The organism is Pseudomonas sp. PA27(2017) (assembly GCF_001945445.1).
Classification (GTDB): domain Bacteria; phylum Pseudomonadota; class Gammaproteobacteria; order Pseudomonadales; family Pseudomonadaceae; genus Aquipseudomonas.
The window spans coordinates 1-55,479 of the sequence record NZ_MSXW01000016.1 but is presented as its reverse complement, the minus strand read 5'-3'; the positions used below and the strand labels follow the sequence as shown (position 1 = coordinate 55,479).

Genomic DNA, 55,479 nt, shown 5'->3' with positions numbered 1-55,479 from the left:
TCAGCGTGGTCAAGTGGGTGGGCGTTGTCTATCTGATCTGGCTCGGTCTGCAGCTGATCCGTTCCGGCTGGCGCGCGCAGGAGCAGGTGAGCCTGCAGCCGGCGGGGCTGCGCCAGGTGTTCGTGCAAGGCGTGCTGGTCAATGTGTTCAACCCCAAGGTGGCGTTGTTCTTCATTGCCTTTCTCCCACAGTTCGCGCACCCGGCTTCCGAGGCTTTCGTCTGGGAAGTGCTGCTGCTGGGGCTGGTCTTCAGCCTCTGCGGTACCCTGATAAACGCCGGGGTAGCGGTGCTGAGCGGGCACTTCGGTGGTCGGCTTGGCCACAACCCGAAATGGCGGCGCTGGCAGCAGAGCCTGTCGGGCAGCGTGATCATGGCAATGGGCGTCGGCCTCGCGTTTAGTGAGCGAAAGGCTTGATCTATCGACTTTATAGATAATTTATTATCGAATTGAAAACGCCCGGCTCGGTATCGAAATGGACCGGGCTTTTTGTTTGCAGGGCCCGTCGTTGCTGGCTTTAGGTGAGATATCAATGGAGTCGATCTTTACTATTCTCGGGATCGAGTTTTTCATCAAATTTTCTTGAGTAACATGAGCTCCATACCCACTTACTTCCTCCCAAGGAGCTCATCATGAAAACTGAATTCATCGCCAGCCTGTTCATCGCCACCCTTGCCAGCGCCGCATTCGCTCTGCCGCAAGGCCCGGTAGAAGCCACTGCCTCGCATTCGATCAGCACCCAGAAGGTGGCTGAAGACGGTTACAAGCGCACCGCTGGCAAAATTGCCGAGAGTGGCTTCGAGCGTACCGGCGGCAAGCTAGTGGCCGAAGATGGCTACAAGCGTACTGGCGGTAAGATCGCCGAGAGTGGTTACGAGCGCGTCGGTGGCAAGTTGGTTGCCGAAGATGGCTACAAGCGCACTGGTGGCAAGATCGCCGAGAGCGGCTACGAGCGCGTCGGTGGCAAGTTGGTTGCCGAAGATGGCTACAAGCGCACTGGCGGCAAGATCGCCGAGAGCGGTTACGAGCGCGTCGGTGGCAAGTTGGTTGCCGAAGATGGCTACAAGCGCACTGGCGGCAAGATCGCCGAGAGCGGTTACGAGCACATTGGCGGCAAACTGGTTGCCGAAGATGGTTACAGCCGCACCGGTGGCAAGGTCGAAATGTCCTGATCGGTCAGCCTCGAAACGAAGCCCGGAATCGTCCGGGCTTTATTTTGCCTGGGATTCAGTACTTGGCGCCGGTGCGGGTGTTGTTGCCTTTGGCGAGGCGGTCATAGAGCACGACGTTGACCGTGGCCGCCAGATTCATGCAGCCCTCGGTGGGGATGTAGACCACTTCCTCGCACCAGTCGCGGATGCTTTTGTCGAGCGAGCCGTCTTCGGGGCCGAAGATGTAAAAGGCGCGATCCGGGTGGGTATAGCTGGGCAGGGGCCGTGCGCCATCGACCAGTTCCACGGCGACCGGTGTGCAGCCCAGGGGGATGACCTTCTGCAGGTCGTCGATACCGATCAGCGGAATGTCCAGGTGCACGCGCTTGGTGTCGGTGACGAAGTCGCGGGCGCGCTCGTAGCGTTTACCGGTGTAGAACACCGAGGCCACGCCATAGCAGCCGGCGGCGCGCATCACGGCGCCGACGTTCTCCGGCGACTTGGGGTTGTAGAGACCGATGCAGCTGTATCGTTTGTTGCCCACGGATTAGGCCTCGAGAAAAGGGCCGGCATTATAGGGTCTGTGGGCCCCGTGTGCTGCTCAGGACTTTTTCTGCAGCAGCTCGGCCAGGTTGGCGAACGCCTTGTGGGTGGTCTTGGGGCCGGTCTGGCTGGCCGTGGAGCCTTCGCTGAAATACTGCTGATCGGTGTAGCGCGCGTGTTCGTTGTCGTGACAGAACAGGCACAGCAGTTCCCAGTTGGAACCGTCCTGGGGGTTGTTGTCGTGATTGTGGTCGCGATGGTGCACGGTCAGTTCGCTCAGGCGCTTGCCGGAAAATTCGCGAGCGCAGCGACCACAGACGTGCGGATACATGCGCAGGGCCTTGTCCCGGTAGCCTTCTTCACGGCTGCGTTGGGCCTCGGCGAGGATGCGGTCGAGTTTGGAGGTAGGCGTGGACGGGCTGCTCATGATCGTTCCTTGCTGGTGGACCCAGGCAGTATATAGGCAGGGCCGCGGAATCAGTCTGCACTTTCCGTCGGCATGCGCTGCCCAACGCAGCACGTCCCATTGCCTCTTGGAGTACAGAGCATGCGCACACCCTCACTCGTGCTGATCAGCCTGCTGTCGCTGGCCGGTACCGCCCACGCCCAGCAGCAACAGTCGGCGCCGACCGAGCCCACCGGCGCTGTCCAGACGCCGCAGGTGCCGGACCCGTCCAAGGTCGACCCCGACACCCCGCCGGTGATTCGTGATGGGCGTGACAACGATGAATCCACCAAAGAGGCCGACGATGCCTCCGAGCATCAGCAGGAGCTGACGCCCGAGCAGCCGGGCGAGCAGATTCCGGACTGATCCCCTGCGTTGCCTGCGCCGGCAGCCGGTTAGCGGCCTGCCGCGCGCAGGCCGAGCACCTTGAACACGAAGGCATATTCCAGCGCCACATCGCGGATCGCCTGGTAACGACCGCTCATGCCGCCATGGCCAGCGCCCAGGTCGGTCTTGAGCAGCAGCAGGTTGTCATCGGTCTTCAGTTCACGCAGCCGCGCCACCCACTTGGCGGCCTCCCAATACTGCACCCGACTGTCGTTGTAACCGGCCACCGCCAGGATCGCCGGATATCGTTGCGCCTGCACGTTCTCGTAAGGCGCATAGCCCTTGATCCGCGCGTGCACCTCCGGTTGGTTGGGGTCGCCCCATTCGTCGTATTCGGTCACCGTCAGCGGCAGCTCCGGGTTGAGCATGGTGTTGAGCACGTCGACGAAGGGCACCTCGGCGATGGCCGCGGCGAACAGTTCCGGTCGTTGGTTGAGTGTCGCGCCGATCAGCAGGCCGCCGGCGCTGCCGCCGCTGATGGCCAGTTGCGACGGGCTGGTGAAGCCCTGGGCGATCAGGTGTTCGGCGCAGGCGATGAAGTCGCTGAAGCTGTTCTGCTTATGGGCGAGTTTGCCCGCGCGGTACCAGGCCTCGCCCAGCTCGCCGCCACCGCGTACATGGGCGATGGCGAACACCACACCGCGATCGAGCAGGCTCAGCCGTGCGTGGGAAAACCAGGGGTCGAGGCTTTCGCCGTAAGCGCCATAGCCATACAGATAAAGCGGCGCCGCCTGGCCCAGGGCATCACGGCGCGCCACCAGGCTGATCGGCACCTGGGTGCCATCCGGCGCGGTCGCCCACAGGCGCTGGCTGAGGTAGTCATCGGCAGCGAAGTCGCCGAGCACGGGGGTTTCCTTTAGCACCTGCTGGGTGCCATTGGCCAGGTTCAGCTCACGGACTTGGGCCGGGCGATTGAGCGCCTCGTAGCGCAGGCGGATCACCGGGCTGGTGAACTCCAGGTTGTCCTGTACGTACAGGCTGTAAGCCGCATCCGGCAGGCTGACGCGGTAGCCGGCTATGCCTTGCGGGCGCACGTCGATCACTGGCAAGCCGCCCTCGCGTAGGCTGAGCACCAGCGCCGACTCTGCCAGGCTGACGCCTTCGAGCATCACCTGCTCGTTGTGTGCCACCAGTTCCTGCCAATCGGGCCGCGTGGGCTGCTCGGGCATCGCGCTGTACAGCGCGAAGTTGATGCCGCTCTGGTTGCTGCGAATCAGCCAGGCCCACTGGCCGTCCAGTTTGCCGTGGTCGGCGTAGTACTCGTGGCCTTCCTCGCGCGGGGCCAGGCACTGAAAGGCCTGGTCGGGGGTATTTGCGTCCAGTATCCAGGATTCCGTGGTGGTCTTGCTGCCCAGCAGCAGCACCAACTGGCGTTCGGAACTGCTGCGATAACAACTGAGGAAGAAGCGCTCGTCGGCTTCATGAAAAACCTGGGTGCTGCGCCCATCGCCGAGGCGAAAGCGATGCAGGGTGGCGGGGCGGTGCGTGTCGTCCAGCTCGCCGTAGAACAGGGTCTGGCTATCGTTGGCCCAGGTCATGCTGCCGTCGCAGTCTTCGAATGACAGCTCGGTGACTGCGCCGCTGGCGAGCTCCTTCACGAATAGCCGATAGATCTCGTCGCCGCTGGTGTCCAGGCTGTAGGCCAGGCGCTGCTGATCGGGGCTGATGCTGAAAGCACCAAGGGACAGAAAGCCACCGGCAGCAATCTCATTGGGATCCAGCAACAATTGCTCGGCGTTCTCGTCTAGGTTCAGGCTGCCATCGGTCGGGCGAGGGCAGCGATAGTGGCGGGGATACTCGTCGCCGGCGGTGGTGCGCTGGTAGTAGAGGTAGTCGCCCCAGGGTGTGGGCAACGACAGGTCGGTCTCGCGGATGCGCGCCTTGATTTCCTGGAACAGCTGCTCGCGCAGCGGCAGGTCGTCCAGCTGGCTTTCCAGGTAGGCGTTCTCGGCACGCAGATGCTCGAGCACCTCGTCGCTGTCACGCGCTTCCAGCCAGTGGTAAGGGTCGGCGCCAGGGGCCTTGCGGGCGATAGGGGCGGTGGTCATGGGCGTCTCCAGAGCGTGGGGCAGCCAGCGGGTGGACTTCGAAAAGCGTTGGTGTGCGCTCGTTTAGAAGTGCCCCGAAGGCGCCTAACCGGGTAAAAGCCGTTATCATAAGCGCCTTTGTCGTCCGGCAAGCGCGCAAATGCGCATTCGTCCGCACGAGCCCAGACAAGCCAGGGAACACCGCCCGCATGATTGAGAACGACTACTTCCTCGCCTGGGGCGCCTATGCGATAGCCGCGCTGGGCTGCCTGCTGGTGTGGTTCAGGATTACCCGCTGGATGTGGCGCTACCTGCGTGAGCCGCTGCGGGTACTGGTGGCGATCCTGCTGTTCTGCCCGACCATCGTCGACCCGGCCAAGGAGCTGTTCGCCCCGGCCGTGGCAATCGTCGCTCTCGACCTGCTGTTCAAGGTCGGCAGTAATGCCTGGCGCGCGGTGGCGGATCTGGCCATGTACGGGATGATCGCGTTCGCCGTCTATCTGGTGTTCGTGGCCATTCGCTGGCCGTTCCTGAGCCGCGCCAAGGCGCGCAAGGCGGCGCGTGAAGAGCAGCAGAGCGAGGACAGCGACCTGACCCTGCGCGAACGCTTGCAACAGGAACAGGAGCCGACTTATTCGGCGCCCCGCAGCAATCGCGGCACGCGCGTCGAACCGCGTCTGTAAGCCCGATCAACCGAGAACCAGGCCATGTGTGAATTGCTCGGCATGAGCGCCAACGTCCCTACCGATATCGTCTTCAGCTTTACCGGGCTGATGCAGCGGGGCGGGCGTACCGGGCCGCATCGCGATGGCTGGGGTATCGGCTTCTATGAAGGGCGTGGCCTGCGCCTGTTCCAGGATCCACGGGCGAGCAGCGAGTCAGAGGTGGCGCAACTGGTGCAGCGCTATCCGATCAAGAGCGAGGTGGTGATCGGCCATATCCGCCAGGCTAACGTCGGCCGCGTGTGTCTGGCCAACACCCATCCTTTCGTACGCGAGCTGTGGGGACGCAACTGGTGCTTCGCCCATAACGGCCAGTTGGCCGACTTCCGCCCGGCCCTGAGCTTCTACCGTGCAGTGGGCGACACCGACAGCGAGTCGGCCTTCTGCGACTTGCTCAACCGTATTCGTACCGCCTTCCCGGAAGCCGTGCCGGTCGAGGTGCTGTTGCCTGAACTTGTCGCGGCCTGCGCGGCCTATCGACAGCATGGCGTGTTCAACTGCCTGCTCAGCGACGGCGACTGGTTGTTCAGCTTCTGCTCCACCAAGCTGGCGCACATCACCCGGCGTGCACCCTTCGGGCCTGCGCACCTGCGTGACGCCGACATGAGCGTGGATTTTCATGCCGAAACCACGCCCGACGACGTGGTTTCGGTGCTGGCCACCGAGCCGCTGACCGATAACGAGCAGTGGTCGCTGTACCAGCCGGGCGAATGGCGCCTGTGGCGCGGGGGCGAATGCATCGCCCAGGGCCTGAGCAACTGACTGACGTCCCGCGTGGCGGGGCCGCGAGTGAAGGATGATAAGAAGCTATCTGCGTCTGGCGTTGTTCGCCCTCGGCCTGTTGCTCGGCGTTCAGGTGCCGGGCTTCATCGATGATTACGCCAAACGCGTCGAGGCCCATCGCCTGGAGTCCGAGCAGAGCCTGAGCGGCTTTCGCGACACTGCTCGGCGCTTCTTCGATGGCGATCTGCAGCGGCTGGTCGGCCATTACCGCAACAGCAGCGACCCGGTGATGCATAGCGATGCACGCAGCGTCGCTCTGTTGGTCGAGCGCTCGGCGCTGCTGGAGCAGGAATCGTTGGCCATGCAGGGGGCCTGGTACCGACAGGTCTGGCACCTGGCGACCGCGGCCGACGCACAGTTGCTGGCGGAAACACGCACCGCTTATCGCTATCAGGTGCTGCTGGCGCCAGAGGCCATCGCCTGGGGTATCGCCTGCGCGCTGTTCCTGGCCTGGATGGTGGAAAGCATTCTGCTGTTGCTGGCCTTGCCATTGCGGCGCCGCGAACGCCGCAGCCTGCCCGAGCGGCAGACACCGCGCATGCGCTGAGAGCAGGTTGCCCGTCTCCCGGGTGTCGCTGCGCTCGACCCAGGCTACCGGTGCGTAGCTACTTGGCCAGAAAGCGCATGCCGTCTTCCAGGCCCTGCAGGGTCAGTGGGAACATCTGGTCGCTGATCAGATCGCGGATGATGCGCGTCGAGCTGGTGTAGTCCCAGGCTTCACGTGGGTAGGGGTTGATCCAGATGAGCTTCTTGTAGGTTTCCATGAAGCGCTGCAGCCACAGGTAACCCGCTTCCTCGTTCCAGTGCTCGACACTGCCGCCCGGCTGGGTGATCTCGTAGGGCGCCATGGCCGCATCGCCGATGAACACCACCTTGTAGTCGGCGCCGTACTTGTGCAGCAGGTCATGGGTGGAAACGCGTTCGGCATTGCGCCGCAGGTTGTTCTTCCACACCGATTCGTACACGCAGTTGTGAAAGTAGAAATACTCCATGTGCTTGAACTCGGTACGGCAGGCCGAGAACAGCTCCTCGCAGACCTTCACATGGGCGTCCATGGAGCCGCCGATATCGAACAGCAGGAGCAGCTTGACCGTGTTGCGGCGCTCCGGGCGCATCTGGATGTTCAGCAGGCCGCCGTCGCGGGCGGTGTGGTCGATGGTGCCGTCCAGGTCCAGCTCGTCCTGGGCGCCCTGCCGGGCGAACTTGCGCAGGCGGCGTAGGGCGACCTTGATGTTGCGCGTGCCGATCTCCACCGAGTCGTCGAGGTTTCTGTACTCGCGCTGATCCCACACCTTGACCGCCTTGCCCTGGCGCTTGCCGGCATCACCCACGCGGATGCCTTCCGGGTTGTAGCCGCCCGAGCCGAAGGGGCTGGTGCCGCCGGTGCCGATCCACTTGTTGCCGCCGGCGTGGCGTTCCTTCTGTTCTTCCAGGCGTTTCTTGAAGGCCTCGATCAGCTTGTCGAGGCCGCCAAGCGACTGGATCTGCGCGCGTTCCTCGTCGCTCAGCGAACGCTCGAATTCCTTGCGCAGCCACTCTTCGGGAATCAGCGCTTCGAGGTGCTGATCGAGGTTTTGCAAACCGTCGAAATAGGCGGCGAAGGCCCGGTCGAACTTGTCGAAATGGCGCTCGTCCTTCACCAGAATGGCGCGCGCCAGGTAATAGAACTCGTCCATGTCGGCGAACACGACCTTGTGCTCGAGCGCATCGATCAGGTCGAGCAACTCACGCAGGGACACCGGCACCTTGGCCGCGCGCATTTCGTTGAACAGGTTGAGCAGCATGGCTGCACCCTCGTTTGTTAATCAGCCCTGATGCATTGCGTCAGCGCCATTTGCCGGTAACGGCTATTGGATCACTCGGTGCAAGGGCTCGCGAGCTAGAGCCAGGCAAGGCGGAATCAGGTGAGCAAGCGGAGTGTACTTTTGTACATGAGCATTGCGAACCTGATTCCAACGTAGCATGGCCGACGCGCAGCAGCCCGGTTTTTTACCGAGAAGTGCGGCGGGCCATGAAGGCGAGGCGCTCGAGCAACTGCACATCCTGCTCGTTCTTCACCAGGGCACCGGCCAGCGGTGGAATGGCCTTGGTCGGGTCGCGCTCGCGCAGCACCGCTTCGCCGATATTGTCGGCCATCAGCAGCTTGAGCCAGTCGACCAGCTCGCTGGTCGAGGGCTTCTTCTTCAAGCCCGGCACCTTGCGCACGTCGAAGAACACGTCCAGCGCTTCGGCCACCAGGCTGTTGCTGATGCCGGGGTAGTGCACGTCGACGATCTTTTGCAGGGTCTGGCGATCCGGAAAGGCGATGTAGTGGAAGAAACAGCGGCGCAGGAAGGCATCCGGCAGCTCCTTTTCGTTGTTCGAGGTGATGATGATGATCGGCCGGTGCTTGGCCTTGATCGTCTCGTCGGTCTCGTAAACGTAGAACTCCATCTTGTCGAGTTCCTGCAACAGGTCGTTGGGAAACTCGATGTCGGCCTTGTCGATCTCGTCGATCAGCAGGACCACGCGCTCCTCGGCTTCGAAGGCCTCCCAGAGCTTGCCCTTCTTGATGTAGTTGCGAACGTCGTGAACCTTGTCGGCGCTCAATTGCGAGTCGCGCAGGCGGCTTACCGCATCGTACTCGTAGAGGCCCTGGTGCGCCTTGGTGGTCGACTTGATGTGCCAGGTGATCAGCCGCGTGCCGAAGGATTCGGCCAGTTGCTCGGCGAGCAGGGTCTTGCCGGTGCCCGGTTCGCCCTTGACCAACAGCGGGCGCTGCAGGGTGATGGCGGCATTGACCGCGAGCTTGAGGTCATCGGTGGCGACATAGTGCTCGGTGCCTTCGAACTTCATCGGGAATCCTCACGCGGCAGGCGGATGCGAAAGGGGCGACTATAGCGCGCCCGGCGCATGAGTGTGAACGCGCCTGGGGTATTCAGTCATTGAATGGACGCGCTCAGGGTTCTTCAGCAGCGTCGCGTTCGAAACCACTGTTGAAGGCCTGCACGAAACCGTTGCGCAGGATGCCGATGAATGCCTGGAAGGCGCTGACGTCTTGCTGTTTGGTGCTGCCGCGCAGTTCTACGCGGGTGGCGATCTGATCGCGCGGGCGATTCTTCAGTACCTTCTCGCTACCGGCCACAACGGCCTCCCAGATCGAGCGAAAGAAGCCCTTGTCGGCGTTCTCGACATCCTGCTGCCAGTCGAACACTTCGACGTTGCGCAGCAGTGGTTTGATATAGCCGCTGAGCTGGGAGTCTTCGGCGAAGGCCTCGATGACGATATCGCCGGTGCCCGATTTGAAGTCGAACTTGCCGTAGGCGTTGGCCAGGTCATTCAGGCGCGGCAATTCGATATTGGTGGCCCGTACGCGGAACTCGAAATCCTGGAAGTTGTGGAAAGGGTCGAACACGGCACTGGCTTCCAGCGGCGCCTGATCCATCAGCTTGGCCTTGCCCTCGAAGCGCGCCACGCGATCGCCCTGTTCGTCGGCCACGTTGGTCAGGTTGTAGAGGCTGGCCTGGATATCGTTGGCCTTGAGCTTCACCGGCGGCGAGGCATTGAAGTTGTAGAAGCCCAGGGTGCCATCGTTGATGCGCACTTCGTTGAGGGTGATGGGCAGTAGCTTGTTCAGCTGCTCGCGCCAGTCGGTGCCTTCACCGGTCTGCGAGTCTTCGCGGCTCTTGCCGTCGACGAAGTTCACTTCCGGTCGCTCGAATACCACTCGGGCGACCACGGCCTGTTTCTCCAGCAGCTCGTTCCAGCTTACCGAGATATCGATCTGCGGGGCGTCGACGAACGGCACCGGCAGGTCCTGGGTGACCTTGACGATACGCAGGCCATTGATGCGGTAGCCGCCGCGCCACAGCGCCACGTCGATATCATCGATATGCCCGCGGTAGTCGCCCATCTCGGCCAGCCTGTCGTTCAGGTAGTTGCGCACCATGTAGGGCAGGGCGATGTGCACGACCAGTATCAGGGCGAGCAGGCCGAGGCAGATCCACAGGGGCAGGCTGTAGCGACGTTTCATCGTGGGCGTCCGGTTGCGCGGTGTGTGGAGTGGACTGCTGCCGATCCGCCGGAGTTCGAATTTCCAGACGCTGGACGCGCCTGGGCTTGAGGCATAGGCTGACGGGCTCAGTCATGACAAGGAACCGATACACCATGAGCCGCATATACGCAGACAACGCACAGGCTATCGGCAACACGCCCCTGGTGATGATCAACCGCCTCGGCCCCAAGGGCGTGACCATCCTGGCCAAGATCGAAGGCCGCAACCCGGCCTATTCGGTGAAGTGCCGGATTGGCGCCAATATGGTCTGGGACGCCGAGTCCCGCGGCGTGCTCAAGCCGGGCATGACCCTGGTCGAGCCGACCTCCGGCAATACCGGCATCGGCCTGGCGTTCGTCGCCGCGGCCCGGGGCTACAAACTGATGCTGACCATGCCGGCCTCCATGAGCCTGGAGCGTCGCAAGGTATTGAAGGCACTTGGCGCCGAGCTGGTCCTGACCGAGCCGGCCAAGGGAATGAAGGGCGCGATCGAGAAGGCCGCCGAAATCGCCGCGTCCAACCCCGAGCAGTACTACATGCCCCAGCAGTTCGAGAACCCGGCGAACCCGGCTATCCATGAGAAGACCACCGGCCCGGAAATCTGGAACGACACCGAGGGCGCCATCGATGTGCTGGTGTCCGGCGTCGGCACCGGTGGCACCATCACCGGTATTTCCCGCTACATCAAGCAGACCCAGGGCAAGGCGATCCTGTCCGTGGCGGTCGAGCCGGTTTCCTCGCCGGTGATCAGCCAGACCATCGCCGGAGATGAAGTCAAACCCAGCCCGCACAAGATCCAGGGCATCGGCGCCGGCTTCGTGCCGAAGAACCTCGACCTGTCGCTGGTCGACCGCGTCGAGCAGGTCACCGACGAAGACGCCAAGACCATGGCCCTGCGCCTGATGCGTGAAGAAGGCATTCTCTGCGGGATTTCCTGCGGTGCGGCGATGGCCGCAGCGGTGCGCCTGGCCGAACAGCCGGAGATGCACGGCAAGACCCTCGTGGTGATCCTGCCGGACTCCGGCGAGCGCTACCTGACCAGCATGCTGTTCAGCGACCTGTTCACCGAGCAGGAACTGCAGCAGTAAGCGATTGGCTGCACTGCTGATCCGCTCGTCTCCAGCGCCCGCTAGGGTCTGTTCCCGTTTCAGCGCGAGCCGCGTTGCCGCGAGAAATGGCCTCCGGTTAGGCGCAGGACGCAGGGAATGGACTAGCCGTCCGCGTTTTCCCTTGCCAAGTCCTGCAACGACAGCGGAGGTCATTTCCCGCGCAACCCGGAGGGCCGGGCCAGTTTTTGCGCGATGCGGCGTTACTCGATGGCTCATTTGGCCTGCCAAACTTCGCATCTGTGTGACCCACATGGATGTGGGAAATGCCGCAAGCCCGCCGGGAGCGGGCGCGGCCCTTGCCTCGCGCAAGAACTGGCTCCGGCGCGGCCGTGCGTGAAACGGGAACAGACCCTAGGGACGAGTCGATCAAGCCGAATGAGTCATGGACCAACGCCGCAATTACCGCCCGGCCACGGGCTAATGGAAGGTCGCGCCAGTTCTGTCCGATGTGGGAGGGCGTCATGCGCCCGATTCGCGGGCATGGACCAGGCGTCCCCGCCCGCGTCCACAAAATATGCAGTCGACCTCAAGCCATGGGCTTCAGCCCACCAACGCTAGCGCTCGACATCATGTTCAGACCCACTAATCGTTCAAGCTAGCGCCCACTGCAGCGGGGCAGCTTTAGTTAAGCCGCTAGGCTCTTCGTAGGTCGAACCACCAGCCACAACGCGATAGCGATCAGCACGCCGCCGTACAGGTGCGCCCAGGACAGCGGCTCGCCAAGCAGCAGCGCACCCCAGAGCACGCCGAAGATCGGGATCAGAAAGGTGGTGGTCGACGCCTTGATCGGCCCGATGTCGTTGAGCAGGCGGAAATACAGCACATAGGCGAAGGCCGTGCAGCCCAGTCCCAGGCCCAACAGCGATGCCCATTCCAGCCAGCCACCCCAACTGTGCGGAGCCTGCAGCGCCAGCGAGCCGGCGAACAGCGGCAGCAGAAACAGGCTGGCGCCCAGCAAACTGCCGAACGCGGTTAGGCGATTGTCCAAGCGTCCCGCTATCCAGCGCCGCGTCAGAAAACCTGCCACGCCGTAGCAGGCGGTCGCCAACAGGCAGGCGAGGGCGCCGAGCACCAAACCCATGTCCAGCTCTGCCGGCCCGCTGCGGGTCAGCACGGCGACACCGAAAAGGCCCAGGGCGACACCCGCTGCGCGGCTCATCGTCATCGCTTCGGCGAAGAACAGGGCGCCGATCAGCACGCCCATCATCGGCGTGGTGGCATTGATGATCGCCGAGTAACCCGCCGGCAGCACCAGCGCGGCCATGCTGTACATGGCCGATGGAATGCCGGCATTGATTATTCCGAGTATCAGGCACAGGCCCAGCTTGCCTTGGAAATCCCACTTGACCCGCATCAGCAACAGGATCGCCAGCAGGCCCAGCATGGCGATCGAGGCGCGAAAGAACGCCGTTGGCATGCTGCCGATGACCGGCGCGACGATCCGCATGAACAGGAAGCTGGCGCCCCAGATCGCAGCGAGCAGCAGGAGGCGCAGCATGTCGGCAGGGCGCAAGGCAGGCTCCCATCGAAGAATGAAGGGCGGCAGTGTTGCTGGATGATGCACGCAAGGCAAGCTCACCGTTTGCCGGTATAGGCTTACCGTTGCAATAAGCGGCGTGCCCATGGCCATGCGCTCAAGGCGTCCGGCAGTCATCCGGCACTATTGTTTGAACGACGGTGTTGGCCTGCGGGTCGCACCTCAGGCCTGCACCGGTCACAATGGCGGGCTGTGCGACCGCGTGGCTGAGCTGCCGAGCGGTCAGGTCTCCCGCCAGGCCTGGGCCATCCGATCCGGGTGGTTGCGCCACGGGGTACCGAGTCGAACCATGAAAGGATTTTTCCAATGAGCTGTAGCCCCCCATCGCGCGCCTTCGAACTTTCCCGCCTGAGCCGGGCCATCGTGCTGTGCAGCTGCGCAGCCGCCGGCACATCGCAAGCGCAGGAGGCTGCTGGCAGCCTGGTGCTGGAACCCAGCGTGATCAGTGGCTCGCGCAGTGCGGCACAGAGTTTCGACCTGCCGTTCTCGGTGGACAGCATCGACCGCGAACAGATCAGCGACGGTCAGTTGGGCATCAACGCTTCCGAGGTGCTGACGCGAGTGCCCGGGCTGGTGGTGCAGAATCGTCAGAACTATGCCCAGGATCTACAGATATCTTCTCGTGGTTTCGGGGCGCGCTCGGCCTTTGGCGTGCGTGGGCTGAAGCTGATCACCGACGGCATTCCCGCCAGCACCCCGGACGGCCAGGGCCAGGCGGCGACCTTCAACCTCGACACCGCTGATCGCATCGAAGTGCTGCGCGGGCCGGCTTCCACGTTGTACGGCAGTAACGCCGGTGGGGTGATCCAGGTGTTCTCCAGGGACGGTGTCGGTCGCCCCCGTATCGGCGCCGAAACCCTGGTCGGCAGCGATGGCCTGACCCGCAATCACCTGACCGCCGAAGGCGAGGCGGACGGCGTCGGCTTCGTGCTCGATGCCTCGCGCATGGACACCGACGGCTACCGCGACCACAGCTCGGCGCGCCGCGACCAGACGTTCGCCAAGCTCAATTTCAAGCCCGATGAAGACAGCAAGCTGGCGCTGATCTACAGCAGCCTGGAGCAGAATGGCACGCAGGATCCGCTGGGGCAGACGTGGGAGGCTTATAAGGCCGATCCGAGATCCGTAACCGCTAATGCGCTGGCCTACAACACCCGTAAAAGTATCGATCACCAGCAGTTAGGTACGAATTACGAGCGCTATTTTGGCGACGCGACTTTTCAATTAACGGCTTACGTGGGTAAGCGAAGCGTTACCCAGTACCTTTCAATTCCCAAATATACGCCATCAGGAACTCTGACCCCGTCGAATAATCTCCGTGGGGGTGGAGTTGTTGACTTCGACAGGGAGTTTCATGGTGGCAGTGTTCGTTGGCTCCAACCTATAGACGCAGTAGCGGGAACTCTCCAGCTGGTATTCGGCCTCGACTATGACCAGAGTCGTGATGATCGACGTGGCTATCAGAACTATGTTGGTGATCAGCTTGGCAATAAAGGGGAGTTGCGTCGCGATGAGATCGATACGATGACTAGCTTGGATCCTTATGCCCAAGCTACCTGGGCAATAGGCAACTGGACTCTGCAAGGCGGACTTCGTTACAGCACGGTAGAAGTTGATATTGATGATAAATACATCACCGCCACTAACTTGGATGAAAGCGGTAATAAGCGCTTCAGTAAAGCTACTCCTTCTTTTAGCGTCGGTTATGCTTTCACTCCGGATCTCAACGGTTATGTCAGTGTCGGTAAAGGTTTTGAGACACCAACTCAAGGTGAATTGGCTTATTCACCAGGCGCCGCAGGCGTCGGCGTGAATTACGGGCTAAGGCCATCGGAAAGTACCCAGTATGAGATAGGGTTGAAGGCGCGCATAGCTCAAGCGACTCGCATCAATGCCGCTATCTTTCAGATCAACACCGACGATGAGATCGTCGTGGCGGGCAGCAATGGCGGGCGCACCAGCTACCAGAACGCCGGCAAGACCCTGCGGCGCGGTTTCGAGCTGGGCGTCGACAGCCAGCTCACCGAGCAGTGGTCGGCAGCACTGGCCTATACCTACTTGGCGGCGACCTATGATTCGCGTTTTGCCGCAGGTAACAACGTCATTGACAAAGGTAACAACCTGCCCGGCGTGCCGCGCACCACGCTGTTCGGCGAGCTGGCGTGGAAGCCGGTCGACGGCATCAGCACCGCGCTCGAGGGGCTTTATCGCAGCAAGGTGTATGTGGAAGACACCAATACCGAAAGAGCGGCGCCGAGCTATGCGGTATTCAACTGGCGGACCCGCTTCGAGCAGAACTTCGGCCCCTGGAAAACTCACCAGACCCTGCGCCTGGACAACCTCGCCGACAAGCAATACGTAGGCTCGGTAATCGTCGGGGATGGTAATGGTCGATTTTACGAGGCAGCGCCAGGACGCTCATGGTACGCAGGTGCTGGCATCGAATATCAGTTCTGAGCACGGACGGCGGGAGAGCCCCCATACGAAAGCGCTGTTGGGTAAGCGGCCTCCATACATGAACTAAGCGACGGTCGGTAGCGACTTGCAATGCTTTGAAGCTGCGCGGCTCTCCACTCCCGCTCAGGTTTCAGCTACTCTGAAATCAAGCGGTCACCATAGCCGCGCGTAGTTCGAGGAAATCCTTATGAAAGCCTGGTTCGAAAAGATCACTGCCCAGCTCAACGCCCTGTTCGCCCCGCGCATGCAGCCCATCCCTATCCGTAGTGAAGAGCAACGCCGGTTGGCCGAAGAGCGCCGTCGTCGCCGCTGATTCCTCCGCGAATTCCCTCGACGAGCGTCAGTTACGGCGCTCGTCATAGATCGCTACACACTCAAGGTGTTTGGCGCTCCTCTTTTTTTAGCGAATAACCTGTTGAACAGGCCCTTGCTTATGCGCTGGCCTGTTTTTGCGCGTATGGCGAATTTCTCTAGCTCACTTTTCTTGAGAGGTGCGCGCAGGGGGCATTACTTGATCGCACAGGCCAAGTGAGAGAGAAATTGGTTCAGGTCGCCTCAAGTCGTCGTACGTCTTGCCGACAAAGGTAAAAGTCCCGTTCGTGGACAGAGGCGGATATCGCAGGGAGCCGGTGGGCGACTTTTCCATGTCTTTCCTCAAGCGTTCGAGCGTTGCCTATCAGCTGCCTACCCGTGCTGGCACAGTAGTTTTGCTGTGCTAGACATAGTGGAGTGGCAAGGACGTACCTTTCACGTATCAAAGGATTGCAACCATGCGTCAGAATCTGCCGGTGACTCAACGGGAAAGGACTTTTCCCGGCAATGAGCGGTTGATTTCCACCACCGATCTGAACAGCAAGATCACCTACTGCAACGATGCTTTCGTGGCCATCAGCGGGTTCACCCGCGAAGAGTTGATCGGTCAGCCGCACAATCTGGTACGCCATCCCGACATGCCGCCTGCGGTGTTCGGTCATATGTGGGACACCATCAAGCAGGGCAAGCCCTGGATGGGCATCGTCAAGAATCGCTCGAAGAACGGCGACTTCTATTGGGTCAGCGCCTATGTCACGCCGATCTACCAGAACGGCCAGGTTGCCGGTTACGAGTCGGTTCGTTCGCTGCCCAGCGAAGAGCAGAAACGTCGCGCTGAAGCGCTGTATGCGCGGTTGCGGGCTGGTAAGCCGCCGGTGCCGAAAATCGAGCACCTGACCTACGACCTGATTCGCTCCTGGCCGCTGATCATCGCCGCGCTGGTGATTCTGGCCGCCCAGACCATGCTTTCCGGGGTATGGCTGGCGTTGTTGGTGGCCGCGGTAATGGCCGCGCTGGGCTCCTATCAGCTATACAGCAAGCGTGCGCTGATCCGCCGGACCCTCGGTGAGCACCCCAAGGCCTTCACCAGCAGCCTGGTGGCGCTCACCTACAGCGACAACCGCGGCGCCCAGGCCCTGCTCGACATGGCCATGATCAGCGAAGAGGCCCGCCTGCAGACCGCCCTGACGCGCCTCGAGGATGCTGGCGTCAACGTCAAGCGGCAGGCTGCCCAGGCCGCCGGCTTCTCGCGTTCCGGGGCGCAGATGCTCGACCAGCAGCGTAGCGAAACCGATCAGTCGGCGACTGCCATCAACCAGATGGCCGCCACCATCCAGGAAGTCACCCAGAACGTACAGAGCACCAGCCACGCCGCCGAGGAGGCGGATCGCCTGGCCAGGGAAGGGCGGCAACTGGCGGGTGGCAGCCTGGAATCCATGCAGCACATGGCCAAGGCCGTGGTGGATATCGGCCAGGCGGTAAACGATCTGGCCAATTCGACGCAGTCGATCGGCAGCGTGGCCGACGTGATCACCTCGATTGCCGAGCAGACCAACCTGCTGGCGCTCAACGCAGCCATCGAGGCGGCGCGTGCAGGCGAGCAGGGACGTGGTTTTGCCGTGGTAGCCGATGAGGTGCGTTCGCTCGCCTCGCGTACCCGTGAGTCGACCCAGCAGATCCACCAGATCATCGCATCGCTGCGGGCTGGTGCCGAGCGTGCCGTCGCCACTGCCGGGCGGGGCGAAGAGATCTCCCGGGAAAGCGTACAGAGCGTGGAAGCGGTGCGTATCGCCCTGGATGGCATCAGCGAGTCGGTGAGCCGCATTAGCGGCATGAGCCAGCAGATCGCGGCAGCCTCCGAGGAGCAGGGCCAGGTAGCGGACGACATCAGCCGGCAGATCACTCGCATCGCCCAGCTGTCCGAGCAGGGCGCGGAGCAGGCCCATCAGGGGGCGGCGATTGGCAAGGAGCTGGAAAGCATGGCCGACTACCTGCATAGCCTGGCCGAGCGTTTCAACCGCTGACCTCTCTGCCTCGGCTGCGCGGCGCGTGCTGTGGCACACTGCGCGGCCGAGGAGACCCGCCCATGTCACGCCCCCGTTGTAGCCGCTGTAGGCGCCCAGCCAGCCACTGCCTGTGCGCCCTGATTCCCGACTTGCCCAGCCGAACCGAAGTGCTGGTGCTGCAGCATCCCGATGAAGTCGATCATGCGCTCAATACCGCGAACCTCGCTGCGTTGGGGCTGCGCAACGCGACGTTGTGGGTGGGCGAAGTATTCGAGGCGTTGCCGGATTGGCTGGCAGAGCCGGGTTATCGTCCCTGCCTGCTGTTTCCGGGTGAGCAGGCGCGCCCGATCAACGAGCTTGGCGCTGATGAGGACCGACGCCCCGTGCGCTTGGTGGTGCCCGATGGCACCTGGCGCAAGGCACGCAAGCTTCTGTATGTGAATCCGGCGCTGCAGGCATTGCCACGGGTAACCCTGCTCGATGCGCCGCCATCGCGCTACCGGCTGCGCAAGGCGCCGATGGAGGGATCGCTGTCGACCCTGGAGGCGATAGTCGAGGTGTTGAACGTCTTGGAGGCGCCGGCCGATTACCGTGAACTGCTCAAACCCTTCGATGCGCTGATCGAAGGGCAGATCGCTGCGATGGGCGAGGAAACCTTCCGACGCAACCACTCAGGCTGAGCGGCGATGACCGCTCAGGCGAAGCTGCCGTCACGGAAGTCGCGCAGGGCTTGCTCGATCTCTTCCCGGCTGTTCATCACGAATGGGCCGTACTGCACGATCGGCTCACCCAACGGTTTGCCTGCGATCAGCAACACGCTGGCGCCGCTAGCACTGCTGATCGACAGCTCGCCGTGGTCGTCCAGGCGCACAAGGCGGCCGGCTTGTACCTCATGGCTCTCCTGAATGTGTGCCTCGCCCGCATAGACGTAGAGCAGGGCACGGTGGCCTGCGGGAAGTTCCGGGCGCACACTGCTGTTGGCGGGTAGGCGCAGGTCGAGAATATGTGGCTCGGTATGGGGGCGCTGCACGGCGCCGATCTGGCGGTGCTCGCCCTCGACGAAAGCGCCAGCGATGGCCACGACTTCGACGCCCTGATCGGTGTGCAGGCGTGGAATCTGTGCGTTGGGAATGTCGCGATAGGCCGGATCGGCCATCTTGTCGCGGCCCGGCAGGTTGAGCCAGAGCTGGAAACCGCGCATGGCGCCCTGTTCCTGTTCGGGCATTTCGCTGTGAATGATGCCCCTTGCCGCCGTCATCCACTGCACGTCACCGCCTTGCAGCAGGCCTACGTTGCCGAGGTGATCCTCGTGGCGCATGCGGCCTTCGAGCATATAGGTGATGGTCTCGAAGCCACGGTGTGGGTGGGGCGGGAAGCCGGCGATGTAGTCGTCGGCATTGGCGGTGCTGAATTCGTCGAGCATCAGGAACGGATCGAAACGTTCGATGCTGGCGCCACCGATCACCCGGTTCAGGCGTACGCCTGCACCATCGGAGGCAGGCTGGCCTGGTTGCACGGCGAGTACGCGACGTAGCTGGTTCATCTGGCAGACTCCGGTAAAAAGCGATGAACCCATGGTAGGCCAGCCCGGCCGCCGGATGGTTGGGAAAAGATCAACTCATCTATCGATAAAGTCGATGTGGCGAGCGGCGCCATGGCCGCCGCCGCCCGAACGGTGTCACTCCGCGATCTGCAGCTTGCGCGACTCGGTATAGAAGAAGCGCAGCTTCTCGTACTCGAATGGCGAGTTCAGCTGGCCGTAGCGGAAGCTGGTGGTCGAGCGCTGATCGATGCCTCTGAGCACGGTGACTTCCGGGTGGCTGCTGCTGATCTCGGCAACGTTGAGGTAGTTGATTTCCTGGGCTACGCCGAAGTCCACGACCAGGCCCGTTGTATCACGCAGGTTGGACGGGCCGAAGATTGGCAGCATCAGGTACGGGCCGGCAGGTGAGCCATAGAAGCCCAGGGTCTGGCCGAAGTCTTCGCGGTGCTTGGGCAGGCCCATCAGTGTGGCTGGATCCCACAAGCCGGCCACGCCCAACGTGGTATTGAACAACAGGCGGGCAGTGGTGTTCAGGGCGCGTTCACCCTTGAGCTGCAGGGCGCTGTTGATCAGGTTGGGTATGTCGCCCAGGTTGCCGAAGAAGTTGGTCACGCCTTTTTGCACGAAGCCTGGGGTGACGTAGCGGTAACCGTCGACCACGGGCAGGAACACCCACTGATCGAAGCGGTAGTTGAAGTGATAGACGCGGCGGTTCCAGGATTCCAGCGGGTCGTGGATCTCCAGGGCCGACAGGGTCGAGCGCTCGAACTCGCGCTGGTTCAGGCCCGGGTTGAACTTGAGCTCCCTGAGCGGCTGCTTGAAGCCATCGTCATCGACGGGGGCGGTGGTTTGCGCGGAGGCGGTGCCGCAACTCAATACGGCAGCGAACAATGCGAGAGTAGGGAAGGACTTAGCCACGGAAGAACTCCAACATGTCGTTGCTGTTGACGCGGTAATTGAGGTTGCCGCAGTGGCCGCCGTACGGATACACGGTCAGGCGATCGCCCATGGTGCGGCGCAGGAAGCCCAGGTCGCCAGGGCCGAGAATCACGTCGTCGGCGTTGTGCATCACCGCGATTTTCGGGCTGTTCTTCAGGTAATCCTCGATGCCGTACAGGCTGACCTCGTTGATCAGCTGGTTGATGCTGCCGCCGCCATAGCGGGCGCGCCACATGGGAATCAGCTGCTCGGTCATGTAGCAATCGAAGTCGCACTGCAGCGCACGGCGGAAGAACGGCGTGAGGCTGGTGCCTTCGCCGATCGGGTAGTCGACAGGCGTGATCAGGCCGCGGCGGTTGATCAGGTCCGAGGTGAAGGTGATGTCGGCGGCCGAGAAACGGAACGAGGTGCCGATCAGCATGGCCAACTGTTCGTTGGTCAGGTGTTCCTTGGACTGCTGGAAGTCGTAGAGCAGGGCGTCGTTGATGTCCACGTAACCCTTCTGCTGGAAGTAGCGAGTCAGTTTGGCCAGCACCAGCTCATAGAACGTCGTGCGGTTGGTGATGCCCTTGACCTGGGTCTGTACCAGGCGGTCGAGGTTGGTGATCGAGGTGTACAGGTTGACCGGCGGGTTGAGCATCAGCACGCGCTTGAAGTTGAAGCTGCGGCGGGTCTCGTCCAACTGGCTGACGAAGGCGGCGTGCAGGGCGCCGAGGCTGTAACCGGTCAGGTAATAGTCGGTGACCTGTAGGCGTGGATGCTGGGCGCGCACGGCCTGCATGGCGCGGTACATGTCTTCGGCATCGTCACGGCTGATGCCCGGCGTGGCGAAGCGCGAGGCGGAGGTCATGAAGTCGTAGCTGGTCGGCGACGAAAGCTGCACGACGTGGTAGCCGGCCCCATAGAAGAGTTTCTTCAGGTACTCGGGCGTGCTGCTCGAGTAGTGGGCACCGGTACCGGCGATGATGAAGATCAGCGGCGCCGGCCCATTCTGCTCGGCCAGCCGGTAACTCATCTTGGTCACCGCCCAGAAGTTGTCGGGCAGCTGGAATTCCCGCTCCGGGCGCAGGCGAACCTGGTAGTCACCCTGCTTGATGTCAGCGTCTTCGGGCAGCTCCGGGCGCAGATCAGGCGGCGTGGTGGCGATCGTGGCTTCGAACGGGTTGGTCAGCGGATAGCCGTAGGTTTGCGCATCGACATCGACGGCCCACAGGTGGGTGCTGAGCAGCAGGGTGCCGAGCAGAGCTGCAAGACGGGGAATGAAAGACATACAAGATCCCTTTGGAAGAGAACATTCTTTTCAGAGGTGGGCCGGCAAGCCGGTGCTTTCGGCATCAGCCGCGATGACTAGGACAACCGCCGTTGTATCAAAGTGCCATGGGAAATTCTGCCATGCCGCATGTGGGGTATACCAGAGCGCGGTCAGACCGCCAACGCCCTTGTCCACGGGCCTCTGCGCCGTATTCGATCAGCAAAGATTTGCCGCTTGCATCCGCCTGCCGGGCGATTATGCTGAGCGCCGTTTTCAAACCCTCTGGAGTGCAGCATGCCTCGTCGTTTACCCATCGTCGCCTTGGTGATCGCAGCGCTCGCCTGCGTGATCGCCAGTTATGCGTTGCGCTACCTGCTCATGGAGGGCGACCAGTGGGTCGGCCGCTGCGTCGAAGACCCGGGCATCCTGGCTTGTCAGGTGCGCGCCACCCTGGGCTGGATGATTCACCTGCGGGTCATCGCCTGGGCCGCGCTGGGCTGTGCGCTGCTGGCATTCGTCCTGCCTGGCGTCTGGGGCTGGCGCCTGGCGGTCCCAGGGCTGCTGCTCGGCTTGCCGGCGCTGGCGCTGTACACCGCCAGCCTGGCGGTATTCGCTGTGGTGCTGGCGCTGCTGCGTCTGGTGCGCGCCCCGGCGGTAACCGCCCGCTAAACTTCTGGCGCTGCGCGGCAAGCGCAGCGCCACTGCGGTTTTATCGAACCTTCGAGTGGCGCAGGCTGCGCCACAGGGCGGCCGCCAGCAGCGCGCTGGTAATGGCCCAGCCGATGGCCTGCAGGTTGTCCAGGGTTTCCTCGTAGAGTTGCGGCACGATGCCGGCAGCGATCAATACCGCCAGCAGGGCGATTTCCCGACGCGGCGCCGTCACCGGGCGCAGCAGGTACACCAGAGCCGGCAGCAGCAGCGCGGCACTCGGGAAGCTGCGGTAGCGCGCATCGGTGACCATCGCCAGCATCATCACCGCACCGGCGAAGCCGGCTGCCGCCAGCCACCAACCGGCACGACGTTCCAGCCAGCCGAAGGCCTGGGCACGCCAGCCTTGGGCCGCGGACAGCGCCAGCGCGGCATGGGCCAGCACCAGCAGGTTGAGGGCGAGCAGGGCGGCTGCCCACAGCCATTCGCCCACGTAGCGGCTGGTGACCCAGGCCAGCTCCGCCCACAGGCCAATGCAGCCAGCCCCCAGGGCGGCCAGCAGCGGCAGCAGCACGGCGTTGCGCGTCGAGCTCGGGCGACCGCCGACCAGCAGGCCGAAAGCCAGAACGCCCGCACTCATGGCCAGCCACAGCGGCCAGTGCGGCAGGTTGGAAACCGGGCCGGCGAGGATCGACTTGTCCTGGCGATCAGCGTCGTACAAGCCCCAGAAACCGCCCACTGCACCTTCGCTCACGCGCTTCCAGGGCTGGTCGAAGGCTTCGATCAGGTTGTAGCGCCAGCCGTGCTGTTCGGCCAGAGCGACGAAGCCGCGGATGAAGGTGGCCTGGTTGACGCGGCTGGGCACGGCGGTCTCGCGCTGACGGCCTTCGCTGGGCCAGCCGGTCTCGCCGATCATGATGTCTTTCGGCGCGAACTGCTTGCCGAACAGCTCGCGCACTTCGGTCACTTCGTGCAGGGCCGCGTCGATGCCGGCCGGGTTGTCTTCCCAGTACGGCAGCAGGTGGATGGTGATGAAGTCCACGGCTGGGGCGACTTCCGGGTGTTTCAGCCAGAATTCCCAGACGTCCGCGTAGGTAACGGGCTGGCTGATTTCGGCCTTGACCCGGTTGATCAGCTCGACCAGCTGCCCACCCGTCACTTCCTTGCGCAGCAGTGCTTCGTTACCAACGATGACCGCCTCGACCACATCCGGGTTTTCCTTGGCCAGTTTGATCAGGCCCTGGATCTCGATGTCCGTGTCATGGGGGTTGCGGCTCACCCAGGCGCCAGTGATCAGCTTCAGGCCATGTTTGCGGGCCAGCTCAGGCAGCTTTTCCAGGCCGGTGACCGAGTAGGTACGGATGCATTGAAAGCGCTCGGCCAGCAGCGCCAGGTCGGTATCCATCTGCTCCGGGTGGATCTGCAGGGGCAGATCGAACGGCGACTGGTCCTTGCCGAACGGCGTGTAGGACGCGCATTGCAGCTTGTGGGTCGGCGTTGCAGCGTCGGCCAGCACGACCGGCTTGCCGATGGTTTGCCAGAGGCTGCCAAGCGCAAGAAAACCGACGATGCAGGCGCAGAGATACGGGAGCAGGGGAAAGCGGGCGGTGGCGGGCATGGTCGAACACGCATGGTAATGGAGACGCGCATCTTAGCGGCGAGCAAGGGCTTTAGATAGACGCAGAAAACGTAGTTACAAAGGCCGTTTTGACGAGGCGTGCAGGCTGACTATTTTCATCCTGCGTCGTGCGCTACACCCGCGTCGCTTTACTCGAATGGACCCCACACAGGACGTTAATCATGCTGAAAACTACCTTGCAAGCCTTGCTGTTTTCTGTGGTTGCCAGTGCGTCAATGCTGGCCATTGCCAACGAGGCGGCGAAAGCGCCGGCTACCGAGCCTGCGGCTCAACAGGTGGCCGAACTCGATTCCATCAACCTCAATACCGCCGATGCCGAGACCCTGCAGCGCGAGCTCAGCGGCGTTGGCGCGGTGAAGGCGCAGGCGATCGTCGCCTACCGCGATACCCACGGCGAGTTCGCTTCGGTGGACGAGCTGCTCGAAGTCAAGGGCATCGGTGAAGCCTTGCTCGAACGCAACCGTGACAAGCTGACCGTCAGCCAGTAAGCCTTCCATCCTTGCCGCGCCTTTCCTGAAGGGCGCGGCTTTTTTATGGGCGATGGTTTTTTCTGTCGCCAGGCCCATCGAGGCTGGCCTGTTTTCTGCTTCAAGCCCTTGGCTGGCAACGGATTCCTGGCGCTTCTGGTAGTTGGCACCCTTGTTGCAAATACCTCCAGCAAAGCACTCGCGGCGTCAAAAAACCGCGGTCAGGTGGAGGAAAGGTCATGAGTCAGGGTGTCGCGTTCAATCGTCTAATGCTGGAAATGCGCTCGATGCAGGCCGAGGCCATGGCGCGCAAACCGGCTGCGCCCCAGGCTCAGGAAGTCGGCGCGCCGAGCTTCTCGGACATGCTCGGCCAGGCGGTGAACAAGGTCAGCGAAACGCAGCAGGCCGCTGGCCAATTGGCCACGGCCTTCGAGATGGGCCAGAGCGGCGTCGACCTGACCGACGTGATGATCGCTTCGCAGAAATCCAGTGTTTCGTTCCAGGCCATGACCCAAGTGCGCAACAAGCTGGTTCAGGCGTATCAAGACATCATGCAGATGCCGGTTTAAGGGGTAGATTTCGATCATGGCCGACGCTCTCGCCGCAAACGTACCTGCCACCGCCGCCGACAACGCGCCGAAGAAGCCGCTGCTCGGGCTGACCTTCCTGGAAAACCTTTCCGACATGCCGCTGCTGCGTCAGGCCGGCCTGCTGGTTGGCCTCGCTGCCAGCGTGGCTATCGGCTTCGCCGTGGTGCTGTGGTCGCAGCAGCCCGATTACAAGCCGCTGTACGGCAGCCTCGAAGGCATGGATGCGCGTAGCGTGATGGAAACCCTGACTGCCGCGAATATCGATTACACCGTCGAGCCGAACTCCGGTGCATTGCTGGTCAAGTCTTCGGACCTGGCCCAGGCGCGCATTCGCCTGGCGTCCGCCGGCGTGGCGCCGACCGATACCAGCATCGGTTTCGAGATCCTCGACAAGGAGCAGGGCCTGGGCACCAGCCAGTTTATGGAAGCCACCCGCTACCGCCGTGGCCTCGAGGGCGAACTGGCGCGCACCGTGTCGAGCCTGAACAACGTCAAGGCCGCTCGCGTTCACCTGGCGATCCCGAAGAGTTCGGTGTTCGTGCGTGACGAGCGCAAGCCCAGCGCTTCGGTGCTGGTGGAGCTGTACGCCGGCCGCAGCCTGGAACCGAGCCAGGTGATGGCCATTGTCAACCTGGTGGCCAGCAGCGTGCCGGAGATGGACAAGGGCCAGGTCACCGTGGTCGACCAGAAGGGCAATCTGCTGTCCGACCAGCAGGAAATGTCCGAGCTGAGCATGGCGGGCAAGCAGTTCGACTACAGCCGCCGCATGGAGAGCCTGTTCACCCAGCGGGTGCACAACATCCTGCAGCCAGTGCTGGGCGTCGGTCGTTACAAGGCCGAAGTATCCGCCGACGTGGATTTCAGCGCCGTCGAATCGACTTCGGAAACCTTCAACCCGGATCAGCCAGCCCTGCGCAGCGAGCAGCAGGTCAACGAACAGCGCAGCAGCGGCAGTGGTCCCCAGGGCGTACCAGGTGCGCTGAGCAATCAACCGCCAGGCCCGGCTGCCGCGCCGCAGCAGGCCGGTGGTGCAGCCGCACCTGGCGGCCCGATCGCCCCCGGCCAGCCGCTGGTCGACGCCAATGGCCAGCAGATCATGGATCCGGCCACCGGTCAGCCGATGCTGGCGCCGTACCCGGCCGACAAGCGTGACCAGTCGACCCGCAACTTCGAGCTCGATCGTTCGGTCAGCTACACCAAGCAGCAGCAGGGTCGCCTGCGCCGGCTTTCCGTCGCCGTGGTGGTCGATGACCAGATGCGTGTCGACCCGGCTACCGGTGAAGCCACCCGTGTGCCGTGGACCAGCGACGATCTGGCGCGCTTCACTCGCCTGGTGCAGGACTCGGTCGGTTTCGACGCCAGCCGTGGCGACAGCGTCAGCGTGATCAACACGCCGTTCAGCAGCGAAACCGCGGAAGTGATCGAAGTGCCGTGGTACCAGAGCGAACTGTTCCTGATGGCCATGGGCGGCCTCAAGTCGCTGTTCCCGGCACTGCTGATCTTCCTGCTGGTGTGGTTCGTACTGCGCCCGGTGCTCAACAACATCACCGGTGGCGGCAAAGGCAAGGAACTGGCCCTGGCCGGCGGCGGCCGCGATGGCGACGTCGACCTCGGCGAGATGGGCGGCATGGACGGGCTGGCCTCCGATCGGGTAAGCCTGGGCGGGCCGCAAAGCATTATGTTGCCGAGCCCGAGCGAGGGGTATGATGCACAACTGAACGCGATCAAGAGTTTGGTCGCCGAAGATCCGGGCCGCGTCGCCCAGGTAGTCAAAGACTGGATCAATGCCGATGAATGAGAACCGCACCCCCGCCAAGATGAGCAAGGTCGAGAAGGCCGCCATCCTGCTGCTGTCGCTCGGCGAGACCGACGCGGCTCAGGTGCTTCGCCATCTCGGGCCCAAGGAAGTCCAGCGCGTGGGCGTGGCGATGGCGGCCATGCGCAACATCCATCGCGAGCAGGTCGAGCAGGTGATGGGCGAGTTCGTCGAAACCGTCGGCGACCAGACCAGCCTTGGCGTGGGCGCCGACGGCTACATCCGCAAGATGCTCACCCAGGCACTCGGCGAGGACAAGGCCGGCAACCTGATCGACCGCATCCTGCTCGGTGGCAGCACCAGTGGCCTGGACAGCCTGAAGTGGATGGAGCCGCGGGCGGTCGCCGACGTGATTCGTTACGAGCACCCGCAGATCCAGGCCATCGTGGTCGCCTATCTGGACCCGGACCAGGCCGGCGAGGTGCTCGGGCACTTCGACCACAAGGTGCGTCTGGATATCGTCCTGCGCGTGTCGTCCCTTAACACCGTTCAGCCCGCTGCGCTCAAGGAATTGAACCTGATCCTGGAGAAGCAGTTCTCCGGCAGTTCCAACACCACCCGCGCCACCATGGGCGGCGTGAAGCGTGCCGCGGACATCATGAACTACCTCGACAGCTCGGTCGAAGGGCCGCTGATGGATTCGATCCGCGAGATCGACGAGGACCTGTCGTCGCAGATCGAGGATCTGATGTTCGTCTTCGACAACCTGGCCGATGTCGACGATCGCGGCATCCAGGCGCTGCTGCGCGAGGTTTCCTCCGACGTGCTGGTGCTGGCCCTCAAGGGCGCGGACGAGGCGATCAAGGAAAAGGTCTTCAAGAACATGTCCAAACGTGCTGCCGAACTGCTGCGTGACGACCTGGAGGCCAAGGGGCCGGTACGGGTCAGCGACGTGGAAGCGGCGCAGAAGGAAATCCTCACCATCGCCCGGCGCATGGCCGAGGCCGGCGAGATCGTGCTTGGCGGCAAGGGCGGCGAGGAGATGGTGTAACCCATGGCGGGCAAGGAACCAGTCAGTGAACTGATTCGCGCCAAGGATCTGGGCAGCGTCGATCGCTGGTCGCTGCCCAGCTTCGACGAGCATGACGACGCCCAGCAGGACGTGCCGGCCCCGGAGGCCGTGGTGGCCGAGGTGCCACCGCCGCCGCCTCAGGAAAGTGAGGAAGTGGCGCTCGAGGATGTCAAACCCTTGACGCTCGACGAACTCGAGGCCATCCGCCAGGATGCTTACAACGAGGGCTTCGCTACCGGCGAGAAGGATGGCTTTCGCGCCGGCCAGCTCAAGGCCAAGCAGGAGGCGGATGCCGCTCTGGCCGGGCGAGTACAGGCGCTGGAGCAGGTCATGCGCCATCTGTTCGAGCCGATCGCCGAGCAGGATCAGCAGTTGGAAGTCGCCCTGGTGACCCTGGTCGGGCAGATCGCCCGTGAAGTCATCCAGCGCGAGCTGAGCGGTGACTCCAGCCAGATTCGCCAGGTACTGCGCGAGGCCCTCAAGCTGCTGCCGATGGGCGCCGAGAACATTCGCATTCACCTCAATCCCCAGGACTTCGAGCTGGTCAAGGTATTGCGCGACCGCCACGAGGAAAACTGGCGGATTCTCGAGGACGACTCGCTGCTGCCCGGCGGTTGCCGGGTGGAAAGCGAGCACAGCCGTATCGACGCCAGCGTGGAAACCCGCCTGAGCCAGGCGCTCAAGCAACTGTTCGAGCAGCAGCGCGAGCACGCCACCACGCCGCGCGCTGCCGATATGGTCATCGACCTGGATGCCAGCGATGCGCCTTGAGCGCCTGAGCTTCGCTCGCCGCATGGACGGTTACGGCGAGGCCGTCAAACTGCCGACTCAGCCCATCGTCGAAGGGCGCCTGTTGCGCATGGTCGGCCTCACCCTGGAGGCCGAAGGCCTGCGCGCCGCGCTGGGTAGCCGCTGCCTGGTGATCAATGACGACAGTTACCACCCGGTGCAGGTCGAGGCGGAGGTGATGGGCTTTTCCTCCGGCAAGATCTACCTGATGCCGGTCGGCAGCCTGGCCGGTATCGCGCCGGGCGCCCGTGTGGTGCCGCTGCCGGATACCGGGCGCCTGCCCATGGGCATGTCGATGCTCGGCCGGGTGCTCGACGGCGCCGGGCGAGCCCTGGACGGCAAGGGCGGCATGAAGGCCGAGGATTGGGTGCCGATGGACGGCCCGACCATCAACCCGCTCAAGCGCCATCCGATCAGCGAACCACTGGACGTCGGCATCCGCAGCATCAACGGCCTGCTCACCGTCGGCCGCGGCCAGCGCCTGGGCCTTTTCGCCGGTACCGGGGTGGGTAAATCGGTATTGCTGGGCATGATGACGCGCTTTACCGAGGCCGAGATCATCGTGGTCGGCCTGATCGGCGAGCGGGGCCGCGAGGTGAAGGAATTCATCGACGAGATTCTCGGCGAGGAGGGCATCAAACGTTCGGTGGTCGTCGCCTCGCCAGCCGATGATGCGCCGTTGATGCGCCTGCGCGCGGCCATGTACTGCACGCGCATCGCCGAATACTTCCGTGACAAGGGCAAGAACGTTCTGCTGCTGATGGATTCGCTGACCCGCTTCGCCCAGGCCCAGCGGGAAATCGCCCTGGCCATTGGCGAGCCGCCAGCCACCAAGGGTTATCCACCTTCTGTGTTCGCCAAGTTGCCGCGCCTGGTCGAGCGGGCTGGCAATGCCGAGGCGGGCGGTGGTTCGATCACCGCTTTCTATACCGTGCTGTCGGAGGGCGATGATCAGCAGGATCCCATCGCCGACGCCGCGCGCGGGGTACTCGATGGTCACTTCGTACTGTCCCGGCGCCTGGCAGAAGAAGGCCACTACCCGGCCATCGATATCGAAGCCTCGATCAGCCGGGTGATGCCCCAGGTGGTCAGCCCCGAGCATATGCGTAACGCCCAGCGCTTCAAGCAGCTGTGGTCGCGCTACCAGCAGAGCCGCGACCTGATCAGCGTCGGCGCCTACGTACCGGGTGGCGATGCGGACACCGACCTGGCCATCGCCCGCCAGCCGGTCATGGTGCGCTACTTGCGCCAGGCCCTGGGCGAAAGCGAGAGCCTGGACAGCAGCCGCGAGTTGCTCGCCGCGGTGCTGAATCCCGCGGCGGCGTCCTAAGCCGTGGCCAACAGCCGAGCGGCGCGCCTGGCGCCGGTGGTCGACATGGCTGAAAAGGCCGAGCGCGAGGCTGCCCTGCAGCTCGGTCGTGCCCAGGGTTTGCTTGGGCAGGCGCAGAACAAGCTCGCGGATCTGGAAAAGTACCTGCAGGGCTACCAGCAGCAATGGATCAGCGAGGGCCAGCGCGGGGTGTCCGGCCAGTGGCTGATGAACTACCAGCGCTTTTTGTCGCAGCTCGATGTGGCGATTGCCCAGCAGCAGCAGGCGGTCAACTGGCACCGCAATAACCTGGACAAGGTTCGTGAGGTCTGGCAACAGCGTTACGCCCGGTTGGAAGGGCTGCGCAAGCTGGTGCAGCGCTATCTGGACGAAGCGCGCCTGGCCGAGGACAAACGCGAGCAAAAGCTGCTCGATGAGCTGTCCCAGCGCCTACCGCGACGCGAATCGATGGATTGATGGTTGCCGCTGACGCGGGCTAGTGCTAAATCTTCTTAAGCCGGAATTCAGTGCGTCGGAGTGCGCGTTGGGCAGGGCCAGGAAAAACAGGTGAGACACCGCGTCACCACACGGGTCAACAAGGTATCGGCTGCTCAGCGGGCAGCTCCGGCCATGTTGGCTCGCCTTAGCGGGCTGCGGGTATCCCGGATATCAAGGAGTGTTTCATGCCCATCACCTCGCTGCCCTCGGAAGACGGGCAAGAGTTGACCATCACCATTCAAGGGCGCTTCGATTTTGGCGCCCACCAGGAGTTTCGTCGTGCCTACGAGCGCGTCGATATCCGCCCCAAGCGCTACACCGTCGACCTCAAGGGAACCACCTACCTGGACAGCTCGGCGCTCGGCATGCTGCTGCTGTTGCGTGACCATGCCGGTGGCGACCGTGCGCAGATCCGCTTGCTCAACTGCAACGCCGACGTGCGCAAGATTCTTTCCATCTCCAATTTCGAACAGCTTTTCCAGATCGACTGAGGCGCGATGAACGCCTCATCCCTCACCGTCCTGATCGCCGAGGACAGCGCCACCGACCGCATGCTGCTGTCGACCATCGTTGGTCGCCAGGGGCACCGGGTGCTCGCTGCCGCCAATGGCCTGGAGGCGGTGGCGCTGTTCGAATCGCAGCGCCCGCAGTTGGTGCTGATGGACGCGCTGATGCCGGTGATGGACGGTTTCGAGGCCGCCAGGCGCATCAAGGCCATGGCCGGTGAAACCATGGTGCCGATCATCTTCCTGACTTCCCTGAGCGAGGATGAGGCATTGGTCAGCTGCCTGGAGGCAGGCGGCGACGACTTTCTCGCCAAGCCCTATAGCCGGGTGATTCTCGAAGCCAAGATCAACGCCATGGACCGCTTGCGCCGCTTGCATCAGGAAGTGCTGCGCCAGCGCGACCAGATCGCCCGGCACAACGAGCACCTGCAGAACGAACAGCTGGTCGCCAAGGCGGTTTTCGACAAGGTGGCCCACTCCGGTTGCCTGGGCTCCGGCAACGTGCGTTACCTGCAATCGCCGTACGCGCTGTTCAATGGTGACCTGTTGCTGGCCGCCTTCCACCCCAGCGGCGATATGCACGTACTGCTCGGCGACTTCACCGGCCATGGCCTGCCGGCGGCGATCGGCGCCATGCCGCTGGCCGAAGTCTTCTACCGCATGACCGGCAAGGGGCACTCGCTGGTGGAGATTCTCCACGAGGGCAACGCCAAGCTGCGCCGTATCCTGCCGCGCGGCGTGTTTTGCTGTGCCACGCTGCTGAACATCAGCTTCCGCAGGCGTATGGTCGATTTCTGGGGCGGCGGCTTGCCGGCCGGTTACGTGCTGCGCCAGGGCGGCGAGCGGGTGCCACTGGTGTCGCGCCACCTGCCGCTGGGCGTGCTCGATCCGGACAGCTTTCGCGACGATTACGAGTCCTACTCGCTCGAGCTCGGTGACCGGGTCTTCCTGCTTTCCGATGGCGTACTCGAGGCGCAGAACGAGCGCGACGAACTGTTCGGCGAGCAGCGCCTGCTCGATGTGCTCGATGCCAGCCGCGAGCCTTCGCGGCTGTTCGCCGATATTCAGCAGGCCCTGCAGGCCTTTCATGGCGAAGCGCGTGACGACGTCAGCCTGGTCGAAGTGACCATGATCGAGGAGGACGCAGTCGTCCGGCCGCCGCTGCCGGCGAGTGAATCCCAGGCCGGGCCGGAGAATTGGTCGGCGCGTTATGATTTTCGGGGCGCCACCCTGCGTGATTTCTACCCCTTGCCGCACCTGCTGCAACTGCTGCTCGAAGTGCCGGGGCTGCGTGGCAATGGCGGTAACCTCTACAGCGTATTGTGCGAGCTGTACACCAATGCGCTCGAGCATGGCGTGCTGGCGCTCGATTCCTCGCTCAAGCGTGACGCGGCCGGCTTTGCCGAGTACTACCGGCTGCGCGCCGAGCGGCTCGATGCCCAGCAGGACGGCCGCGTCAGCGTAGTGTTCGATGTGCGTCAGCAGGCAAGCGGCGGGTGCCTGACCCTGACCGTCGAAGATAATGGCGCAGGCTTCGATCCTGCTGCCGTGATGGCGCGGCAGCGTACCGCCGGTGGTTTCAGCGGGCGCGGTATGGGCCTGATTCAGGAACTCAGCGAGCGCTGCGAATGGTCGCCTGACGGACGTCGGGTCAGTGTGGAGTTTTCCTGGACCACGCAGGCATAATCCGCCTGCATTCGCGTGCCGCGCACGCGACGGCGAACCGCCGTTCGAGGCTGGCCTGGAGTCTAGGGTGTCCGACAATCATCTGGATCGCGATGTACTGAACACGCTGCAGGACATCATGGAGGACGAGTATCCGGTGCTGCTGGATACCTTCGTGACCGATTCCGAGGAGCGTCTGCGCCTGCTGCAAACCGCCGAGCACGATCAGGATGCTCAGGCCATGCGCCGCGCGGCGCACAGCTTCAAGGGCAGTTGCAGCAACATGGGCGCCAAGGTGCTGGCCGATTCCTGCCGGGATCTCGAAGAGCTGGCCCGCCGTGGTGACCTGGCCGAGTCGGCGCCCCTGGTCGAGCGTATCGAGCGCGAATTCGCCATCGTGCGTATCCTGCTGAAATCCGAACGGCAGCGCTTTCCGGCCAGCTAGCCTGCTTTTCTTGAATGTTGGCCCGTCCCTTGCTTGAAGAGGGCATACGTCATTATTCAAGCGGAGAGCATTCATGCCCGTTGCCCCTGATCTGTTGCTGACCTCGGCGCCGGCTGCCAAGCCCAAGGCCGCACCGGCAACCAATACGCAGAGCACCGCGCAGCCGCGCAAGCAAGAGGCTTCCAGCTTCTCGCAGGTCTACGCCAAGGAGCGTCAGGCGAAAGCTGCCGAGCGCCAGGACGACGCCGCGAAGGCGGCGCGCGACGCCAAGGCCGACCCCCAGGCATGCGCCAGCGATCCGGCATCCGCTGCTGCCGCCGAGCCGGCGGTTGCCGATAGCGGCAAGGATTTGCCTGAAGAGTCGACGCTCGAGGAAGGCGCCGTTGACCCGCTGATGCTGCTGGGCCTGTTCCAGCCAGAGCCGCAAGTCGAGGTGGGCGAAGGCGAGGGTGAGGTCGATCCCGAGGCCGCCGCAGCGGCTGCAGCCTCGACCAGCCTGATCGGCTCCGCGCCTGCGAGCATGACCGAGGCGAGCTTCGACCCGGAAATCGACGCACTCAATCAGCAGCCAGCGGTGAAGCTGGCGCTCGACGTCGGCGCTCAGGAAAAGGCCGCTGCGCAGTCGACAGCCACCCCTGGTGGTGCCGCCGCCTCGTCGTCGGCCAGCAGCGGCCAGGCATTCGCCAGTGCCATGGCAGCCATGGGCATGAAGGCGGACACCATGGAAGGTGGGCAGAGCGACGTGACCCCGCTACCGTCCTTCGAGCTCAGTAGCGAAGCGCTCGAGGCGCTCAAGGAGAGTTCGGCCGACACTGCGCCGGAGCAGTTCGTCAGCAAGCTCAGTGCGCTGAGCCAGGCGATTGGCCAGCAGGCCTCGCAGGTTGGTCGGGTTCCCGTGGTGCCTGGCCAGCCGCTGGCCATGCAACAGGCCGGCTTCAGCGAAGGGGTCGTGGACAAGGTGATGTGGATGTCCAGCCAGAACCTCAAGTCCGCGGAGATTCAACTCGACCCCGCTGAACTCGGACGCCTCGATGTGCGCATCAGCCTGAACCAGGACCAGACCCAGATCAGCTTCGCCAGTGCGCACCCAAGCGTACGCGAGGCGCTGGAAGGCCAGGTGCACCGTTTGCGCGAGATGTTCACCCAGCAGGGCATGAACCTGGCTGACGTGAACGTTTCCGACCAGTCCCAGGGGCGTGCGTGGCAAGGCCAGGAGGGTGATGGTCGTGGCCGCGGTAGCCGCATGGCGGACGAAGGCGGGGCGGGTGGCGAAAGCGAGGAGCGGGTGATCGGCAGTATCGAGATCCGCGACCCGGCCCAGGGCGCTGGGCGCGGCATGGTCGATTATTACGCCTGACGCCGCGTTCAAGACGCAGCCCGCGCAGTGCTGAAGCGACTGCGCTTTGCGCTTGCTGTTCTAGACTTCCAATCACCCCGCTCGATCCGTCGCGCGGGGTGATTGGCTTTCAACGCCGCGGGTCAGGCACCACGCTTTCGCGTACCATGGCGCGCTCGGTGATTGCAGCCGCGTCTATGAGCTGGCATAACACTTGCTCTTAACCTATTGAAAGCGGAGGGTTCTCCGCTCCGTGACGGATTTTTGGCATGGCAAAGAAGAACGCGCCACCCGCCGCTGCTGCCGAAGCAGGCAGCAAGCCGCCTGGCAAGCTCAAGCTCATCATCGCGATCGTGCTGGCATTGTTGCTGGCCGTGGGGGCGTCGATCGGTGGCACCTGGTTCTTTCTGAGCAAGGACAGCGCCAAGCCGGAAGCCGAGCATGAGCAGGCCGAGAACGCCGCGCCGACCAAACAGCCGGCGATCTATGAAGAGCTGACGCCGGCCTTCGTGGTCAACTTCACGCAGAACGGCAGGGCGCGCTACATGCAGGTCAGCGTGGCGCTGATGACCCGCGACCAGGCTGCCCTGGACGCGCTCAAGGTGCACATGCCGGTGCTGCGCAACAACCTGGTCATGCTGTTCTCCAGCCAGGACTTCGCCACTCTGATCACCCCGGTCGGCAAGGAAATGCTGCGCCAGCAGGCGACCGCCAGCGTGCAGCAACTGGCCGAGAAGGAGACCGGCAAGGTGACGGTCGAGCAGGTGCTGTTCACCAACCTCGTGTTGCAATAGGGCGGGAGTTCACTGATGGCCGTACAAGACCTGCTGTCCCAGGACGAGATCGATGCGCTGTTGCACGGCGTCGATGACGGCCTGGTGGAAACCGAGGAATTCGTCGAGCCCGGTAGCGTCAAGCAATACGACCTGACCAGCCAGGATCGCATCGTGCGCGGGCGCATGCCCACGCTGGAAATGATCAACGAGCGTTTCGCGCGCTACACCCGCATCAGCATGTTCAACCTGCTGCGCCGCTCGGCCGATGTAGCGGTCGGTGGCGTGCAGGTCATGAAATTTGGCGAATACGTACACTCGCTGTACGTGCCCACCAGCCTCAACCTGGTGAAGATGAAGCCGTTGCGCGGCACCGGGCTGTTCATTCTCGATGCCAAGCTGGTGTTCAAGCTGGTCGACAATTTCTTCGGTGGCGATGGCCGCCACGCCAAGATCGAAGGCCGCGAATTCACCCCCACCGAGCTGCGCGTGGTGCGTATGGTGCTCGATCAGGCGTTCGTCGACCTGCGCGAAGCCTGGGCGGCGGTGATGGACATCAACTTCGAGTACGTGGGCTCGGAGGTCAACCCGGCGCTGGCCAATATCGTCAGCCCCAGCGAAGTGATCGTGGTATCGACCTTCCATATCGAACTGGACGGCGGCGGCGGCGACCTGCACGTGACCATGCCTTACGCCATGATCGAGCCGATCCGCGAGATGCTCGACGCCGGCTTTCAGTCCGACGTGGACGATCAGGACGAGCGCTGGGTCAAGGCCCTGCGCGAAGACATCCTCGACGTCAGCGTGCCGCTGAGCGCCACCGTGGCGCGGCGTCAGCTGAAGGTGCGCGACATCCTGCACATGCAGCCCGGTGACGTGATTCCCGTCGAACTGCCCGAGCACATGATCCTGCGCGCCAACGGCGTGCCGTCGTTCAAGGTCAAGCTCGGCTCGCACAAGGGCAACCTGTCGCTGCAGGTGCTCGATCCCGTGGATCGCCAGCACCGCTAGCCCCAATCATCTGCCGCGCCGGGCGCGCGGCCAAACCGATAAACGCCAGCCGAGGTCCAACGATGGCAGACGAGAACGAACAAACCAGCCCCGAGGAACAGGCGCTCGCCGATGAGTGGGCGGCTGCGCTGTCCGAGTCCGGCGACGCAGGCGGGCAGGACGATATCGATGCGATGCTGGCCGCCAGTGCAGCCAGCCAGCCGGCAGCCCCGCGCGCGCCGATGGAAGAGTTCGGCAGCATGCCCAAGGCCAGCAACCCGGTCAGCCTGGAAGGGCCGAACCTCGATGTGATCCTCGATATCCCGGTGTCCATTTCCATGGAAGTGGGCAATGCCGACATCACCATTCGCAACCTGCTGCAGCTCAATCAGGGTTCGGTGATCGAACTCGATCGTCTGGCGGGCGAGCCGCTCGACGTGCTGGTCAACGGCACCCTGATCGCCCATGGCGAAGTGGTGGTGGTCAACGAGAAGTTCGGCATTCGCCTGACCGACGTGATCAGCCCCAGCGAACGCATCAAGAAGCTGCGCTGACGCCATGAACAGACTCCTGCTCGCACTCCTGGCACTGCCGTGCTTCGCCTTCGCCGCCGAACCAGCTGCCCAGGCGCCTGCCGCCAGTGGCGGCGTCGCCGGCCAACTGGTCCAGTTGGTGATCGGCCTACTGCTGGTTATTGGCCTGATCTTCCTGCTCGCGTGGATGATGCGCCGCGTGCAGCGCCTGGGCCCCAACAACGGCAAGGTGATCAAGATCGTCGCCACCCAGGCCTTGAGCCCGCGCGACAGGCTGGTGCTTGTGCAAGTCGGCAACGAGCAGATCCTGCTCGGCCTTACGCCCGGGCGCATCAACTCACTGCACGTGATGGGCGAGCCGGTTCACCTGGCCGACGCCGAACCGGCTTCCACGGAGTTCTCCCAGCGCCTCATGGAGCTGCTGGGCAAGGATCAGAAGGACAAGTCCTGATGTTGCGACTTCTGCTTGTGCTGGTGTTCGCGCTAGGAGCCTCGCTGGCCTTCGCTCAGGAGCCGCCTTCACCCATCCCGCTGATTCAGCAGGGCAGCAATCCGCTGTCGATTCCGGCGATCACTCTGAGCACCGACGCCGAGGGCCAGCAGGAATACTCGGTCAGCCTGCAGATCCTGCTGATCATGACGGCGCTGAGTTTCATCCCGGCGTTCCTCATGCTGATGACCAGCTTCACGCGCATCATCATCGTGTTCTCTATCCTGCGTCAGGCGATGGGCTTGCAGCAGACGCCCTCCAACCAGATCCTCATCGGCCTGGCGCTGTTCCTGACCATGTTCATCATGGCGCCGGTGTTCGACCAGATTAACCGCGAGGCCCTGCAGCCCTATCTGAATCAGCAGTTGCCGGCGCAACAGGCGATCGAGCGGGCCGAGGTGCCGATCAAGAACTTCATGCTGGCGCAAACCCGTGAAAGCGATCTGGAGCTGTTCGTGCGCCTGTCCAAGCGCACCGATATCGCCACCCCGGAAGCGGCGCCGCTGACCATCCTGGTGCCGGCCTTCGTGACCTCGGAGCTCAAGACCGCCTTCCAGATCGGTTTCATGATCTTCATTCCGTTCCTGATCATCGACATGGTGGTGGCCAGTATTCTCATGGCCATGGGCATGATGATGCTGTCGCCGCTGATCATTTCGCTGCCGTTCAAGATCATGCTGTTCGTGCTGATCGACGGCTGGGCGCTGATCATGGGCACCCTGGCCAGCAGTTTCGGCACCTTGTAGCGAGGCTCACATGACCCCTGAAGTTGCTGTCGATCTGTTCCGCGAAGGGCTCTGGCTGATCTCCCTGATGGTCGGGCTGCTGGTCATGCCCAGCCTATTGGTGGGCCTGCTGGTGGCGATGTTCCAGGCTGCCACGCAGATCAACGAACAGACCCTGAGCTTTCTGCCGCGCCTGCTGGTGATGCTGCTGACCCTGATCGTTGCCGGGCCGTGGATGGTGCAGCAACTGATGGAATACACGCAGAACCTGATCATGAACATTCCGCAGCTGATCGGCTAAGCCCGATGTTCGAGCTGAGCGATGCGCAGATCGGCAGCTGGGTCAGCAGTTTCGTGCTGCCGTTGTTTCGCATCGCCGCGCTGCTGATGGTGATGCCGATCATTGGCACGCAACTGGTGCCAACACGGGTGCGACTGTACCTGGCGCTGGCGATCAGCGTGGTGCTGGTGCCCACCCTGCCACCGATGCCGCTGGTCGACTCGATCAGCCTGCAGGCCTTCATGCTGATCGCCCAGGAAATCCTCATCGGCGTGATGCTCGGTTTCGTACTGCAACTGTTCTTCCACATCTTCGTGGTCGCCGGGCAGATCCTGGCGATGCAGATGGGCCTGGGGTTCGCCTCCATGGTCGACCCGGCCAACGGCATTTCGGTGCCTGTGATCGGCCAGTATTTCACCATGCTGGTGACCTTGCTGTTCCTGGCCATGAACGGGCATCTGGTGGTGTTCGAAGTGCTGGCCGAGAGCTTCTTGACCATGCCGCCGGGTTCCGGCCTGCAGATCGAACATTACTGGGAAATCGCCACCAAGCTCGGTTGGGTGATGGGCGCCGCACTGATCCTGGTGTTGCCGGCGGTCACCGCGCTGTTGGTGGTCAATATCGCGTTTGGCGTGATGACCCGCGCGGCGCCGCAGTTGAACATCTTCTCCATCGGTTTTCCGCTCACCCTGGTGCTGGGCATGGTGATCGTGTGGATTTCTCTGGCTGACATCCTGTCGCACTATCAGGCTATCGCGAGCGAGGCGCTGATCATGTTGCGTGAACTGGCGAGGGCTGGCTGATGGCCGAGTCGGAAAGCGGTGCCGACAAGAGCGAGGAACCCACGGAGAAACGCCGCCGGGAATCTCGTGAAAAGGGCCAGATTGCGCGTTCGCGCGAACTCAATACCTTCGCCATCATGCTGGCGGGCACCGGCGGGCTGCTGGCCACTGGCGGCTCGATCGGCAATGCCATGCTGGAAATCATGCGCGGCAACTTCGCCCTGCCGCGCGAGATCCTCATGGATGAGCGCAACATGGCGCTATGGTTGGCCGCCTCCGGGCAACTGGCGCTGGAAGCGCTGCTGCCGCTGTTGATCGTGCTGCTGGTGATGTCCATCGTCGGGCCGATCGCTCTGGGCGGCTGGCTGTTCTCGGCCAAGGCCATGGCGCCCAAGTTCAGCCGCATGAACCCTCTGGCCGGGCTCAAACGCATGTTCTCGATGAAGGCCTTGATCGAGCTGCTCAAGGCCCTGGCGAAGTTCATCGTCATTCTGTTGGTGGCGCTGGTGGTGTTGTCCATGGATCGCGACGATTTGTTGGCGATCGCCAACGAGCCGATCGAATCGGCCATCATGCACTCGGCGCAGGTGGTCGGATGGAGTGCGCTATGGATGTCCCTTGGGTTGATTTTCATCGCCGCCGTGGATGTGCCGTTCCAGCTCTGGGATAACAAGCAGAAGCTGATGATGACCAAGCAGGAGGTCAGGGACGAATACAAGGACAGCGAGGGCAAGCCCGAGGTCAAACAGCGTATTCGCCAGCTCCAGCACGAGATGACCCAGCGGCGCATGATGCAGGCAGTGCCGCAGGCCGACGTGGTGATCACCAACCCGACGCACTTTGCCGTGGCCCTGAAATACGATCCGGAAACCGGGCAGGCGCCCATGCTGCTGGCCAAGGGCAGCGATTTCACCGCGCTGAAGATTCGCGAGATCGCCGCCGAGCACAATGTGCTGCTGCTGGAGTCGCCAGCGCTGGCGCGCTCGATCTACCACACCACCGAACTCGATCAGGAAATTCCCGCCGGCCTTTACCTCGCCGTCGCCCAGGTGCTGGCCTACGTCTACCAGATTCGCCAGTACCAGGCGGGCAAGGGCAAGCGGCCTGCGCCATTGAAGGACCTGCCCATTCCGCCTGATTTACGTCGCGACCAATGATGCGGCGCAGCCCGTTTGAGGGCTGCGCCACCGTCAGTTACTCGATGACGCCGCAGGCCACGCGTGCGCCGCCGCCGCCCAGTGGCTTGGGATGATCGGCGTGGTTGTCGCCACCGGCGTGAACCATCAGCGACAGATCCTTGAGTTCATCCACGCTCTTGATGCGCGGCGCCAGCACGGGCTGGTTGGCCTTGCCGTCGGCGGTCACCAGCAAAGCGGGGAGGTCGCCCAGATGGCCTTCGCCCCAGGGCAGGCCGTGCTTGCCGGTATTTTTCGGATCCCAGTGGCCGCCAGCGGCTTCGGCAGCCGATGGTTTGCCATCCTTGGGTGCCGGGTCGCAGCTGGGTTTGCCGTGCACATGGAAGCCATGCACGCCTGGCTCCAGATCGTGCAGCTCCGGGGTGAACACCACGCCGTAGGGGCTCTGGCTGATCACCACTTTGCCGACCGAACTGCCGACGCCATTGGCGTCCACGGCATTGAGTTCGACGGTTTTGTCGGCGGCATGCAGGCTGGCCGCGCAGCAACTGGCCAATGCGGCCATCATCCAACGTTTCATGGTGCTCTCCTTGGTGGGGACTGGTCTGGCCGAAGCCATCGTTCACAGGCTGTGACTGGGCTTTTGCCGGCGGGGTTCGTGTTTTCGTCCCGCCAGTGCCTCGGCCTACCATAGGAATCAGCCTTGCCGCCTTCTGTTTCGCGGCTTTCGAAGAGTTGGAAAGGTTCTTGCAATACCGGCTGCAGAGACGTCCTGGACGTCAAAAGATTGAATCAGTCGGGGTACCCACGTGGCACTAAATCGAGCACAGATGATTGGCGACGTTCGCAGCAACCTCTCGGGGCTGCGTCACGGCAATCTCGGCATTCCGCTGCTGTTGCTGGTCATGCTCGCCATGGTCATGCTGCCGATCCCGCCGTTCCTGCTCGACGTGCTGTTCACCTTCAGTATCGCGCTGTCCATCGTCGTGCTGCTGGTGGCGATCTATGCACTGCGGCCGCTGGATTTTGCCGTGTTCCCGACCATCCTGCTGGCCGCGACGCTGCTGCGCCTGGCCCTCAACGTGGCCTCCACCCGAGTGGTGCTGCTGCACGGCCAGGACGGTCACGACGCCGCGGGTAAGGTGATCCAGGCCTTTGGTGAGGTGGTGATCGGCGGCAACTACGTGGTCGGTATCGTGGTGTTCGCGATCCTCATGATCATCAACTTCGTGGTCGTCACCAAGGGTGCCGGGCGTATTTCCGAGGTGAGCGCACGCTTCACCCTGGACGCCATGCCCGGCAAGCAGATGGCCATCGACGCCGACCTCAATGCCGGCCTGATCGATCAAGTGGAAGCCAAGAAGCGCCGTAGCGAAGTGGCCCAGGAAGCCGACTTCTATGGCTCCATGGACGGTGCCAGCAAGTTCGTACGCGGTGACGCCGTCGCCGGCCTGCTGATCCTGTTCATCAACCTCATCGGCGGCATGGCCATCGGCATGCTGCAGCACGGCCTGAGTTTCGGCGATGCCGGGCGCATCTACACCCTGCTGACCATCGGTGACGGCCTGGTCGCGCAGATCCCGTCGCTGCTGCTGTCCACCGCTGCCGCGATCATGGTGACGCGCGTATCCAGCGCCGAGGACATGGGTGCCCAGGTCAACCGCCAGATGTTCGCCTCGCCGCGTGCCCTGGCCGTATCCGCCGCCATCATGATCGCCATGGGCCTGGTGCCTGGCATGCCGCACATGTCGTTCATCAGCCTCGGGCTGGTGGCGGCTGGCGCGGCCTACTGGATCGCCAACAAGCAGCGCAAGGTCAAAGAAGCCGAAGTCATCGAAGTGCAGCGCCAGCAGGAGCTGCTGCCAGCCCAACGCGCTCAGGAGGTCAAGGAGCTGGGCTGGGACGATGTGGTGCCGGTGGACATGGTCGGTCTGGAAGTCGGCTACCGGCTGATCCCACTGGTCGACCGCAATCAGGGTGGCCAGTTGCTGGCGCGTATCAAGGGCGTACGCAAGAAGCTTTCCCAGGAAATGGGTTTCCTGATGCCGTCGGTGCATATCCGCGACAACCTGGATCTGCAGCCTAACGCTTATCGCCTGACGCTGATGGGCGTCAGCGTCGCCGAAGCCGAGGTCTACCCAGATCGCGAGCTGGCGATCAACCCTGGCCAGGTGTTCGGCACTCTGAATGGGGTGGCCGCCAGAGATCCGGCGTTCGGCCTCGAAGCCGTGTGGATCGATCCGGGCCAGCGCGACCAGGCGCAATCGCTCGGCTACACCGTGGTGGACGCCAGCACCGTGGTGGCCACGCACCTCAATCAGATCCTGCACAAGCACGCCCACGAGCTGCTGGGCCACGAGGAAGTCCAGCAACTGATGCAATTGCTGGCGAAAAGCTCGCCAAAGCTCGCCGAAGAGCTGGTGCCCGGGCTGATTTCCCTGTCGACCCTGCTCAAGGTGCTGCAGGCGCTGCTGCAGGAGCAGGTGCCGGTGCGCGACATTCGCACCATCGCCGAAGCCATCGCCAACGTCGCACCAAGGAGTCAAGATCCCGCCGCCATGGTCGCGGCAGTTCGTGTGGCGCTGTCCCGGGCAATCGTGCAAAACATCGTGGGACTAGAGCCGGAGCTGCCTGTGATCACCCTTGAGCCAAGGTTGGAACAGATATTGCTAAATAGTCTTCAGAAGGCCGGTCAGGGCTCCGAGGATGGCATCCTCCTCGAACCTGGCATGGCCGAGAAGCTGCAGCGTTCCCTGGTGGAAGCAGCGCAGCGTCAGGAGATGCTTGGCAAGCCGGTGATTCTGCTGGCAGCCGGGCCGGTTCGGGGAATGCTCTCGCGTTTCGCCCGGTTGGCCGTCCCGAGCATGCATGTTCTGGCGTACCAGGAAATTCCGGACAACAAGCAGGTCACCATCGTTGCGACGGTGGGGCAGAACTAATCGAGGGTACGGGCCATGCAGGTCAAACGCTTTTTCGCTGCCGATATGCGCCAAGCCATGAAGCTGGTTCGCGATGAGCTGGGCGCCGATGCGACCATCATCGCCAACCGCCGTGTGGCCGGTGGTGTGGAATTGACGGCTGCGCTCGATTATCAGGCTCCGCCGGTTCCGGCGCGCCAGGCCAACCCGGCGCTGGAAGCCGAGCTGCGCAAGACCCAGTCGCGCATCGCCTCGGCTCATGCCGAGCTGAGCACGCGCAACCAGCTCGATGCCGGCAAGGATCGTCAGCTGTTTGGCGCTGCGCCTGGCACGCCGCCGGCCGACAGCCTGGATGCGGTGCTGCAGCGTCAGCAGCAGAAACCGGCTGCGGCCTCGGTCGACCAGTCGGCGCTGGATTCCATGCGTTCCGAACTGCATGGCCTGCGTGAGCTGATCGAAATGCAGATGGGCTCGATGGCCTGGGGGCAGATGCAGGCTCGTCGCCCGCAGCAAGCCACCTTGTGGCGTCGCCTGCAGCGCATGGGGCTGCCCGCCGAGCTGGCGCGCACGCTGCTCGAGCGCGTGGCGTCGATCGCCGATCAGCGCCAGGCCTGGCGCATGGTCCTGGCGCATCTCGCGCATTCGATCCAGACCCCCAAGCAGGAGCCGATGGAAGAGGGCGGCGTGATCGCCCTGGTCGGCCCGGCGGGCATGGGCAAGACCACCACCCTGGCCAAGCTGGCCGCGCGCTATGTACTCAAGTACGGCGCTGCCAGCATCGCCCTGGTGAGCATGGACAGCTACCGCATCGGTGCCCAGGAGCAGCTCAAGACCCTGGGACGGATTCTTGGCGTCTCGGTGACCCAGGTCGACCCCGGGCAATCGCTGACCCAGGCGCTCGCACCGCTGGCCCGCAAGCGCGTGGTGCTGATCGATACTGCCGGCCTGCCGGCCAATGATCCGGCGCTGCGCATGCAGCTCGAAGCGCTGGCCAGTCGTGGCATCAACGCACGCAACTACCTGGTGCTGGCCGCTACCAGCCAGGCGCAGGTGCTCAAGGCGGCCTATCACAGCTACAAGCGCTGTGGGCTGGCCGGCTGCATTCTGAGTAAACTGGATGAAGCCGCCAGCATGGGCGAGGTATTGGGTCTGGCTATTGGCCACCGTCTGCCGGTAGCCTACCTGGCAGATGGCCCGCGCATTCCGGATGATGTCCACGTGCCGCGCAGTCACCAACTGGTCAGTCGCGCCGTTGGCCTGCAGGCGCCGGACGAGCCGAGTGAAGATACGATGGCCGATATGTTCGCCGGGCTTTATCAGAACCCGGCCAGGCAGGCCGGTTGAACGGGTTGAGTGTGGCGAAGCGCTGGTCGTGCTCGCCGCGACAGCGCACAATGGCTCCAGGGCCCACAGCGAAGTTTAGATAAGGTGTGTAGATAAGATGGGTATGCATCCCGTACAGGTGATCGCGGTGACTGGCGGCAAAGGCGGCGTTGGCAAGACCAATGTGTCGGTGAACTTGTCACTGGCGCTCGCCGATCTCGGTCGGCGCGTCATGCTCATGGATGCCGACCTGGGCCTGGCCAACGTCGACGTGCTGCTCGGCCTGACCGCCAAACGTACCCTGGCCGACGTCATCGACGGCCAATGCGATCTGCGTGACGTGGTCCTGCAGGGCCCCGGTGGCATTCGCATCGTGCCCGCCGCTTCGGGCACCCAGGCCATGGTGCAGCTCACGCCCATGCAGCACGCCGGCCTAATCCAGGCCTTCAGCGACATCAGCGACAACCTCGACGTATTGATCGTCGACACCGCTGCCGGTATCGGCGACTCGGTGGTCAGCTTCGTGCGTGCTGCCCAGGAAGTGCTGGTGGTGGTGTGCGACGAACCGACCTCCATCACCGATGCCTACGCGCTGATCAAGCTGCTCAATCGCGACCACGGCATGAACCGTTTCCGTGTGCTCGCCAACATGGCGCACAGCCCACAGGAAGGCCGCAATCTGTTTGCTAAGCTGACCAAGGTGACCGACCGTTTTCTGGATGTTGCGCTGCAGTATGTCGGCGCGGTGCCCTACGACGAGTCGGTTCGCAAGGCCGTACAGAAACAACGTGCGGTGTATGAGGCGTTCCCTCGTTCGAAGTGCGCGCTGGCGTTCAAGGCGATTGCCCAGAAGGTCGATGCATGGCCCTTGCCGGCCAACCCGCGTGGCCATCTGGAGTTTTTCGTGGAGCGCCTGGTGCATCAACCGACTGCAGACACGGCTGTATGACGACAGCCTCTGGACTCCGAATGTACAGCAAGGCACAAGCACGAGATTCACAGCATCAGTTGATCGAGCGCCACGCGCCGCTGGTAAAACGCATCGCCTACCACCTGCTGGCCCGTCTGCCCGCCAACGTGCAGGTCGACGACCTGATCCAGGCCGGCATGATCGGCCTGCTCGAAGCATCGCGTAAGTACGATGCCGGCAAGGGCGCCAGTTTCGAGACCTTTGCGGGCATTCGTATTCGCGGCGCCATGCTCGACGAAGTGCGCAAGGGTGACTGGGCGCCGCGCTCGGTACACCGCAATAGCCGCATGGTCAGCGATGCAATACGAAAAATTGAGGCCAGAACCGGTCGCGACGCTAAAGATCACGAGGTTGCTGCCGAACTCCAATTGAGTCTCGAAGATTACTACGGCATTCTTGGCGACACTTTGGGCAGCCGCCTGTTCAGTTTCGACGACCTCTTGCAGGAAGGCGAAAACGGCGGTCTGCAGGAAGACACGAGTTCCCTGCATCACGGGCCTTCGCATGAGCTGGAAGACAATCGTTTCCAGGCCGCGCTGGCCGATGCCATCAGTAATCTGCCGGAGCGTGAACGGCTGGTGTTGTCGCTGTATTACGACGAGGAGTTGAATCTCAAGGAAATCGGCGAGGTACTGGGGGTGAGTGAGTCGCGGGTCAGCCAACTGCACAGTCAGTGTGCCGCGCGCTTACGGGCGCGGTTGGGGGAGTGGCGCGCTTAGGAAATTGTTCAGGGGCTGGAGTTGGTCGAGCCAGCCCTTGCAGTAGATTGCAGGATTAGCAGGGCGCTGGACACACAGTGAACGCAGCAAAGCCGAGCGCAATGGTTTGCGGCGTTCTGCCAGGCCGGTTTCACGATTAATAAGCGCTGCACGTTGTTGCAGGCGTTTTAGGACTGTACGGAGGTCGACTTGGACAAGAACATGAAAATCCTCATCGTCGATGATTTCTCGACGATGCGACGGATCATCAAGAACCTCTTGCGTGATCTGGGGTTCACCAACACGGCCGAGGCCGATGACGGCACGACTGCGTTGCCGATGCTGCAGAGCGGCAGCTTCGATTTTCTGGTAACCGATTGGAACATGCCGGGCATGACGGGCATCGACCTGTTGCGCGCCGTGCGCGCCGACGAGCGACTCAAGCACCTGCCGGTGCTGATGGTCACGGCGGAAGCCAAACGCGATCAGATCATCGAGGCCGCGCAAGCCGGTGTGAATGGCTATGTAGTCAAGCCGTTCACCGCTCAGGTGCTCAAGGAAAAGATCGAGAAAATCTTCGAGCGAGTCAACGGCTGATGTCTGCCGCGAGGTTGTTATGGAACACCATGAATCTAACGAGGTTGACCTCGAGTCGACCCTGAAAAGCAATGCCCGCCAACTGGTCGACAGCCTCGAACAGGGCAACTTTGGCGAAGCCGTACAGCTGATCAACGAACTGAACAAGGCGCGCGACCGGGGGCTTTACCTCGAAGTCGGCAAGCTCACCCGTGAGCTGCACAACGCGATCGTCAACTTTCAGCTCGACCCGCGGGTACCGCACGCCAAGGAAATCTCGCAGATCTCCGATGCCACCGAGCGCCTGAACTATGTGGTGACCATGACCGAGCGTGCGGCCAACCGCACCATGGACCTGGTCGAGCAGAGTGCGCCGCTGGTCAATGACCTGAGCAGCGAAGCCGATTCGCTCGCCGAGGACTGGGGGCGCTTCATGCGCCGCGAGATGAGCGCCGACGCGTTCCGCGAGCTGGCCAAGCGTATCGAGCTGTTCCTGGCGCGCAGCCAGCGTGACACCAGCAAGCTGTCGGGTCATCTCAACGATATTCTGCTGGCGCAGGATTATCAGGATCTGACTGGTCAGGTGATCAAGCGCGTCACCCAGCTGGTGACCGAGGTCGAAAGCAATCTCCTCAAACTGGTGCTGATGGCCAGCCAGGTCGATCGCTTCGCGGGTATCGATCACAACCACGAAGAGTTGCGTGCCGAGCAAAACAAAGAAAAAAATCCGTCCCGCGGTGAAGGTCCGCAGATTCATGCCGATAAGCGTGATGATGTCGCCTCCAACCAAGACGACGTCGACGATTTGCTGTCCAGTCTGGGTTTTTAGGAGCACGTCATATGAGCTTCGGCGCCGATGAAGAAATCCTCCAGGATTTCCTGGTAGAGGCCGGCGAAATTCTCGAGCAGTTGTCCGAGCAGTTGGTGGAGCTGGAAAGCCGCCCGGACGATATGAACCTGCTCAACGCAATTTTTCGAGGGTTTCACACGGTAAAAGGTGGTGCCGGCTTCCTGCAGCTCAATGAGCTGGTGGAGTGCTGCCATATTGCCGAAAACGTGTTCGACATCCTGCGCAAGGGCGAGCGTCGTGTGGATTCCGAGCTGATGGACGTCGTGCTCGAAGCACTGGACGCCGTCAACGGCATGTTCGCCGAGGTGCGCGAGCGTGTGGAGCTGACGCCTGCCTCTGCGGAGCTGCTGGCTGCGCTCTCGCGCCTGGCCGAGCCGGGTGGCGCCGAGCCAGAGGCCGCGCCCGCTGCGGCGGCCGAGCCGCAACCGGCTCCTGCAGAACCCGTAGCTGCAGCGGTCGAGCCTTCAGCAGATATCTCTGACAGCGAATTCGAGCAATTGCTCGATGCCCTGGGCGACGAATCGCCGGCGCCAGCCAGCGCCACGACAGACGAAATTACCGATGACGAATTCGAGTCGCTGCTCGATCAGCTGCATGGCAAGGGCCAGTTCGCTGCGCCGGCGACCGCGCCGGTAGCCACCCCGGCTGCCGAGCCTGCCGCTGCGGCGGCGCCGGGCGATGAAATCACCGACGACGAATTCGAAGCGCTGCTCGATCAGCTGCATGGCAAAGGCCAGTTCGCCGCACCCGCCGTCGCGGCCGCTGCTGCACCGGTGGCAGCGCCGGCTGCGGAGCCTGTTGCGACGGCAACGCCGGGCGACGAGATCACCGACGACGAATTCGAAGCACTGCTCGATCAGTTGCATGGCAAGGGCCAGTTCGTCGCCCCGGCCGTAGCTCCGGCAGCCGCTGCTGCACCTGCTGCCAAACCGGCTCCTGCTCCCGAGCCAGCCAAGGCCGCGCCGCCTGCTGCCAAGGCCGAGCCAGCCAAGGCCGCGCCGCCTGCTGCCAAGGCCGAGCCGGCCAAGGCAGCGCCAGCGCCCGTAGCCAAGCCAGAACCCAGCAAGCCAGCTCCTGTTGCCGCCAAGGCGGAAGCCAGCAAGCCGGCACCGGCACCAGCGGCGGCTGCCGCGCCGGCCAGCGAGGCGGAAACCACCGTTCGGGTCGACACGGCTCGCCTGGACGAGATCATGAACATGGTCGGCGAGCTGGTGCTGGTGCGTAACCGTCTGGTGCGCCTGGGGCTCAACAGCGGCGACGAGGCCATGTCCAAGGCCGTATCGAACCTCGATGTGGTCACCGCCGATCTGCAGACCTCGGTCATGAAGACCCGCATGCAGCCGATCAAGAAGGTCTTCGGGCGTTTCCCGCGTCTGGTTCGCGACCTGGCTCGCCAGCTCAAGAAGGAGATCAACCTGGAGCTGGTCGGTGAAGAGACCGACCTGGACAAGAACCTGGTCGAGGCCCTGGCCGACCCGTTGGTGCACTTGGTGCGCAACGCCGTCGACCACGGCGTGGAAAGCCCGGACGAGCGCGAGGCGGCCGGCAAGTCGCGTACCGGCCGCGTGGTGCTGTCCGCCGAGCAGGAAGGCGACCACATCCTGCTGATGATCACCGATGACGGCAAGGGCATGGATGCCGACGTGCTGCGCAGCAAGGCCGTGGAAAAAGGCCTGTTGGACAAGGACGCGGCCGATCGCCTGACCGATCTGGAATGCTACAACCTGATCTTCGCGCCCGGCTTCTCGACCAAGACCGAGATTTCCGACGTGTCCGGCCGCGGCGTGGGCATGGACGTGGTGAAGACCAAGATTTCCCAGCTCAACGGTACGGTCAACGTGTTCTCCCAGAAGGGCCAGGGCTCGAAGATCGTCATCAAGGTGCCACTGACTCTCGCGATCATGCCGACGCTGATGGTGATGCTGGGCAACCAGGCGTTCGCCTTCCCGCTGGTCAACGTCAACGAGATCTTCCACCTCGATCTGTCGCGTACCAACGTGGTCGATGGCCAGGAAGTGGTGATCGTGCGCGACAAGGCGCTACCGCTGTTCTACCTCAAGCGCTGGCTGGTGAGCAGCGCGGCTCATGAGGAGCAGGGTGAAGGGCATGTGGTGATTCTCACCGTGGGCAACCAGCGCATCGGCTTCGTGGTCGACCAACTGGTTGGCCAGGAAGAGGTGGTGATCAAGCCACTGGGCAAGATGCTGCAGGGCACGCCCGGCATGTCCGGCGCGACCATCACCGGTGATGGTCGCATCGCGCTGATCCTCGATGTGCCCAGCATGCTCAAGCGCTACGCACGGCGTCTCTGATCGTCCGCGGCACGGCGACGGCCGTGCCGCTTAGGAGTGTTTATGGTTGTCAAGGTACTGGTAGTCGATGACTCCGGTTTTTTCCGCCGCAGGGTTTCGGAAATTCTCTCGTCGGATCCCAACATCACCGTGGTCGGTACGGCCACCAACGGACGTGAGGCCATCGATCAGGCCCTGGCACTGAAGCCGGACGTGATCACCATGGATTACGAGATGCCGCTCATGGACGGCATCACCTCCGTGCGCAACATCATGCAGCGCTGCCCCACGCCGGTTCTGATGTTCTCCTCGCTCACCCACGAAGGCGCCCGGGTCACCCTGGACGCCCTGGATGCCGGTGCGGTGGACTTTCTGCCGAAGAACTTCGAAGACATCTCGCGCAATCCCGAGAAGGTCAAGCAGTTGCTGTGCGAGAAGGTTCACAGCATCTCGCGCAGCAACCGCCGGGGGATCGGCACGGCGTCCCTGACGTCGCCTGCCGGCGGTAGCCTGAGCCGACCCGCCAGCACGCCGAGCACGCCTGCACCAGCGGCACGCCCGCAGCCGAGCGTTAGTCATCCGCCAGCCGAGCGGCATGCGACTTCGTCCAGCGCGGCGCCCAAGCGCAAGGCCTACAAACTGGTGGCGATCGGTACCTCGACCGGCGGCCCGGTGGCCCTGCAGCGTGTATTGACCCAGTTGCCGGCCAATTTTCCGACGCCCATCGTGCTCATCCAACACATGCCGGCCGCCTTCACCAAGGCCTTCGCCGAGCGTCTGGACAAGCTCTGCAAGATCAACGTCAAGGAAGCCGAGGACGGCGATGTCCTGCGCCCCGGGCTGGCCATTCTGGCGCCGGGCGGCAAGCAGATGATGATCGACGGCCGCGGCACCATCCGCATCCTGCCCGGTGACGAGCGCCTGAACTACAAGCCCTGCGTGGACATCACCTTCGGTTCGGCGGCCAAGTCGTACAACGACAAGGTGCTGGCCGTGGTGCTGACCGGCATGGGCGCCGACGGCCGCGAGGGCGCGCGCCTGCTCAAGCAGGGCGGCAGCCAGGTCTGGGCCCAGGATGAAGCCAGTTGCGTGATCTACGGCATGCCCATGGCCATCGTCAAAGCCAATCTGGCCGACGCGGTCTATCCCCTCGATGATATTGGTCGCCATCTGGTCGAGGCCTGCCTCTGATGGATGTGCTGAGCCTGATCGGCGTCATTCTGGCGTTCGTCGCGATTCTTGGCGGCAACTACCTGGAAGGCGGTCATGCCTCGGCACTGCTCAATGGCCCGGCGGCCTTGATCGTGATCGGCGGAACCCTGGGAGCGGCCTTGCTGCAGACGCCCGTGGCGGTTTTCAAGCGGGCGGTGAGCATCCTGCGCTGGATTTTCGTGCCGCCGCAGATCGACCTGCCCGGCGGTATCGACCGTGTGGTGAACTGGAGCATGACCGCGCGCAAGGAAGGCCTGCTGGGCCTGGAGGCAGTTGCCGACGGCGAGCCCGATCCCTATGCGCGCAAGGGCCTGCAACTGCTGGTCGATGGCGCCGAGCCCGAGGCCATCCGCAGCATTCTCGAAGTGGATCTCTACACCCAGGAAAGCCGTGACATTCAGGCTGCCAAGTTCTTCGAGTGCATGGGCGGCTATGCGCCGACCATCGGCATCATCGGCGCGGTCATGGGGCTGATCCACGTGATGGGCAACCTGGCCGATCCCAGCCTGCTGGGCAGCGGCATTGCCGTGGCATTCGTCGCCACCATCTACGGTGTGGCCATCGCCAACCTGCTGTTGCTGCCCATCGGTAACAAGCTCAAATCGGTCGCGCTTCGCCAGTCGGCGTATAGGGAGATGCTTCTGGAAGGCATCCTGTCGATCGGTGAGGGCGAAAATCCACGGTCCATCGAGCTGAAGCTGCAAGGCTTCATGAGCTGATCATGGCCCGCCGACGCCGCCACGAAGAGCATGAGAACCACGAGCGCTGGCTGGTTTCCTATGCCGATTTCATCACTCTGTTGTTCGCCTTTTTCGTGGTCATGTACTCGATTTCCTCGATCAACGAAGGCAAGTACAAGATTCTGTCGGAAACCCTCACCGGCGTATTCAACCAGCCGGATCGCTCGATCAAGCCGATTCCGGTGGGTGACGAGCGCCCGCGTACGACCGAGCCGGATCGTTCGATGGTCGACGAGGCATCGCCTCAGCAGATAGCGGCGTCCACCCTGCAGAACATCGCCGACAGTATCCGCGATGCCTTTGGCGGCCTGCTGCAAAGCGATCAGCTCAAGGTGCGTGGCAACGAGCTGTGGATCGAGATTGAACTGAGTTCCGGGCTGCTGTTTCCCAGCGGTGATGCGTTGCCCAACGACGAGGCGTTCGAGATCATCGAAAAAATCGCCAAGATCCTGGCGCCTTATGGCAACCCAGTGCACGTCGAGGGCTTCACTGACAACCAGCCGATCAAGACGGCGCAATACCCGACCAACTGGGAGCTGTCTACGGCGCGTGCGGCGAGCATCGTGCGCATGTTGGCCATGGACGGCGTCGATCCTTCGCGCCTGGCCGCCGTGGGCTATGGTGAATTCCAGCCGGTGGCCGACAATGGCACCGCCGAGGGCAGGGCGCGTAACCGCCGCGTTGTGCTGGTGGTCTCGCGCAATCTCGATGTACGGCGTAGTGTTAGTGGTGTGGGAAGCGCCAATGCACAGCCTGACGCGGCGCTACAGCGCGCTGGCACGCAACCTGCTACAGGGCCTGCAGCACCGACGCCTGCCAACGGCGCCGTCAATTCCCCGTCGCCAGTCCGTGAAGCGGGCAACTAGTCTCGGCCGGGCATAGCCTGTCCCCGGGAGGATGAAGATTATGAGAGTGTGGGCTGTATCCAATCAGAAAGGCGGCGTGGGTAAGACCACTTCCAGTATCGCCCTGGCGGGTCTGCTGGCCGATGCCGGCAAGCGCGTGGTGGTGGTCGATCTCGACCCCCATGGCTCGATGACCAGTTATTTTGGACACGACCCGGACACCCTGGAAAACAGCAATTTCGACCTCTTCCAGCACCAGGGCAGTGTACCGGAGGGCTTGCCGAAGCAACTGCTGCTGCCCACCAGCCACGAACGTATTTCCCTGCTGCCGTCGAGCACCGCGCTGGCCACCCTGGAGCGCCAGTCGCCGGGGCAGAGCGGCCTGGGCCTGGTGATCGCCAAGAGCCTGGCGCAGCTGTGGCAGGACTTCGACTACGCGGTGATCGACAGCCCACCGTTGCTCGGCGTGCTGATGGTCAATGCGCTGGCGGCCAGCCAGCAGCTGGTAATTCCCGTGCAGACCGAGTTCCTGGCGGTCAAGGGCCTGGAGCGCATGGTCAACACCCTGACCATGATCAATCGCTCGCGCAAGCAGGCGCTGCCGTACACCATCGTGCCGACGCTGTTCGACCGCCGCACCCAGGCATCGCTGTCGACCCTGCGTCTGCTCAAGAATGCTTACCCCGAGCAGCTCTGGCAGGCCTACATTCCGGTCGATACGCGCCTTCGTGATGCCAGCCGGGCAGGGCTGACGCCGTCGCAGTTCGACGGCAACAGCCGGGGCACCATCGCCTACCGTGCGCTGCTCAAGCATTTGCTGGCGCAGCAGCCTGCTTCCCAGGTGGCTTGATCATGGCGGCTGAATATTCTGCGCGAACCGGCTCAAGTCTGCCGCCCCAGCGGCCGATAGCTCATACAGATATCTTCTGCAGGTTGCCTTCATGAGTCGTTCTACTGCTACCGCAACTCGGCCCCAACTGGCGCTGCAGTCCTACCTCGATGGGTTGCTGCAGGATGCCGCCATCGAGCTCGAACAAACCCTCGAAGATAGCGCCCTCGATGATTTCGAGGCCGCCGTGCTCGAGGAGCAGGTACGTGATGCGCAGCTGGTGCCGCGCGCCGAAGCGCCGGCGCTGACCCTGGTTCAGCCTGCCGTGGCCGAAGTGGTCAGCGAGCCGGTCGTCGAGGTGGCCGCTCCGGTGGCCGAGGCGGTTGCGCCGGTCGTCGTCGAACCCATTCCGATGCCGCCGGTGGTCGAGCCGGTCGTCGACGTGCATCGCCCTGCACCACAGATTTTCTCCAGCCAGCCCGACGGCCGTCCCGAGTGGGCCGAAGAGCCGTTCGAATGCCTGTTGTTCGATGTGGCCGGGTTGACCCTGGCGGTGCCGCTGGTGTGTCTGGGCTCGATCTACCCACTGGCGGGCCAGGATCTGACACCTTTGTTTGGCCAACCCGACTGGTTTTTGGGCATACTGCCATCACAGTCCGGCAACCTTAAGGTGCTCGATACCGCCCGCTGGGTAATGCCCGATCGTTACCGGGATGATTTCAAGCAGGGCCTGCAGTACGTGATTTCCGTGCAGGGCTACGAGTGGGGGCTGGCGGTGCACCAGGTCAGCCGCTCGATCCGCCTTAACCCGGACGAAATCAAATGGCGCAGCCAGCGCTCGCAGCGGCCGTGGCTGGCAGGAACCGTGATCGAACACATGTGCGCGCTGCTGGACGTCGCCGCGCTGGCCGAGCTGATCGCCAGCGGCGCTACCAAGCGCATGCACAACGGGCAGATACACTGATAACGTTCGTACGCGCTACAGCGTGCGATCACTTGAATAGCGGGACTCCCGCGCACCGCAACGCGCGGTCAATGACGAGGCTAGGCCATGAAGAAAAGCTCTGCACAAGGCGCTGAAGATCCGATCCTGCAGTGGGTCACGTTCCGTCTGGACAACGAGACCTACGGCATCAACGTGATGCAGGTGCAGGAAGTGCTGCGTTACACCGAGATCGCCCCGGTGCCGGGCGCGCCGAGCTACGTGTTGGGGATCATCAACCTGCGCGGCAACGTGGTGACCGTCATCGACACGCGCCAGCGTTTTGGCCTGGATTCCTCCGACGTCACCGACAACACCCGCATCGTCATCATCGAGGCGGACAAGCAGGTGGTGGGCATTCTGGTCGACAGCGTGGCCGAAGTGGTTTACCTGCGCCAGTCCGAGGTGGAAACCGCTCCGAACGTCGGTAACGACGAGTCGGCCAAGTTCATCCAGGGTGTGTGCAACAAGAACGGCGAGCTGCTCATTCTGGTCGAGCTGGACAAGATGATGACCGAGGAGGAGTGGTCGGAGCTGGAGAGCATCTGAAGTGCTCGAAGCCGCACTCATCGTTCTTGCCCTGGTCTGTGCCGGGCTGGTGGGCACTTGCGTCTGGCTTGCCGGACGTCTGCGCCTGGCCAGCCAACTGCAGGCCGAACGCGATGCCCAGCGTGATCAGCGTATCCGCGAGTTGGGCAAGCGCCTGGACACCTATCTGACGGGTAGCATCCGCATGGGCGAGGAACTGCACGAGTTGCGGCGCACCGTTGCGCCGCTGCCCGACAAGCTGACGCAGATCGAACAACGCGACCCCACCAGCCTGTCCTTCACCCAGGCCGCCCGTCTGGTCGGCATGGGCGCCAGTGCCGACGACCTGACCCAGTCCTGCGGCCTCAGCAAGGCCGAAGCGGAACTGGTCGCCAAGCTGCATCAGGCGCGCCGCTCCTAACCTGCGGCTGGTTGCTCGCCATCTCGTAGGAGCGGCGACCTCGCCGCGAATCGTGCGTACGACGCCGCTCTTGCAACAAGGCCACAATCCTTTCGCGCCGGGTCGGCGCTCCCACACAGGTGGTGGGTTGCTCGCGGTCATTGTGGGAGCCGCGACCCCGCGGCGAATCGTGCGTACGACGCCGGTCTTGCAACAAGGCCACAATCCTTTCGCGCCGGGTCGGCGCTCCCACGCAGGTGATGGGTTGCTCGCGGTCATTGTGGGAGTCGCGACCCCGCGGCGAATCGTGCGTACGACGCCGCTCTTGCAACAAGGCCACAATCCTTTCGCGCCGGGTCGGCGCTCCCACGCAGGTGATGGGTTGCTCGCGGTCATTGTGGGAGTCGCGACCCCGCGGCGAATCGTGCGTACGACGCCGCTCTTGCAGCAAGGCCACAACCCTTTCGCGCCGGGTCGGCGCTCCTACACGGGCGTTGGGTTGCTTGCGATCACTGTGGGAGATTCTATGTCAAGGATCCCCCTTTTTCGGGGTTGTAATCGACCTGCTTCTGCATCAGCGCAAAGGCGATACGAGCGAGTTTACGGGCCAGGATGGTCAGGGCTTCTGTTCGCTTGAGCCCAC

56 protein-coding genes and 2 pseudogenes (1 of these 58 only partly in view) are annotated in these 55,479 nt (G+C 63.2%); 46 read left to right on the top strand and 12 right to left on the bottom strand.

Features of this window, described 5'->3' with window-relative positions:
- A protein-coding gene (locus tag BVH06_RS08335) for a LysE family translocator (protein ID WP_075933754.1) crosses the window boundary here: on the top strand, window positions 1-416 show its 3' portion. The gene continues 217 nt to the left of window position 1, outside the view; only the last 416 of its 633 coding nucleotides appear in the window; the start codon falls outside the window, past its left edge; the stop codon is at window positions 414-416.
- A 215-nt stretch (window positions 417-631) separates the two neighbouring features.
- The gene (locus tag BVH06_RS08330; protein ID WP_075933753.1) at window positions 632-1,171 is read left to right on the top strand and encodes a hypothetical protein; all 540 of its coding nucleotides are present in this window, start codon (window positions 632-634) and stop codon (window positions 1,169-1,171) included.
- A gap of 55 nt (window positions 1,172-1,226) precedes the next feature.
- Here BVH06_RS08330 and BVH06_RS08325 read toward each other — a convergent pair whose 3' ends face one another.
- Window positions 1,227-1,694: an RNA methyltransferase gene (locus BVH06_RS08325; protein WP_075930689.1), complete on the bottom strand. Its 468-nt coding sequence runs from the start codon at window positions 1,692-1,694 to the stop codon at window positions 1,227-1,229.
- Between the two features lie 57 nt (window positions 1,695-1,751).
- Window positions 1,752-2,120: a YajD family HNH nuclease gene (locus tag BVH06_RS08320; protein WP_075930688.1), complete on the bottom strand. Its 369-nt coding sequence runs from the start codon at window positions 2,118-2,120 to the stop codon at window positions 1,752-1,754.
- Between the two features lie 120 nt (window positions 2,121-2,240).
- Between BVH06_RS08320 and BVH06_RS08315 the strand changes: the two genes are divergently transcribed.
- On the top strand, window positions 2,241-2,504 hold the full coding sequence (locus BVH06_RS08315) for a hypothetical protein (protein WP_075933752.1): 264 nt from the start codon (window positions 2,241-2,243) through the stop codon (window positions 2,502-2,504).
- Window positions 2,505-2,533: 29 nt separating this feature from the next.
- On the opposite strand, the gene BVH06_RS08310 is transcribed toward BVH06_RS08315, so the two are convergent.
- Window positions 2,534-4,573 (bottom strand): S9 family peptidase, encoded by a 2,040-nt coding sequence (locus BVH06_RS08310; RefSeq protein ID WP_075933751.1) that lies wholly within the window; start codon window positions 4,571-4,573, stop codon window positions 2,534-2,536.
- A 188-nt stretch (window positions 4,574-4,761) separates the two neighbouring features.
- Here BVH06_RS08310 and BVH06_RS08305 point away from each other — a divergent pair, with 188 nt between their 5' ends.
- From BVH06_RS08305 to BVH06_RS08295, 3 genes are read left to right on the top strand one after another with little or no spacing between them, the layout of a single operon-like run.
- Complete coding sequence (locus BVH06_RS08305; RefSeq protein ID WP_075930685.1) at window positions 4,762-5,235, top strand: MFS transporter; 474 nt, start codon at window positions 4,762-4,764, stop codon at window positions 5,233-5,235.
- Between the two features lie 24 nt (window positions 5,236-5,259).
- A complete protein-coding gene (locus BVH06_RS08300; protein ID WP_075930684.1) occupies window positions 5,260-6,036 on the top strand; it encodes a class II glutamine amidotransferase in 777 nt (258 codons plus the stop codon).
- Window positions 6,037-6,070: 34 nt separating this feature from the next.
- The gene (locus BVH06_RS08295) at window positions 6,071-6,604 is read left to right on the top strand and encodes a DUF2937 family protein (RefSeq protein WP_075933750.1); all 534 of its coding nucleotides are present in this window, start codon (window positions 6,071-6,073) and stop codon (window positions 6,602-6,604) included.
- Window positions 6,605-6,662: 58 nt separating this feature from the next.
- Here BVH06_RS08295 and BVH06_RS08290 read toward each other — a convergent pair whose 3' ends face one another.
- The 3 genes from BVH06_RS08290 to BVH06_RS08280 all read right to left on the bottom strand — a co-directional run bounded on the left by BVH06_RS08290 (window position 6,663) and on the right by BVH06_RS08280 (window position 10,069).
- On the bottom strand, window positions 6,663-7,841 hold the full coding sequence (locus BVH06_RS08290; RefSeq protein WP_075933749.1) for a VWA domain-containing protein: 1,179 nt from the start codon (window positions 7,839-7,841) through the stop codon (window positions 6,663-6,665).
- A 205-nt stretch (window positions 7,842-8,046) separates the two neighbouring features.
- Window positions 8,047-8,892, bottom strand: a complete 846-nt coding sequence (locus tag BVH06_RS08285; protein ID WP_075930681.1) for a MoxR family ATPase — start codon at window positions 8,890-8,892, stop codon at window positions 8,047-8,049.
- A 103-nt stretch (window positions 8,893-8,995) separates the two neighbouring features.
- Window positions 8,996-10,069 (bottom strand): DUF748 domain-containing protein, encoded by a 1,074-nt coding sequence (locus tag BVH06_RS08280; protein ID WP_075933748.1) that lies wholly within the window; start codon window positions 10,067-10,069, stop codon window positions 8,996-8,998.
- A gap of 134 nt (window positions 10,070-10,203) precedes the next feature.
- On the opposite strand from BVH06_RS08280, the gene cysK reads away from it, so the two are divergent.
- Window positions 10,204-11,178: a cysteine synthase A gene (gene cysK / locus BVH06_RS08275; protein WP_075930679.1), complete on the top strand. Its 975-nt coding sequence runs from the start codon at window positions 10,204-10,206 to the stop codon at window positions 11,176-11,178.
- 646 nt (window positions 11,179-11,824) lie between these two features.
- Here cysK and BVH06_RS08270 read toward each other — a convergent pair.
- Complete coding sequence (locus tag BVH06_RS08270; RefSeq protein WP_075933747.1) at window positions 11,825-12,712, bottom strand: DMT family transporter; 888 nt, start codon at window positions 12,710-12,712, stop codon at window positions 11,825-11,827.
- A gap of 330 nt (window positions 12,713-13,042) precedes the next feature.
- On the opposite strand from BVH06_RS08270, the gene BVH06_RS08265 reads away from it, so the two are divergent.
- The 5 genes and pseudogenes from BVH06_RS08265 (at window position 13,043) to BVH06_RS08255 (ending at window position 18,191) form a co-directional block, all read left to right on the top strand.
- Window positions 13,043-15,193 (top strand): TonB-dependent receptor, encoded by a 2,151-nt coding sequence (locus tag BVH06_RS08265; protein WP_075933746.1) that lies wholly within the window; start codon window positions 13,043-13,045, stop codon window positions 15,191-15,193.
- A 187-nt stretch (window positions 15,194-15,380) separates the two neighbouring features.
- Complete coding sequence (locus BVH06_RS26030; RefSeq protein ID WP_256562757.1) at window positions 15,381-15,506, top strand: PA1414 family protein; 126 nt, start codon at window positions 15,381-15,383, stop codon at window positions 15,504-15,506.
- 457 nt (window positions 15,507-15,963) lie between these two features.
- Window positions 15,964-16,245: pseudogene (locus BVH06_RS26260) on the top strand (PAS domain-containing protein); the annotation flags it as partial.
- 309 nt (window positions 16,246-16,554) lie between these two features.
- Window positions 16,555-17,529 (top strand): annotated as a pseudogene (locus tag BVH06_RS26255) (methyl-accepting chemotaxis protein); the annotation flags it as partial.
- 62 nt (window positions 17,530-17,591) lie between these two features.
- On the top strand, window positions 17,592-18,191 hold the full coding sequence (locus BVH06_RS08255) for a tRNA-uridine aminocarboxypropyltransferase (RefSeq protein ID WP_075930675.1): 600 nt from the start codon (window positions 17,592-17,594) through the stop codon (window positions 18,189-18,191).
- 14 nt (window positions 18,192-18,205) lie between these two features.
- On the opposite strand, the gene BVH06_RS08250 is transcribed toward BVH06_RS08255, so the two are convergent.
- The 3 genes from BVH06_RS08250 to BVH06_RS08240 all read right to left on the bottom strand — a co-directional run bounded on the left by BVH06_RS08250 (window position 18,206) and on the right by BVH06_RS08240 (window position 21,263).
- Window positions 18,206-19,054, bottom strand: a complete 849-nt coding sequence (locus BVH06_RS08250; protein WP_075933744.1) for a pirin family protein — start codon at window positions 19,052-19,054, stop codon at window positions 18,206-18,208.
- A 135-nt stretch (window positions 19,055-19,189) separates the two neighbouring features.
- A complete protein-coding gene (locus BVH06_RS08245; RefSeq protein WP_075933743.1) occupies window positions 19,190-19,972 on the bottom strand; it encodes a VacJ family lipoprotein in 783 nt (260 codons plus the stop codon).
- A complete protein-coding gene (locus BVH06_RS08240; protein ID WP_075933742.1) occupies window positions 19,965-21,263 on the bottom strand; it encodes a serine/threonine protein kinase in 1,299 nt (432 codons plus the stop codon). Before BVH06_RS08240 ends, BVH06_RS08245 begins: the two co-directional genes overlap by 8 nt.
- A gap of 276 nt (window positions 21,264-21,539) precedes the next feature.
- On the opposite strand from BVH06_RS08240, the gene BVH06_RS08235 reads away from it, so the two are divergent.
- Entirely contained in the window at window positions 21,540-21,914 is a 375-nt protein-coding gene (locus BVH06_RS08235; protein ID WP_075930671.1) for a hypothetical protein, read from the top strand.
- Window positions 21,915-21,954: 40 nt separating this feature from the next.
- Here the strand turns inward: BVH06_RS08235 and BVH06_RS08230 are convergent, their stop codons facing one another.
- Entirely contained in the window at window positions 21,955-23,511 is a 1,557-nt protein-coding gene (locus BVH06_RS08230) for a beta (1-6) glucans synthase (RefSeq protein WP_075933741.1), read from the bottom strand.
- Between the two features lie 182 nt (window positions 23,512-23,693).
- On the opposite strand from BVH06_RS08230, the gene BVH06_RS08225 reads away from it, so the two are divergent.
- From BVH06_RS08225 to flhB, 19 genes are all read left to right on the top strand, one after another.
- Entirely contained in the window at window positions 23,694-24,020 is a 327-nt protein-coding gene (locus BVH06_RS08225) for a helix-hairpin-helix domain-containing protein (protein WP_075933740.1), read from the top strand.
- Between the two features lie 218 nt (window positions 24,021-24,238).
- On the top strand, window positions 24,239-24,568 hold the full coding sequence (gene fliE / locus BVH06_RS08220) for a flagellar hook-basal body complex protein FliE (RefSeq protein ID WP_027905070.1): 330 nt from the start codon (window positions 24,239-24,241) through the stop codon (window positions 24,566-24,568).
- A gap of 16 nt (window positions 24,569-24,584) precedes the next feature.
- The gene (gene fliF / locus BVH06_RS08215; RefSeq protein WP_075930668.1) at window positions 24,585-26,387 is read left to right on the top strand and encodes a flagellar basal-body MS-ring/collar protein FliF; all 1,803 of its coding nucleotides are present in this window, start codon (window positions 24,585-24,587) and stop codon (window positions 26,385-26,387) included.
- Window positions 26,380-27,396, top strand: coding sequence for a flagellar motor switch protein FliG (gene fliG, locus BVH06_RS08210; RefSeq protein WP_075930667.1), 1,017 nt, complete (start codon window positions 26,380-26,382; stop codon window positions 27,394-27,396). Before fliF ends, fliG begins: the two co-directional genes overlap by 8 nt.
- A gap of 3 nt (window positions 27,397-27,399) precedes the next feature.
- A complete protein-coding gene (gene fliH / locus BVH06_RS08205) occupies window positions 27,400-28,188 on the top strand; it encodes a flagellar assembly protein FliH (protein ID WP_075930666.1) in 789 nt (262 codons plus the stop codon).
- Entirely contained in the window at window positions 28,178-29,536 is a 1,359-nt protein-coding gene (gene fliI, locus BVH06_RS08200) for a flagellar protein export ATPase FliI (RefSeq protein WP_075933739.1), read from the top strand. Before fliH ends, fliI begins: the two co-directional genes overlap by 11 nt.
- A 3-nt stretch (window positions 29,537-29,539) precedes the next feature.
- Entirely contained in the window at window positions 29,540-29,992 is a 453-nt protein-coding gene (fliJ, locus tag BVH06_RS08195) for a flagellar export protein FliJ (protein ID WP_075930664.1), read from the top strand.
- A 206-nt stretch (window positions 29,993-30,198) separates the two neighbouring features.
- Entirely contained in the window at window positions 30,199-30,504 is a 306-nt protein-coding gene (locus tag BVH06_RS08190) for an STAS domain-containing protein (RefSeq protein ID WP_013791031.1), read from the top strand.
- Between the two features lie 6 nt (window positions 30,505-30,510).
- Window positions 30,511-32,205 (top strand): fused response regulator/phosphatase, encoded by a 1,695-nt coding sequence (locus BVH06_RS08185; RefSeq protein WP_075930663.1) that lies wholly within the window; start codon window positions 30,511-30,513, stop codon window positions 32,203-32,205.
- Window positions 32,206-32,272: 67 nt separating this feature from the next.
- Window positions 32,273-32,629, top strand: a complete 357-nt coding sequence (locus tag BVH06_RS08180) for an Hpt domain-containing protein (protein ID WP_075930662.1) — start codon at window positions 32,273-32,275, stop codon at window positions 32,627-32,629.
- A gap of 73 nt (window positions 32,630-32,702) precedes the next feature.
- On the top strand, window positions 32,703-33,986 hold the full coding sequence (locus tag BVH06_RS08175) for a flagellar hook-length control protein FliK (protein WP_075933738.1): 1,284 nt from the start codon (window positions 32,703-32,705) through the stop codon (window positions 33,984-33,986).
- Between the two features lie 248 nt (window positions 33,987-34,234).
- Window positions 34,235-34,759 carry a flagellar basal body-associated protein FliL gene (gene fliL, locus BVH06_RS08170; RefSeq protein WP_075930660.1) on the top strand — a complete coding sequence of 175 codons (525 nt, stop codon included), beginning with the start codon at window positions 34,235-34,237 and terminating at the stop codon, window positions 34,757-34,759.
- 15 nt (window positions 34,760-34,774) lie between these two features.
- Window positions 34,775-35,749 (top strand): flagellar motor switch protein FliM, encoded by a 975-nt coding sequence (gene fliM, locus BVH06_RS08165; protein WP_075930659.1) that lies wholly within the window; start codon window positions 34,775-34,777, stop codon window positions 35,747-35,749.
- Between the two features lie 62 nt (window positions 35,750-35,811).
- On the top strand, window positions 35,812-36,282 hold the full coding sequence (gene fliN, locus BVH06_RS08160; protein ID WP_070886352.1) for a flagellar motor switch protein FliN: 471 nt from the start codon (window positions 35,812-35,814) through the stop codon (window positions 36,280-36,282).
- 4 nt (window positions 36,283-36,286) lie between these two features.
- Window positions 36,287-36,712 (top strand): flagellar biosynthetic protein FliO, encoded by a 426-nt coding sequence (gene fliO, locus BVH06_RS08155; RefSeq protein ID WP_075933737.1) that lies wholly within the window; start codon window positions 36,287-36,289, stop codon window positions 36,710-36,712.
- Window positions 36,712-37,497, top strand: a complete 786-nt coding sequence (gene fliP, locus BVH06_RS08150) for a flagellar type III secretion system pore protein FliP (protein WP_075930657.1) — start codon at window positions 36,712-36,714, stop codon at window positions 37,495-37,497. Before fliO ends, fliP begins: the two co-directional genes overlap by 1 nt.
- A gap of 10 nt (window positions 37,498-37,507) precedes the next feature.
- Entirely contained in the window at window positions 37,508-37,777 is a 270-nt protein-coding gene (gene fliQ, locus BVH06_RS08145; RefSeq protein ID WP_013791040.1) for a flagellar biosynthesis protein FliQ, read from the top strand.
- 5 nt (window positions 37,778-37,782) lie between these two features.
- Window positions 37,783-38,559, top strand: coding sequence for a flagellar biosynthetic protein FliR (gene fliR / locus BVH06_RS08140; RefSeq protein WP_075933736.1), 777 nt, complete (start codon window positions 37,783-37,785; stop codon window positions 38,557-38,559).
- A complete protein-coding gene (gene flhB, locus BVH06_RS08135; RefSeq protein ID WP_075930655.1) occupies window positions 38,559-39,695 on the top strand; it encodes a flagellar biosynthesis protein FlhB in 1,137 nt (378 codons plus the stop codon). The genes fliR and flhB overlap by 1 nt, the downstream gene beginning before the upstream one ends.
- Before the next feature lie 37 nt (window positions 39,696-39,732).
- On the opposite strand, the gene sodC is transcribed toward flhB, so the two are convergent.
- Window positions 39,733-40,254: a superoxide dismutase family protein gene (gene sodC / locus BVH06_RS08130; RefSeq protein ID WP_075933735.1), complete on the bottom strand. Its 522-nt coding sequence runs from the start codon at window positions 40,252-40,254 to the stop codon at window positions 39,733-39,735.
- A 250-nt stretch (window positions 40,255-40,504) separates the two neighbouring features.
- Here sodC and flhA point away from each other — a divergent pair, with 250 nt between their 5' ends.
- The 14 genes from flhA (at window position 40,505) to BVH06_RS08060 (ending at window position 54,857) form a co-directional block, all read left to right on the top strand.
- Window positions 40,505-42,613 (top strand): flagellar biosynthesis protein FlhA, encoded by a 2,109-nt coding sequence (gene flhA, locus BVH06_RS08125; RefSeq protein WP_075930653.1) that lies wholly within the window; start codon window positions 40,505-40,507, stop codon window positions 42,611-42,613.
- Between the two features lie 15 nt (window positions 42,614-42,628).
- On the top strand, window positions 42,629-43,936 hold the full coding sequence (gene flhF, locus BVH06_RS08120; protein WP_075933734.1) for a flagellar biosynthesis protein FlhF: 1,308 nt from the start codon (window positions 42,629-42,631) through the stop codon (window positions 43,934-43,936).
- 97 nt (window positions 43,937-44,033) lie between these two features.
- Window positions 44,034-44,864, top strand: a complete 831-nt coding sequence (gene fleN, locus BVH06_RS08115; protein WP_177344609.1) for a flagellar synthesis regulator FleN — start codon at window positions 44,034-44,036, stop codon at window positions 44,862-44,864.
- Window positions 44,861-45,604 carry an RNA polymerase sigma factor FliA gene (fliA, locus tag BVH06_RS08110; RefSeq protein WP_013791047.1) on the top strand — a complete coding sequence of 248 codons (744 nt, stop codon included), beginning with the start codon at window positions 44,861-44,863 and terminating at the stop codon, window positions 45,602-45,604. The genes fleN and fliA overlap by 4 nt, the downstream gene beginning before the upstream one ends.
- A 201-nt stretch (window positions 45,605-45,805) precedes the next feature.
- Complete coding sequence (locus tag BVH06_RS08105; RefSeq protein WP_170829026.1) at window positions 45,806-46,180, top strand: chemotaxis response regulator CheY; 375 nt, start codon at window positions 45,806-45,808, stop codon at window positions 46,178-46,180.
- A 19-nt stretch (window positions 46,181-46,199) separates the two neighbouring features.
- On the top strand, window positions 46,200-46,988 hold the full coding sequence (locus tag BVH06_RS08100; protein ID WP_075930651.1) for a protein phosphatase CheZ: 789 nt from the start codon (window positions 46,200-46,202) through the stop codon (window positions 46,986-46,988).
- A gap of 11 nt (window positions 46,989-46,999) precedes the next feature.
- On the top strand, window positions 47,000-49,321 hold the full coding sequence (locus BVH06_RS08095; RefSeq protein WP_075933733.1) for a chemotaxis protein CheA: 2,322 nt from the start codon (window positions 47,000-47,002) through the stop codon (window positions 49,319-49,321).
- A 42-nt stretch (window positions 49,322-49,363) separates the two neighbouring features.
- Window positions 49,364-50,491: a chemotaxis response regulator protein-glutamate methylesterase gene (locus tag BVH06_RS08090; protein WP_075933732.1), complete on the top strand. Its 1,128-nt coding sequence runs from the start codon at window positions 49,364-49,366 to the stop codon at window positions 50,489-50,491.
- Complete coding sequence (locus tag BVH06_RS08085) at window positions 50,491-51,231, top strand: flagellar motor protein (protein WP_075930648.1); 741 nt, start codon at window positions 50,491-50,493, stop codon at window positions 51,229-51,231. Before BVH06_RS08090 ends, BVH06_RS08085 begins: the two co-directional genes overlap by 1 nt.
- 2 nt (window positions 51,232-51,233) lie before the next feature.
- Window positions 51,234-52,118, top strand: a complete 885-nt coding sequence (motD, locus tag BVH06_RS08080) for a flagellar motor protein MotD (RefSeq protein ID WP_075930647.1) — start codon at window positions 51,234-51,236, stop codon at window positions 52,116-52,118.
- Window positions 52,119-52,158: 40 nt separating this feature from the next.
- The gene (locus BVH06_RS08075; RefSeq protein WP_075930646.1) at window positions 52,159-52,947 is read left to right on the top strand and encodes a ParA family protein; all 789 of its coding nucleotides are present in this window, start codon (window positions 52,159-52,161) and stop codon (window positions 52,945-52,947) included.
- Window positions 52,948-53,038: 91 nt separating this feature from the next.
- On the top strand, window positions 53,039-53,890 hold the full coding sequence (locus tag BVH06_RS08070; protein WP_075930645.1) for a CheW domain-containing protein: 852 nt from the start codon (window positions 53,039-53,041) through the stop codon (window positions 53,888-53,890).
- 87 nt (window positions 53,891-53,977) lie between these two features.
- Window positions 53,978-54,457, top strand: a complete 480-nt coding sequence (locus tag BVH06_RS08065) for a chemotaxis protein CheW (protein WP_013791056.1) — start codon at window positions 53,978-53,980, stop codon at window positions 54,455-54,457.
- 1 nt (window position 54,458) lies between these two features.
- Window positions 54,459-54,857, top strand: a complete 399-nt coding sequence (locus BVH06_RS08060; RefSeq protein ID WP_027911376.1) for a DUF2802 domain-containing protein — start codon at window positions 54,459-54,461, stop codon at window positions 54,855-54,857.
- Window positions 54,858-55,479: the final 622 nt, after the last annotated feature.

Bases quoted from the DNA above. Each gene is read 5' to 3' on its own strand.
- BVH06_RS08330 (WP_075933753.1), top strand. From the start codon at position 632: ATGAAAACTGAATTCATCGCCAGCCTGTTCATCGCCACCCTTGCCAGC.
- BVH06_RS08320 (WP_075930688.1), bottom strand. From the start codon at position 2,120: ATGAGCAGCCCGTCCACGCCTACCTCCAAACTCGACCGCATCCTCGCC.
- BVH06_RS08315 (WP_075933752.1), top strand. From the start codon at position 2,241: ATGCGCACACCCTCACTCGTGCTGATCAGCCTGCTGTCGCTGGCCGGT.
- BVH06_RS08310 (WP_075933751.1), bottom strand. From the start codon at position 4,573: ATGACCACCGCCCCTATCGCCCGCAAGGCCCCTGGCGCCGACCCTTAC.
- BVH06_RS08305 (WP_075930685.1), top strand. From the start codon at position 4,762: ATGATTGAGAACGACTACTTCCTCGCCTGGGGCGCCTATGCGATAGCC.
- BVH06_RS08300 (WP_075930684.1), top strand. From the start codon at position 5,260: ATGTGTGAATTGCTCGGCATGAGCGCCAACGTCCCTACCGATATCGTC.
- BVH06_RS08295 (WP_075933750.1), top strand. From the start codon at position 6,071: ATGATAAGAAGCTATCTGCGTCTGGCGTTGTTCGCCCTCGGCCTGTTG.
- BVH06_RS08290 (WP_075933749.1), bottom strand. From the start codon at position 7,841: ATGCTGCTCAACCTGTTCAACGAAATGCGCGCGGCCAAGGTGCCGGTG.
- BVH06_RS08285 (WP_075930681.1), bottom strand. From the start codon at position 8,892: ATGAAGTTCGAAGGCACCGAGCACTATGTCGCCACCGATGACCTCAAG.
- BVH06_RS08280 (WP_075933748.1), bottom strand. From the start codon at position 10,069: ATGAAACGTCGCTACAGCCTGCCCCTGTGGATCTGCCTCGGCCTGCTC.
- cysK (WP_075930679.1), top strand. From the start codon at position 10,204: ATGAGCCGCATATACGCAGACAACGCACAGGCTATCGGCAACACGCCC.
- BVH06_RS08265 (WP_075933746.1), top strand. From the start codon at position 13,043: ATGAGCTGTAGCCCCCCATCGCGCGCCTTCGAACTTTCCCGCCTGAGC.
- BVH06_RS26030 (WP_256562757.1), top strand. From the start codon at position 15,381: ATGAAAGCCTGGTTCGAAAAGATCACTGCCCAGCTCAACGCCCTGTTC.
- BVH06_RS08255 (WP_075930675.1), top strand. From the start codon at position 17,592: ATGTCACGCCCCCGTTGTAGCCGCTGTAGGCGCCCAGCCAGCCACTGC.
- BVH06_RS08250 (WP_075933744.1), bottom strand. From the start codon at position 19,054: ATGAACCAGCTACGTCGCGTACTCGCCGTGCAACCAGGCCAGCCTGCC.
- BVH06_RS08240 (WP_075933742.1), bottom strand. From the start codon at position 21,263: ATGTCTTTCATTCCCCGTCTTGCAGCTCTGCTCGGCACCCTGCTGCTC.
- BVH06_RS08235 (WP_075930671.1), top strand. From the start codon at position 21,540: ATGCCTCGTCGTTTACCCATCGTCGCCTTGGTGATCGCAGCGCTCGCC.
- BVH06_RS08230 (WP_075933741.1), bottom strand. From the start codon at position 23,511: ATGCCCGCCACCGCCCGCTTTCCCCTGCTCCCGTATCTCTGCGCCTGC.
- BVH06_RS08225 (WP_075933740.1), top strand. From the start codon at position 23,694: ATGCTGAAAACTACCTTGCAAGCCTTGCTGTTTTCTGTGGTTGCCAGT.
- fliE (WP_027905070.1), top strand. From the start codon at position 24,239: ATGAGTCAGGGTGTCGCGTTCAATCGTCTAATGCTGGAAATGCGCTCG.
- fliF (WP_075930668.1), top strand. From the start codon at position 24,585: ATGGCCGACGCTCTCGCCGCAAACGTACCTGCCACCGCCGCCGACAAC.
- fliG (WP_075930667.1), top strand. From the start codon at position 26,380: ATGAATGAGAACCGCACCCCCGCCAAGATGAGCAAGGTCGAGAAGGCC.
- fliH (WP_075930666.1), top strand. From the start codon at position 27,400: ATGGCGGGCAAGGAACCAGTCAGTGAACTGATTCGCGCCAAGGATCTG.
- fliI (WP_075933739.1), top strand. From the start codon at position 28,178: ATGCGCCTTGAGCGCCTGAGCTTCGCTCGCCGCATGGACGGTTACGGC.
- BVH06_RS08190 (WP_013791031.1), top strand. From the start codon at position 30,199: ATGCCCATCACCTCGCTGCCCTCGGAAGACGGGCAAGAGTTGACCATC.
- BVH06_RS08185 (WP_075930663.1), top strand. From the start codon at position 30,511: ATGAACGCCTCATCCCTCACCGTCCTGATCGCCGAGGACAGCGCCACC.
- BVH06_RS08175 (WP_075933738.1), top strand. From the start codon at position 32,703: ATGCCCGTTGCCCCTGATCTGTTGCTGACCTCGGCGCCGGCTGCCAAG.
- fliL (WP_075930660.1), top strand. From the start codon at position 34,235: ATGGCAAAGAAGAACGCGCCACCCGCCGCTGCTGCCGAAGCAGGCAGC.
- fliM (WP_075930659.1), top strand. From the start codon at position 34,775: ATGGCCGTACAAGACCTGCTGTCCCAGGACGAGATCGATGCGCTGTTG.
- fliN (WP_070886352.1), top strand. From the start codon at position 35,812: ATGGCAGACGAGAACGAACAAACCAGCCCCGAGGAACAGGCGCTCGCC.
- fliO (WP_075933737.1), top strand. From the start codon at position 36,287: ATGAACAGACTCCTGCTCGCACTCCTGGCACTGCCGTGCTTCGCCTTC.
- fliP (WP_075930657.1), top strand. From the start codon at position 36,712: ATGTTGCGACTTCTGCTTGTGCTGGTGTTCGCGCTAGGAGCCTCGCTG.
- fliQ (WP_013791040.1), top strand. From the start codon at position 37,508: ATGACCCCTGAAGTTGCTGTCGATCTGTTCCGCGAAGGGCTCTGGCTG.
- fliR (WP_075933736.1), top strand. From the start codon at position 37,783: ATGTTCGAGCTGAGCGATGCGCAGATCGGCAGCTGGGTCAGCAGTTTC.
- flhB (WP_075930655.1), top strand. From the start codon at position 38,559: ATGGCCGAGTCGGAAAGCGGTGCCGACAAGAGCGAGGAACCCACGGAG.
- sodC (WP_075933735.1), bottom strand. From the start codon at position 40,254: ATGAAACGTTGGATGATGGCCGCATTGGCCAGTTGCTGCGCGGCCAGC.
- flhA (WP_075930653.1), top strand. From the start codon at position 40,505: ATGATTGGCGACGTTCGCAGCAACCTCTCGGGGCTGCGTCACGGCAAT.
- flhF (WP_075933734.1), top strand. From the start codon at position 42,629: ATGCAGGTCAAACGCTTTTTCGCTGCCGATATGCGCCAAGCCATGAAG.
- fleN (WP_177344609.1), top strand. From the start codon at position 44,034: ATGGGTATGCATCCCGTACAGGTGATCGCGGTGACTGGCGGCAAAGGC.
- fliA (WP_013791047.1), top strand. From the start codon at position 44,861: ATGACGACAGCCTCTGGACTCCGAATGTACAGCAAGGCACAAGCACGA.
- BVH06_RS08105 (WP_170829026.1), top strand. From the start codon at position 45,806: ATGAAAATCCTCATCGTCGATGATTTCTCGACGATGCGACGGATCATC.
- BVH06_RS08100 (WP_075930651.1), top strand. From the start codon at position 46,200: ATGGAACACCATGAATCTAACGAGGTTGACCTCGAGTCGACCCTGAAA.
- BVH06_RS08095 (WP_075933733.1), top strand. From the start codon at position 47,000: ATGAGCTTCGGCGCCGATGAAGAAATCCTCCAGGATTTCCTGGTAGAG.
- BVH06_RS08090 (WP_075933732.1), top strand. From the start codon at position 49,364: ATGGTTGTCAAGGTACTGGTAGTCGATGACTCCGGTTTTTTCCGCCGC.
- BVH06_RS08085 (WP_075930648.1), top strand. From the start codon at position 50,491: ATGGATGTGCTGAGCCTGATCGGCGTCATTCTGGCGTTCGTCGCGATT.
- motD (WP_075930647.1), top strand. From the start codon at position 51,234: ATGGCCCGCCGACGCCGCCACGAAGAGCATGAGAACCACGAGCGCTGG.
- BVH06_RS08075 (WP_075930646.1), top strand. From the start codon at position 52,159: ATGAGAGTGTGGGCTGTATCCAATCAGAAAGGCGGCGTGGGTAAGACC.
- BVH06_RS08070 (WP_075930645.1), top strand. From the start codon at position 53,039: ATGAGTCGTTCTACTGCTACCGCAACTCGGCCCCAACTGGCGCTGCAG.
- BVH06_RS08065 (WP_013791056.1), top strand. From the start codon at position 53,978: ATGAAGAAAAGCTCTGCACAAGGCGCTGAAGATCCGATCCTGCAGTGG.